The organism is Stutzerimonas stutzeri RCH2, from assembly GCF_000327065.1.
Lineage (GTDB): Bacteria > Pseudomonadota > Gammaproteobacteria > Pseudomonadales > Pseudomonadaceae > Stutzerimonas > Stutzerimonas stutzeri_AE.
Genome location: NC_019936.1, coordinates 793,871 through 848,259 on the forward strand (window position 1 = coordinate 793,871; position 54,389 = coordinate 848,259).

At 64.8% G+C, this 54,389-nt stretch carries 55 protein-coding genes and 1 pseudogene (2 of these 56 running past the window's edge); 21 read left to right on the top strand and 35 right to left on the bottom strand.

The features are described 5' to 3' along the window. The 4 genes from nfi to PSEST_RS03560 all read left to right on the top strand — a co-directional run. A protein-coding gene (nfi, locus tag PSEST_RS03545) for a deoxyribonuclease V (protein WP_015275665.1) crosses the window boundary here: on the top strand, positions 1-721 show its 3' portion. 8 nt of this gene lie to the left of the window's left edge; 721 of the gene's 729 nt are visible here — the last part of the coding sequence; its start codon lies off the left edge, out of view; its stop codon occupies positions 719-721. 104 nt (positions 722-825) lie between these two features. After that, entirely contained in the window at positions 826-1,377 is a 552-nt protein-coding gene (gene ampD, locus PSEST_RS03550; protein ID WP_015275666.1) for a 1,6-anhydro-N-acetylmuramyl-L-alanine amidase AmpD, read from the top strand. Positions 1,378-1,393: 16 nt separating this feature from the next. Beyond that, positions 1,394-2,230, top strand: a complete 837-nt coding sequence (ampE, locus tag PSEST_RS03555) for a regulatory signaling modulator protein AmpE (RefSeq protein WP_015275667.1) — start codon at positions 1,394-1,396, stop codon at positions 2,228-2,230. A gap of 262 nt (positions 2,231-2,492) precedes the next feature. Further along, positions 2,493-4,523: a methyl-accepting chemotaxis protein gene (locus PSEST_RS03560; protein WP_015275668.1), complete on the top strand. Its 2,031-nt coding sequence runs from the start codon at positions 2,493-2,495 to the stop codon at positions 4,521-4,523. Between the two features lie 12 nt (positions 4,524-4,535). Here the strand turns inward: PSEST_RS03560 and PSEST_RS03565 are convergent, their stop codons facing one another. From PSEST_RS03565 to ada, 3 genes are read right to left on the bottom strand one after another with little or no spacing between them, the layout of a single operon-like run. Continuing rightward, complete coding sequence (locus PSEST_RS03565; protein WP_015275669.1) at positions 4,536-5,321, bottom strand: TatD family hydrolase; 786 nt, start codon at positions 5,319-5,321, stop codon at positions 4,536-4,538. A 50-nt stretch (positions 5,322-5,371) separates the two neighbouring features. After that, positions 5,372-5,614, bottom strand: a complete 243-nt coding sequence (locus PSEST_RS03570; RefSeq protein WP_015275670.1) for a hypothetical protein — start codon at positions 5,612-5,614, stop codon at positions 5,372-5,374. Positions 5,615-5,666: 52 nt separating this feature from the next. Further along, positions 5,667-6,707: a bifunctional DNA-binding transcriptional regulator/O6-methylguanine-DNA methyltransferase Ada gene (gene ada / locus PSEST_RS03575; RefSeq protein WP_015275671.1), complete on the bottom strand. Its 1,041-nt coding sequence runs from the start codon at positions 6,705-6,707 to the stop codon at positions 5,667-5,669. A 157-nt stretch (positions 6,708-6,864) separates the two neighbouring features. Here ada and PSEST_RS03580 point away from each other — a divergent pair, with 157 nt between their 5' ends. Beyond that, positions 6,865-7,755, top strand: coding sequence for a PA4780 family RIO1-like protein kinase (locus PSEST_RS03580; protein WP_015275672.1), 891 nt, complete (start codon positions 6,865-6,867; stop codon positions 7,753-7,755). A gap of 154 nt (positions 7,756-7,909) precedes the next feature. Here the strand turns inward: PSEST_RS03580 and PSEST_RS03585 are convergent, their stop codons facing one another. The 3 genes from PSEST_RS03585 to PSEST_RS03595 are packed head-to-tail and all read right to left on the bottom strand — an operon-like array spanning position 7,910 to position 13,507. Continuing rightward, a complete protein-coding gene (locus PSEST_RS03585; protein WP_015275673.1) occupies positions 7,910-9,382 on the bottom strand; it encodes an efflux transporter outer membrane subunit in 1,473 nt (490 codons plus the stop codon). Beyond that, on the bottom strand, positions 9,379-12,423 hold the full coding sequence (locus tag PSEST_RS03590) for an efflux RND transporter permease subunit (RefSeq protein ID WP_015275674.1): 3,045 nt from the start codon (positions 12,421-12,423) through the stop codon (positions 9,379-9,381). Before PSEST_RS03590 ends, PSEST_RS03585 begins: the two co-directional genes overlap by 4 nt. A 4-nt stretch (positions 12,424-12,427) precedes the next feature. Beyond that, positions 12,428-13,507, bottom strand: coding sequence for an efflux RND transporter periplasmic adaptor subunit (locus PSEST_RS03595; RefSeq protein WP_015275675.1), 1,080 nt, complete (start codon positions 13,505-13,507; stop codon positions 12,428-12,430). A gap of 248 nt (positions 13,508-13,755) precedes the next feature. Here PSEST_RS03595 and bfr point away from each other — a divergent pair, with 248 nt between their 5' ends. After that, positions 13,756-14,223 (top strand): bacterioferritin, encoded by a 468-nt coding sequence (gene bfr / locus PSEST_RS03600; RefSeq protein WP_015275676.1) that lies wholly within the window; start codon positions 13,756-13,758, stop codon positions 14,221-14,223. Positions 14,224-14,272: 49 nt separating this feature from the next. On the opposite strand, the gene PSEST_RS03605 is transcribed toward bfr, so the two are convergent. The 3 genes from PSEST_RS03605 to PSEST_RS03615 all read right to left on the bottom strand — a co-directional run bounded on the left by PSEST_RS03605 (position 14,273) and on the right by PSEST_RS03615 (position 19,220). Continuing rightward, the gene (locus PSEST_RS03605; RefSeq protein WP_015275677.1) at positions 14,273-16,195 is read right to left on the bottom strand and encodes a methyl-accepting chemotaxis protein; all 1,923 of its coding nucleotides are present in this window, start codon (positions 16,193-16,195) and stop codon (positions 14,273-14,275) included. A 189-nt stretch (positions 16,196-16,384) separates the two neighbouring features. Beyond that, positions 16,385-16,828: a Cu(I)-responsive transcriptional regulator gene (gene cueR, locus PSEST_RS03610; RefSeq protein WP_015275678.1), complete on the bottom strand. Its 444-nt coding sequence runs from the start codon at positions 16,826-16,828 to the stop codon at positions 16,385-16,387. Positions 16,829-16,841: 13 nt separating this feature from the next. Continuing rightward, positions 16,842-19,220: a heavy metal translocating P-type ATPase gene (locus PSEST_RS03615; protein ID WP_015275679.1), complete on the bottom strand. Its 2,379-nt coding sequence runs from the start codon at positions 19,218-19,220 to the stop codon at positions 16,842-16,844. 148 nt (positions 19,221-19,368) lie between these two features. Between PSEST_RS03615 and PSEST_RS03620 the strand changes: the two genes are divergently transcribed. Beyond that, a complete protein-coding gene (locus PSEST_RS03620) occupies positions 19,369-19,560 on the top strand; it encodes a heavy-metal-associated domain-containing protein (RefSeq protein ID WP_015275680.1) in 192 nt (63 codons plus the stop codon). A gap of 4 nt (positions 19,561-19,564) precedes the next feature. Here the strand turns inward: PSEST_RS03620 and PSEST_RS03625 are convergent, their stop codons facing one another. Continuing rightward, positions 19,565-20,212 carry a TetR family transcriptional regulator gene (locus PSEST_RS03625; protein WP_023447151.1) on the bottom strand — a complete coding sequence of 216 codons (648 nt, stop codon included), beginning with the start codon at positions 20,210-20,212 and terminating at the stop codon, positions 19,565-19,567. 203 nt (positions 20,213-20,415) lie between these two features. On the opposite strand from PSEST_RS03625, the gene PSEST_RS03630 reads away from it, so the two are divergent. Continuing rightward, positions 20,416-21,588 (top strand): Bcr/CflA family multidrug efflux MFS transporter, encoded by a 1,173-nt coding sequence (locus PSEST_RS03630; RefSeq protein WP_015275682.1) that lies wholly within the window; start codon positions 20,416-20,418, stop codon positions 21,586-21,588. 3 nt (positions 21,589-21,591) lie between these two features. Here the strand turns inward: PSEST_RS03630 and PSEST_RS22255 are convergent, their stop codons facing one another. The 3 genes from PSEST_RS22255 to PSEST_RS03640 form a co-directional block, all read right to left on the bottom strand. Then, the gene (locus tag PSEST_RS22255; protein WP_015275683.1) at positions 21,592-21,756 is read right to left on the bottom strand and encodes a hypothetical protein; all 165 of its coding nucleotides are present in this window, start codon (positions 21,754-21,756) and stop codon (positions 21,592-21,594) included. A gap of 100 nt (positions 21,757-21,856) precedes the next feature. Next, on the bottom strand, positions 21,857-22,807 hold the full coding sequence (locus PSEST_RS03635) for an adenosine deaminase (RefSeq protein ID WP_041756448.1): 951 nt from the start codon (positions 22,805-22,807) through the stop codon (positions 21,857-21,859). Between the two features lie 459 nt (positions 22,808-23,266). Next, positions 23,267-23,854 carry an IMPACT family protein gene (locus tag PSEST_RS03640; protein WP_015275685.1) on the bottom strand — a complete coding sequence of 196 codons (588 nt, stop codon included), beginning with the start codon at positions 23,852-23,854 and terminating at the stop codon, positions 23,267-23,269. A 212-nt stretch (positions 23,855-24,066) separates the two neighbouring features. Here PSEST_RS03640 and PSEST_RS03645 point away from each other — a divergent pair, with 212 nt between their 5' ends. After that, a complete protein-coding gene (locus tag PSEST_RS03645; protein ID WP_015275686.1) occupies positions 24,067-24,396 on the top strand; it encodes a four-helix bundle copper-binding protein in 330 nt (109 codons plus the stop codon). A gap of 49 nt (positions 24,397-24,445) precedes the next feature. Here PSEST_RS03645 and PSEST_RS03650 read toward each other — a convergent pair whose 3' ends face one another. From PSEST_RS03650 to dksA, 3 genes are read right to left on the bottom strand one after another with little or no spacing between them, the layout of a single operon-like run. Continuing rightward, positions 24,446-25,090: a DUF1826 domain-containing protein gene (locus tag PSEST_RS03650; protein ID WP_015275687.1), complete on the bottom strand. Its 645-nt coding sequence runs from the start codon at positions 25,088-25,090 to the stop codon at positions 24,446-24,448. Continuing rightward, positions 25,090-26,292, bottom strand: coding sequence for a zinc metallochaperone GTPase ZigA (gene zigA, locus PSEST_RS03655; protein ID WP_015275688.1), 1,203 nt, complete (start codon positions 26,290-26,292; stop codon positions 25,090-25,092). Before zigA ends, PSEST_RS03650 begins: the two co-directional genes overlap by 1 nt. A 9-nt stretch (positions 26,293-26,301) precedes the next feature. Continuing rightward, positions 26,302-26,706, bottom strand: a complete 405-nt coding sequence (dksA, locus tag PSEST_RS03660) for an RNA polymerase-binding protein DksA (RefSeq protein ID WP_015275689.1) — start codon at positions 26,704-26,706, stop codon at positions 26,302-26,304. A 359-nt stretch (positions 26,707-27,065) separates the two neighbouring features. On the opposite strand from dksA, the gene rutR reads away from it, so the two are divergent. Both rutR and PSEST_RS03670 read left to right on the top strand, forming a co-directional pair. Continuing rightward, complete coding sequence (gene rutR, locus PSEST_RS03665) at positions 27,066-27,776, top strand: HTH-type transcriptional regulator RutR (RefSeq protein WP_015275690.1); 711 nt, start codon at positions 27,066-27,068, stop codon at positions 27,774-27,776. 108 nt (positions 27,777-27,884) lie between these two features. Then, positions 27,885-28,259: a VOC family protein gene (locus PSEST_RS03670; protein ID WP_015275691.1), complete on the top strand. Its 375-nt coding sequence runs from the start codon at positions 27,885-27,887 to the stop codon at positions 28,257-28,259. A gap of 22 nt (positions 28,260-28,281) precedes the next feature. Here the strand turns inward: PSEST_RS03670 and PSEST_RS03675 are convergent, their stop codons facing one another. Further along, a complete protein-coding gene (locus PSEST_RS03675) occupies positions 28,282-29,463 on the bottom strand; it encodes an MFS transporter (protein ID WP_015275692.1) in 1,182 nt (393 codons plus the stop codon). Positions 29,464-29,562: 99 nt separating this feature from the next. After that, complete coding sequence (locus PSEST_RS03680; RefSeq protein WP_015275693.1) at positions 29,563-30,552, bottom strand: GlxA family transcriptional regulator; 990 nt, start codon at positions 30,550-30,552, stop codon at positions 29,563-29,565. A 267-nt stretch (positions 30,553-30,819) separates the two neighbouring features. Here PSEST_RS03680 and PSEST_RS03685 point away from each other — a divergent pair, with 267 nt between their 5' ends. Both PSEST_RS03685 and PSEST_RS03690 read left to right on the top strand, forming a co-directional pair. After that, positions 30,820-31,944 (top strand): alkene reductase, encoded by a 1,125-nt coding sequence (locus tag PSEST_RS03685; protein WP_015275694.1) that lies wholly within the window; start codon positions 30,820-30,822, stop codon positions 31,942-31,944. 88 nt (positions 31,945-32,032) lie between these two features. Then, positions 32,033-32,338 carry an ArsR/SmtB family transcription factor gene (locus PSEST_RS03690; protein ID WP_014819114.1) on the top strand — a complete coding sequence of 102 codons (306 nt, stop codon included), beginning with the start codon at positions 32,033-32,035 and terminating at the stop codon, positions 32,336-32,338. A gap of 92 nt (positions 32,339-32,430) precedes the next feature. On the opposite strand, the gene PSEST_RS03695 is transcribed toward PSEST_RS03690, so the two are convergent. Next, positions 32,431-33,228 carry a helix-turn-helix transcriptional regulator gene (locus tag PSEST_RS03695; protein ID WP_015275695.1) on the bottom strand — a complete coding sequence of 266 codons (798 nt, stop codon included), beginning with the start codon at positions 33,226-33,228 and terminating at the stop codon, positions 32,431-32,433. A gap of 94 nt (positions 33,229-33,322) precedes the next feature. Between PSEST_RS03695 and PSEST_RS03700 the strand changes: the two genes are divergently transcribed. Beyond that, positions 33,323-33,781, top strand: a complete 459-nt coding sequence (locus PSEST_RS03700) for a carboxymuconolactone decarboxylase family protein (protein WP_015275696.1) — start codon at positions 33,323-33,325, stop codon at positions 33,779-33,781. Positions 33,782-33,823: 42 nt separating this feature from the next. On the opposite strand, the gene PSEST_RS03705 is transcribed toward PSEST_RS03700, so the two are convergent. The 3 genes from PSEST_RS03705 to PSEST_RS03715 all read right to left on the bottom strand — a co-directional run bounded on the left by PSEST_RS03705 (position 33,824) and on the right by PSEST_RS03715 (position 35,608). Then, on the bottom strand, positions 33,824-34,282 hold the full coding sequence (locus tag PSEST_RS03705) for a hypothetical protein (RefSeq protein ID WP_041756450.1): 459 nt from the start codon (positions 34,280-34,282) through the stop codon (positions 33,824-33,826). Between the two features lie 129 nt (positions 34,283-34,411). After that, positions 34,412-34,801, bottom strand: a complete 390-nt coding sequence (locus tag PSEST_RS03710; RefSeq protein WP_015275698.1) for a VOC family protein — start codon at positions 34,799-34,801, stop codon at positions 34,412-34,414. Positions 34,802-34,861: 60 nt separating this feature from the next. Further along, entirely contained in the window at positions 34,862-35,608 is a 747-nt protein-coding gene (locus PSEST_RS03715) for an SAM-dependent methyltransferase (RefSeq protein WP_015275699.1), read from the bottom strand. Between the two features lie 294 nt (positions 35,609-35,902). Here PSEST_RS03715 and PSEST_RS03720 point away from each other — a divergent pair, with 294 nt between their 5' ends. Next, a complete protein-coding gene (locus PSEST_RS03720) occupies positions 35,903-36,298 on the top strand; it encodes an SRPBCC family protein (protein ID WP_015275700.1) in 396 nt (131 codons plus the stop codon). A gap of 25 nt (positions 36,299-36,323) precedes the next feature. Here the strand turns inward: PSEST_RS03720 and PSEST_RS03725 are convergent, their stop codons facing one another. The 4 genes from PSEST_RS03725 to PSEST_RS03740 form a co-directional block, all read right to left on the bottom strand. After that, positions 36,324-37,448 (bottom strand): DMT family transporter, encoded by a 1,125-nt coding sequence (locus tag PSEST_RS03725; protein WP_015275701.1) that lies wholly within the window; start codon positions 37,446-37,448, stop codon positions 36,324-36,326. Continuing rightward, positions 37,448-38,746: a PQQ-dependent sugar dehydrogenase gene (locus PSEST_RS03730; RefSeq protein WP_015275702.1), complete on the bottom strand. Its 1,299-nt coding sequence runs from the start codon at positions 38,744-38,746 to the stop codon at positions 37,448-37,450. Before PSEST_RS03730 ends, PSEST_RS03725 begins: the two co-directional genes overlap by 1 nt. Further along, entirely contained in the window at positions 38,743-39,192 is a 450-nt protein-coding gene (locus PSEST_RS03735) for a DUF2231 domain-containing protein (protein ID WP_015275703.1), read from the bottom strand. The genes PSEST_RS03730 and PSEST_RS03735 overlap by 4 nt, the downstream gene beginning before the upstream one ends. A gap of 241 nt (positions 39,193-39,433) precedes the next feature. Then, positions 39,434-40,990 (bottom strand): sensor domain-containing diguanylate cyclase, encoded by a 1,557-nt coding sequence (locus tag PSEST_RS03740; RefSeq protein WP_015275704.1) that lies wholly within the window; start codon positions 40,988-40,990, stop codon positions 39,434-39,436. Between the two features lie 523 nt (positions 40,991-41,513). Between PSEST_RS03740 and PSEST_RS22045 the strand changes: the two are divergent. Beyond that, positions 41,514-41,624: pseudogene (locus tag PSEST_RS22045) on the top strand (ABC transporter permease); the annotation flags it as partial. 117 nt (positions 41,625-41,741) lie between these two features. Here the strand turns inward: PSEST_RS22045 and PSEST_RS03750 are convergent. Next, entirely contained in the window at positions 41,742-42,146 is a 405-nt protein-coding gene (locus PSEST_RS03750; RefSeq protein ID WP_015275706.1) for a hypothetical protein, read from the bottom strand. A 258-nt stretch (positions 42,147-42,404) separates the two neighbouring features. Here PSEST_RS03750 and PSEST_RS03755 point away from each other — a divergent pair, with 258 nt between their 5' ends. Then, complete coding sequence (locus PSEST_RS03755) at positions 42,405-43,766, top strand: diguanylate cyclase domain-containing protein (protein ID WP_080602194.1); 1,362 nt, start codon at positions 42,405-42,407, stop codon at positions 43,764-43,766. A 3-nt stretch (positions 43,767-43,769) separates the two neighbouring features. On the opposite strand, the gene PSEST_RS03760 is transcribed toward PSEST_RS03755, so the two are convergent. Beyond that, a complete protein-coding gene (locus tag PSEST_RS03760) occupies positions 43,770-44,597 on the bottom strand; it encodes an NYN domain-containing protein (protein WP_015275708.1) in 828 nt (275 codons plus the stop codon). 135 nt (positions 44,598-44,732) lie between these two features. On the opposite strand from PSEST_RS03760, the gene PSEST_RS03765 reads away from it, so the two are divergent. Beyond that, complete coding sequence (locus PSEST_RS03765) at positions 44,733-45,461, top strand: DUF1294 domain-containing protein (protein WP_015275709.1); 729 nt, start codon at positions 44,733-44,735, stop codon at positions 45,459-45,461. 47 nt (positions 45,462-45,508) lie between these two features. Here the strand turns inward: PSEST_RS03765 and PSEST_RS03770 are convergent, their stop codons facing one another. Together PSEST_RS03770 and PSEST_RS03775 are read right to left on the bottom strand one after the other, a co-directional pair. Next, positions 45,509-45,853 carry a zinc ribbon domain-containing protein YjdM gene (locus PSEST_RS03770; protein WP_015275710.1) on the bottom strand — a complete coding sequence of 115 codons (345 nt, stop codon included), beginning with the start codon at positions 45,851-45,853 and terminating at the stop codon, positions 45,509-45,511. A 118-nt stretch (positions 45,854-45,971) separates the two neighbouring features. Further along, positions 45,972-46,475, bottom strand: a complete 504-nt coding sequence (locus tag PSEST_RS03775) for an acyl-CoA thioesterase (RefSeq protein ID WP_015275711.1) — start codon at positions 46,473-46,475, stop codon at positions 45,972-45,974. 339 nt (positions 46,476-46,814) lie between these two features. Between PSEST_RS03775 and PSEST_RS03780 the strand changes: the two genes are divergently transcribed. Further along, positions 46,815-47,501: a c-type cytochrome gene (locus PSEST_RS03780; RefSeq protein ID WP_015275712.1), complete on the top strand. Its 687-nt coding sequence runs from the start codon at positions 46,815-46,817 to the stop codon at positions 47,499-47,501. On the opposite strand, the gene codA is transcribed toward PSEST_RS03780, so the two are convergent. Together codA and codB are read right to left on the bottom strand one after the other, a co-directional pair. Beyond that, positions 47,495-48,730 carry a cytosine deaminase gene (gene codA / locus PSEST_RS03785; protein ID WP_015275713.1) on the bottom strand — a complete coding sequence of 412 codons (1,236 nt, stop codon included), beginning with the start codon at positions 48,728-48,730 and terminating at the stop codon, positions 47,495-47,497. The genes PSEST_RS03780 and codA overlap by 7 nt on opposite strands. A 13-nt stretch (positions 48,731-48,743) precedes the next feature. After that, entirely contained in the window at positions 48,744-50,021 is a 1,278-nt protein-coding gene (gene codB, locus PSEST_RS03790) for a cytosine permease (RefSeq protein ID WP_015275714.1), read from the bottom strand. A gap of 290 nt (positions 50,022-50,311) precedes the next feature. On the opposite strand from codB, the gene PSEST_RS03795 reads away from it, so the two are divergent. Together PSEST_RS03795 and PSEST_RS03800 are read left to right on the top strand one after the other, a co-directional pair. Beyond that, the gene (locus PSEST_RS03795; RefSeq protein ID WP_015275715.1) at positions 50,312-51,850 is read left to right on the top strand and encodes a catalase; all 1,539 of its coding nucleotides are present in this window, start codon (positions 50,312-50,314) and stop codon (positions 51,848-51,850) included. Positions 51,851-51,914: 64 nt separating this feature from the next. Then, positions 51,915-52,469, top strand: coding sequence for an ankyrin repeat domain-containing protein (locus PSEST_RS03800; RefSeq protein ID WP_015275716.1), 555 nt, complete (start codon positions 51,915-51,917; stop codon positions 52,467-52,469). 4 nt (positions 52,470-52,473) lie between these two features. Here PSEST_RS03800 and cynS read toward each other — a convergent pair whose 3' ends face one another. The 3 genes from cynS to PSEST_RS03815 form a co-directional block, all read right to left on the bottom strand. Beyond that, positions 52,474-52,923: a cyanase gene (gene cynS / locus PSEST_RS03805; RefSeq protein ID WP_015275717.1), complete on the bottom strand. Its 450-nt coding sequence runs from the start codon at positions 52,921-52,923 to the stop codon at positions 52,474-52,476. Positions 52,924-53,007: 84 nt separating this feature from the next. Then, a complete protein-coding gene (locus PSEST_RS03810; protein WP_015275718.1) occupies positions 53,008-53,769 on the bottom strand; it encodes a phytanoyl-CoA dioxygenase family protein in 762 nt (253 codons plus the stop codon). 195 nt (positions 53,770-53,964) lie between these two features. Continuing rightward, a protein-coding gene (locus PSEST_RS03815) for an amino acid aminotransferase (protein ID WP_015275719.1) crosses the window boundary here: on the bottom strand, positions 53,965-54,389 show its 3' portion. It continues 772 nt past the right edge of the window; 425 of the gene's 1,197 nt are visible here — the last part of the coding sequence; its start codon lies off the right edge, out of view; its stop codon occupies positions 53,965-53,967.

A 54,389-nucleotide genomic window follows, 5' to 3' on the forward strand; every position in this document is an offset into this window, starting at 1 on the left:
AAACAACCCGTATCCCGCGGCCCCTTTCGGCGATTGGGACGGCAGCCCGACAGCCGCTCGAGCGATGCAGCTGGCGTTGGCCTCGCAGGTGCGACTGCAGGACGATTTTCCACCGTTGCGCCTGATTGCCGGGGTGGATGTCGGCTTCGAGGAGGGTGGCAGCATCACCCGGGCCGCGGCAGTGCTGCTGGATGCCGACACGCTCGAGCTGGTCGGTAGCAGCCTGGCGCGCATCCCGACGAACATGCCGTACATCCCGGGCTTGCTATCCTTTCGCGAGCTGCCGGCGGTCCTGCAGGCACTCGCCGAGCTGCCAGCCGTGCCCGACCTGATCTTCTCCGACGGCCATGGCATCGCCCACCCGCGGCGCCTTGGCATCGCTGCGCATCTGGGCGTAGTCACCGGCCTGCCTACCATCGGTGTGGCGAAGAAGTTGCTGACTGGCGAACATGACGAACTCGACCTGACGCGCGGCGCGCAGGTGGCGTTGCGCGACAAGAAGTCCGGAGAAGTGATCGGCTGCGTACTGCGCAGCAAAGACAAGGTGCGGCCGCTGATCATCTCGCCGGGCAATCGCGTCAGCATCGCCACGGCGCCGGAGCTGGTCATGCGCTACCTGACGCGCTATCGCCTGCCCGAACCGACGCGTCTGGCCGACCGGCTCGCATCGCGGCGGGAAGAAAAGGCCGCCGCGCGACGCCTGTCTGGCATGGCAGAGTAGCCGGCAGCAGTTGTAACCAGGATTGCCGAGGGCTGCGGCGGCGCTTGCAGCTGGCGTCTTGCAGGCGCTAGCCTGCGGGCCTGCCGTCAGCATGGACCTTCACGATGCATCTGGATTGCGCCACCGGCTGGTGTCAGGGCGTCCGCCACTGCCCGTCACCGAATTTCAACCAGCGTCCGGCCGGCGAAATATCTCTGCTGGTAATTCACAACATCAGCCTGCCGCCGGGCCAGTTCGGCACTGGCAAGGTCCAGCAGTTCTTTCAGAATGCACTGCAGCGTTGCGAGCATCCCTTCTTCGAGGAGATCGCCGGGCTGCAGGTCTCGGCGCATTTCCTCATCGAACGTGATGGCGCGGTCACCCAGTTCGTCTCCTGTCTGGATCGTGCCTGGCATGCCGGTGTGTCCTGTTTCGACGGACGCGAGGGCTGCAACGATTTCTCCATCGGTATCGAGCTGGAAGGTACGGACCTCGAGCCCTTCAGTGACGCGCAATACCGCGCCTTGATCGAGCTCTGCCGATTGCTGCAAAGCACCTATCCCGCCATCACGCCCGAACGGGTGTGTGGCCACAGCGATATTGCCCCGGGCCGCAAGACCGATCCCGGCCCGGCGTTCGACTGGCAGCGGTTGCGCGCGGCTTTCATTACCTGCTGACGAAAGGAAAAGAGCGATGAGTTTTCTGGTAATCCTGCTCGTGCTGCTGGTGGACAAGTTTTCCGATTGGCGTCTGCGTGTTCAACACGATGGGCCGTGGCTGGCGCGACTGCGCCAGGCGGAGGGCAATCAGCGCTTGCAGCGTGCGCCCTGGCTCGCGCTGCTCCTACTGGTGCTGCTGCCCGTGCTGCTGTTAGGGCTGTTGCTGGCGGCGCTGGAGCCGTTGGCGTATGGCTGGCTGAGCCTGCCGCTGCATCTGCTGGTCCTGCTCTACAGCCTCGGTCGTGGCCATGCCAAGTCCGAACTTGGCGCCTTCCGCGACGCCTGGCGACGTGGCGACCAGGAGGCTGCGGCACTGGCCGCCGAACGTGATGTCGGCTTGCAAGAACAGGATCCGCCCAGCCTGCTGCAAGCGGTGCAGACGCGGCTGTTGTGGAAGAGCTATGAGGGCTTTTTCGCCGTTATCTTCTGGTACCTGCTGCTGGGCCCGATGGCGGCGCTGGCCTATCGGCTGCTGGCGCTGTGCGCCGAACATGCTTCGCTGGAGGGCTTGCGCGAGCGTGCGGAGCAGTTGCGCCATGCCTTCGACTGGCTGCCGGTGCGCGTACTGCTAGGCAGCTTTGCCCTGGTCGGCAATTTCGTCGCGGTCAATCGAGCGTTGCTCGACGAACTGCTGAGCTGGGACGTACCTGCGCGGCGGCTGCTGGCCGATGCAGGCCCCCTGGCCGCCGATCTCTCACCGTCGATCGATGGCGAGGCGGGCATTGCCCGGCTCGATGGGATCGCCGCCCTGCTGGTACGTACCCGAGTGTTCTGGTACGCAGTGATCGCGGTTCTGACCATCCTCGCCTGACCCGGAGCAGGCTCAAGTGAATGGCCGTCCATCAAACTGCTGGATGGCTGTTCGCGCCCCGACAGGCTGCAGCCAGCGAGCCAGAGCGGCTGCGCCTGTGGCGGCTACCGCCTGTCGGGTGGCCATCATTTGGCTATTACCTTAAGTTACAAAAGCACCTACCGATATCCCGTATAACCCGGGCAGATGCCACTCTCTGACGAGCCCTGCTGCGCGCTGCAATTGCGTGCAAGCCCATACCAATAAAATTGGGAGACGTCGTGTGAATAGTCTGTTGTATCCCGCGATCGCATTCATGAACCGCCTGAGCTTCGGCATGAAGTTCAGCCTGGTCAGCGTCCTGTTCTTCGTTCCCATGTTGCTGAGCAACTATTACCTGGTGCGTGATTCGTACCGGGCATTCGTCGGTACCCGCACGGAATTGCAGAGCCTGGAGCTGCTCGGTTCGACCCTGCAGGTGCGGCGCAGCATGGAGGACTGGAAGGATCTCGTGCGAATCGAGTCGATCATCGGCCAGACCGGCAATGTCGAGGCTCTGCAGACCCGTCTGAACCGTGTCGAAGGTGAGCTGGCGGCGCAGCTGCAGGCCCTTGCGCCGGTTGGCGATGCGCCAGAACAGGTCGCCGAGTTCAATGCCCGCCGCGATGAGCTGGTGGCGGGGCTGAACGCCGCCCAGGCCGAGCAGTCGCTGCAGTCCAAGGCGGCCATGGCGGAAACGCTGCTGGGGCAGTCGCAGGTGATGATCAAACTGGTCGCCGGACAATCGGGCCTCAGCCAGGACCTCGAACGCGAGGTGCGCCTGCTTGCCGAGCTGCTCACCACGGTAACCCCAGCCATCAGTGCAACGCTCGGCGAAGGCCGCGCGGTGGGCTCCTACACCTTCGGCCAGGGCTACCTGAATTCGGATGCCAGCAACACGCTGGACAACCTCGTGCTGGAGCTGGAAAAGCAGCAGGCACAGTACGCCGCGCAGCTGCAGGACGCCCTGGGTGCAAGCGCCGCCGCGCGGCGTAAGCTCGAATCCTTCGCCACCGCCAGCCGCGAATCCCTGCAGGCGAGCAGCGACATCCTGCAGGACGAGGTGATCATGGCCGATGCGCTGGATCGGCCGTGGGAGCAGTTCTACGAGCGCATCAGTGCCGAGATGGCGAAGACCTACCAGCTCAACGATGCCATTCTCGGTTTCCTCGAGGTGGAGCTGGCCGAGCGGCTGGAACAGAAGCGTCTGCTGATGACCCTGCTGATCTCGGCAGTGGCCATCGTGCTCGTTCTGGTCGCCTATCTGTACGCCGGCTTCTATGCCTCGACCCGCGCCTCGCTGCGCAGCCTGGGCAAGATCATGGACAAGGTTGCCGCCGGCGATATGACCGCGCGCTATCAGGTGCAGAGCCGCGACGAGCTCGGCGAGTTGGGGCAGGTGTTCAATACCACCGTGGCGCAGGTCCGCGAGCTGATCGAGCGGGTCGGCCAGACGGTCGCCGAGGTCGACCGGCAGGCGCAGCGGGTCGAAAGCGTCTCTGGCGAAAGCAATCAGACCGTGTCCGAGCAGCGCGGCCAGATCGAGCAGGTCGCAACGGCGATGAACGAGATGTCCGCCACGGCCCAGGAGGTTGCCAGCAGTGCCGAGGCGGCTGTGGGCAGTGCGCAGAGCGTTAACGAGGAAACCGTCAGTGGACGGGCGCTGGTGGTGGCGCAGGTCGGTGGCATTCAGCGCCTGGCCAGTGAGATCGAGCAGTCGGTGCAGGTGATCAATCAGCTGGCCGGCGACAGCAAGGCGATCAGCCAGGTGCTCGACGTGATCAAGACCATCGCCGAGCAGACCAACCTGCTGGCGCTCAACGCCGCCATCGAGGCTGCGCGTGCCGGTGAGCAGGGGCGCGGGTTTGCGGTGGTGGCCGACGAGGTGCGCGGGTTGGCGCAGCGGACGCAGAAATCGACGGCGGAGATCGAGCAGATGATCGCGCGGCTGCAGAATGGCGTCGGCGCGGCGGTCAAAACCATGCACGCCAGCCATGCGCTTGCCGAAGATACGGTGGGGCAATCCGGGCAGGTGGAGCAGGCGCTGGAGAACATCCTCGGCGCGGTGGGGCTGATCGTCGATCAGAACCAGCAGATCGCGGCAGCGGCCGAACAGCAGACGGCCGTGGCGCACGATATCGATCGCAACATCGTCGCCATCAACGAGGCCGGCCAGCGTACCGCCGAGGGTGCCGGGCATACCGAGCAGGCGAGTCGCGAGCTGTCGCAGCTGGTCGGGCGTCTGCAGCAGCTGATCAGCGCGTTCCGCGTCTGAGCGCAGCGCCGCTCAGGGCCGTGGCCAGCCGAACAGCTCGCAGCTGTTGCGATAGCTGGCGGCGGCCAGCTCTTCGGCGCTGACGCCTTTCAGATCGGCCAGCATCCGGCAGATCTCCGGCAGCAGTTCCGGACTGTTGCGCTCGCCGGCATAACCGGCCGGCGGGATGTCCGGGGAGTCGGTTTCCAGCACGATGGCTTCCAGCGGCAGCTGTTTCAGTACCCGCTGCATGCGCTGCGCCTGTGGCCAGGTACCGGCGCCACCAAGACCGAGCTTGAATCCCAGGCGCAGGTACTCCCGAGCCTCCTCCCAGCTGCCACTGAATGCGTGGACGACACCTGCGCATGCCAATCTGTGCCGTTTGAGCGCGGCGATCATCGGTGCATGCGCACGTCGTACGTGCAGCAGCACTGGCAAGGCGAAGTCCGCGGCCAGCGCCAGCTGCGCATCGAGCAGTTCGTGCTGCCGCTCCACGTTCGGGTCTTCCACGTAGTAGTCCAGACCGATCTCGCCGATGGCACAGAGCTTGGAATCGCCGTGCAGGCGCTCCAGCCAGTCGCGCAACTGGTGCAGATGCTCGTCGCGATGCTCTTCGATGAACACCGGGTGCAGGCCCAGCGCGGCATAGATATTCGGCTGATCGCAGGCCAGCTGCCAGACCCGTTGCCAATTGGCTTCATGTACACCGAGCACCACGATGCGCTCGACTCCGGCGTCCTGGCTGCGAGCAATGACCTGCGCCCGGTCGTCATCGAACATCTCGAAGTCGAGGTGGGTGTGGGTGTCGATCAACTGCACGAGCGGACTCCAGTGGTCGGCGGTGGGCGGGCGGTAATGCTACATGGCCTTCAGTGTCTTTCCTCTTCGATCTGGATGTCGCTAACGCCCAGTTCGGTGAGTCGGCTGGCCTCGCTGGGGCGGATCGGATTTTCCCAGGGAGCATCGACGGCGGCGCGCGGCTCGCGCACGTGATGCAGCAGAATTTCCAGCTCGGCCTGCTCGAGACCGGGCACTTCGAACGAGCTGATCAGCAGCGATGCGGGCTCGCCGTTGAGGCGGTAGTGGATGCGGTAACGTTTCAGATCGGTCATGGCGGGCTTCCTGCGGTGGGCGGTACTGATACATCCGACCGCCGAAAACCGCTCAGGCTCCCGGCTCGTCCTGTGCTTCACGTTCGAGCAGCGCCGCCTTGCGCTGCAGGCCCCAGCGGTAGCCGGTCAACGCCTGCTGGCTGCCGACCACGCGGTGACAGGGCACCAGCAATCCGACCGGGTTGCTGGCACAGGCGCGCGCCACCGCACGGGCGTGGCTGCCGAGGCTTGCGGCCAGTTCGCCGTAACGGCGCGTCTCGCCAGCCGGTATCTGCTGCAGTGCCTGCCAGACCCGTTGCTGGAAGGCCGTACCGCGCAGATCGAGCGGTAGCTGGGCGGCACGTTGTGGCTCTTGCAGTTGAGCGATGATTGCCTGCAGCCACTCACCCAGGCCAGCCTGATCGCGCTGCAGCTGCGCGGCGGCAAAGCGTGTGCGCAGTTCGTCTTCCAGCGCTGCTTCGTCGTCGCCGAACAGCAGGGCGCAGATACCTTTGTCGCTGCTGGCGACCAGCAGCAGGCCGAGCGGGCAGGGTGCCAGGGCGTAGCGCAGGATTTCGCCTGCGCCCTTGCGGCGGCGCTGGGACGGGGTCAGCGCCTGCGCTTCGGCATAGGGCGCGCGGGTGCCCGAATAGCCGGCGGCGAGGGCGGCATCGAGTACCGAATCGGCTTGTGGCAAGCGAGCATTCAAGCGCTCGCGGCGCCGCGCCGCAGCCCAGGCATGTGGTGTCATGCCGGTACGGGCCTTGAAAGCACGCGACAGGTAGGCCGGCGACAAGCCGATACGCGTCGCCAGCTGCTGCAGCGGCAGCGGCGCATCGGTTTCATCGAGCAGGCGACAGGCGGCGACCACCAAGGCATCGAGCTGCTCGCTCGGGCTGGGACCGCAGGGCGAGCAGCGGCGGCACGGGCGAAATCCGTCGGCTTTGGCCTTCTCGGTGTCCGTGTAGAACACCACCCGCTCGCGTGCCGGCCGGCGTGCCGGGCAGCTGGGGCGACAAAAAATGCCGGTCGAGCGCACGGCGAACACGAAGCGCCCATCGAAGGCAGCATCGCGTTCGCATAACGCTTGCCAGCAGCGGTCCTGGTCGAGCATGGCGCGACTCCCTGGTTGATGCTGCGATTGTCGGACCTGTGCAGGCCGTGCGCCAATCCAAAGCATGCTTTCAAAGTAGATGGGGGCAATGGAAGCCGGCTGACGATTGCCGTAACCTGCAGCATCGCCCTCACCGAGAAGGACCTGCAAGCAGCTGATGAAAACGCCTAAACGACTCGAACCGCTGATCGAGGATGGCCTGATCGACGAGGTGCTGCGACCGCTGATGAGCGGAAAGGAAGCAGCGGTATATGTGGTGCGCTGCGGCGACGAGCTGCGCTGCGCCAAGGTCTACAAGGAAGCCAACAAGCGCAGTTTCCGCCAGGCCGTGAAATACCAGGAAGGCCGCAAGGTGCGCAGTAGTCGCGATGCGCGCGCGATGGCCAAGGGCTCCAAGCACGGGCGCAAGGAGAAGGAAGACAACTGGCAGAACGCTGAGGTCGCGGCGCTGTTTCGCCTTGCCGATGCCGGCGTGCGGGTGCCCAAGCCCTACGACTTTCTCGACGGCGTGCTGCTGATGGAAATGATCGCCGGCGAGGATGGCGATGCCGCACCGCGACTCAATGACGTCGACCTGCACCCGGACGATGCCCGCGAGTTCCATGCATTCATGATCCACGAAGTGGTCAAGATGCTCTGCGCAGGGCTGGTGCATGGTGACCTATCGGAATTCAACGTGCTGCTCGACGAACACGGCCCGGTGATCATCGACCTGCCGCAGGCGGTGGATGCGGCCGGCAACAACCATGCGTTCGAAATGCTCGAGCGCGATGTCGGCAACATGTCGGCCTACTTCGGACGGTTTGCCCCGGAACTCAAGTTCACCCGTTACGCCAAGGAGATGTGGGCGCTGTACGAGCAGGGCAAGCTGACTACCGAGACCGAGCTGACCGGTGAGTTTGCCGAGCCGGAAGATGCCGCGGATATCGATGCGGTAATGCGGGAGATCAAGGCCACGCTGGCCGAGCAGGAGCGCCGTGAGGCCTTGCGCGGGGCGGATGATGCGCCGAAGGATGAGCCGCCGGAGCCGCCGTGGATGAGAGGTTGATCGGCAGCCTCTAGCAAGAGTCGGAGATCGCTGGTTCTGCCTTGTTGTCGAGTTGCTTGAGCGTATGGTTTCGCCGTGGCGGGCGCGACCGACCATCAAGCGGCTCGGCAATCGGCTTGGCTAGAGGCCCCAGGGCTTCGGCTGTTTGAGCTGTTCAGTGTGTCGATTTCTCTGCAGGCCCAGCCGCGGCATCTGCGCTCTCAGGCTGCCACCCACCTCCCAGCGCCACATACAGCGCCACCTGCGCGGTCGCCAGCGCGGCCCTGCCTTCCAGCGCTTGTCGCCTGGCCTGCAGCGCGCCGCGTTGGGCATCCAGCACTTCACTCAGGTTCGCTTCCCCCAGCTCGTAGCTGCGCTGCGCCAGGCGGTGCGCGCGTTCGCGGTGTTCGCGGGTACGGCTGAGCGACACGTGCCTGCGCTGCTGACCAGCCATCCTCGTCAGGCCGCGCTCGACTTCCTCGAGGGCGCGGGCCAGGGCCTGTTCGAAGGCGACGTAGGCGGTCTCGCCCTCGGCATCGGCCAGGTCGATGGCGGCACCGCGGCGTGGATAGTCCAGCAGCGGCAGGCCGAAGGTGGCACCGACCCGGGCGAAGTTCGAGGCGCTGGAGATGGCATCGCCCAGGGCGAAGCCGGAGCGCCCTACTGCGGCCTGTACCGCCAGCTTGGGGAACAGGTCGCGGCGGGCGGCCAGCGATTGCAGCTCGGCGGCGTCCAGCCGCGCGGCTTCTGCGATCAGGTCCGGGCGGCGGCGCAGCAGGTCGATGGGCTGGCCGGGGGCGATGTGCTGTTCGGCCAGTGGCACCGGCGCGCTGGCGGCGAGGCGGGCGGCAGTGCTGCCAGGTGGTTCGGCGAGCAGGGTGTCCAGTGCCAGCTGCGCTTCGGCCAGATGGATATCCAGCTCGTCCAGATCGGCTTCCAGCGACGCGCGCTCGGCGGAGGTGGCCTCGACGTCCAGCCGTGTCACTTCGCCGGCGTGAAACAGCAGCCCGGCTATGCGCTCCAGTTCGCGCGCCACTTCGATGCCTTCGACCAGCAAGGCGCGCTGGCCCTGCAATGCGCGCAGCTGCAGATAGCCCTGGGCGGTATTCGAGGCCACGGCCAGCCGCGCCGCTACCGTCTGCGCCTCGGCCGAACGCAGCTGCCGGGCCGCGCTGTCACGCCGCGCGCGGGTGGCGCCGAACAGGTCCAGCTCCCAGGTTGCTTGCAGCGCCAGCTCCCAGGTATCGAAGCTGATCACGTCGTCGTCGGGGATCAAGTCGGCCAGCGGGCTGTCGGGTTCGGCTTCCTGATCGTTCTCGTTCCACTGGCGGCTGGCCGAACCGGGCAGATCGAAGCTCGGCAGCAGGCCGGCGCGCGACTGGCGCAGCTGGGCTCGCGCTGCGGTGACGCGCGCCATGGCCAGGCGTACATCGTGGTTCTGCTGCATGGCGCGGCTGACCAGCGCGCTGAGCTGCGGGTCATCGAACTGGCGCCACCAGACGGCCAGCGTTTCGGCATCGGCCGGGTGCGCACCGGCGGCACTGAACCAGCCTTCCGGCAGTTGCGGATCGGTATGCTGCGGTGCGCTGGAGCAGGCACTCAGGGCCAGGGCGAGCAGCAGCGGGGCGGCCAGGGCCTTGGCAGTCATGCGGTTTCCTCCGGGCGCACTTTCATGAACAGCAGGTACAGGCACGGCACCGCTAGCAGCGTCAGCAACGTGGCGAAGCCCAGGCCGCCCATGATGGTCACCGCCATGTTGGCGAAGAACGGGTCGAACAGCAGCGGCACCATGCCCAGTACGGTGGTGCCGGCGGCCATCATCACCGGTCGCAGGCGCGACGCCGAGGCTTCGATGATGGCGGTCAGGCGCGGTACTTCGTCGTCGATCTGCCGGTCGATCTCGTCCACCAGCACCACGGCGTTCTTGATCAGCATGCCGGTGAGGCTGAGCAGGCCGAGCAGCGCCATGAAGCCGAATGCCTGTCCGGTGAGCAGCAGGCCGAAACTCACCCCGCAGATCGCCATGGGTACCACCAGCCAGATCATCAGCGGCTGGCGCACCCTGGCGAACAGCAGCACGGTGACCAGCACCATCGCCAGGTAGGGCACCGCGAGCGTGCTGGCCAGCGCCTGCTGGGCGTCGGAAGACTGTTCGTAATCGCCGCCCCACTTGAGGCTGTAGTTGACTGGCAGCTCGATGCCCTCGATCAGCGGGCGAATGCGCTGGTGTGCCTCGTTGGTGTTCTCGCCATCCCGCGGTTCGGCGCGAATGGAGATGGTGCGCTCGCGGTCGTAGCGCACGATGATGCTGTCCTCGCTGGTTGGCTCGATGCCATCAGCGACCTGCGCCAGCGGCACGTAGCCGTTGCCCGCCGGACTCCAGATCAATCGTTGCAGCAGGTCGTCGCTGCTGACGCGGTCTTCAGGCGCAGCGCGCAGCAGCACCGGGATCAGCTCGTCGCGCTCGCGCAGCAGACTGACCCGCTGGCCCTCGCTGCCGGCGGCCAGCGCGCGCGCCACCGCCTGGCGGGTCAGACCGGCGTCGGCAAGGCGATCCAGGGCCAGTTGCGGGCGCAGCACCAGCACCGGCTGGCGCCAGTCGTCGCGCACGTTGAATACCTTGCCCTCATCCTGCAGTCGCTTGCGGCCTTCGGCGGAGATGGCTCGCAGCACCTCGATATCCGGACCGCTGATGCGCGCCTCCAGCTTGGCCTCGGCGTTGGGGCCGAACATGAACTGCGCGGCCGTGACATCGGCCGAGGGGTAGCGCTGCGGCAACTCCTGGTTGATCTGCCGGACCAGGCGGTCGATCAGCTCGGCATCCTCGGTGCGCACGAGAAAGTGCATCAGCGATGAATTCGGCTGCTCCGGCATGTAGGTCAGCATGAAGCGCGAGGCACCGGCGCCGATGAAGCTGGACACGCCGCTGACGCCCTCCATCTCTGCCAGATATTCCTCGACGTCGCTCGCGGTGCGTGCGGTATCGCGGATATGCGTGCCCTGCGGCAGGAACAGGTTGACGTAGAACAGCGGCGTGCTTGATGGCGGAAAGAAGCTCTGCGGCAGCCGGGTGAAGATCACTGCGCTGACCACTGTCAGCACCAGCAGCACGCCGATGGTCAGCCAGGGCCGATGCAGCACGCCGCCGGCCAGGCGCCGATAGCGGTTGTACCAGGGGCCGTTGTAGGCGGCGTCGGGGTCCTCGTCGGTGTCGGCATTGCGCAGCAGGTAATGGCCGAACAGCGGTACCAGCAGCAGCGCCAGCAACCAGCTGAGCAGTAGTGACACGGCGATGACGAAGAACAGCGAGAAGAGGAGTTCGCCGGTGGTGTCCTGGGACAGGCCGATACCGGCGAAAGCGAGGATGCCGATGATGGTCGCGCCGAGCAGCGGCCATTGCGTCTGCCGCAGCGTTTGTTGCGATGCCTCGAGAATGCTCTTGCCCTGGCGCTGGCGCACCAGCATGCCATCGCAGACCACTACCGCGTTGTCCACCAGCATGCCCATGGCGATGATCAGCGCGCCGAGGGAAATCCGCTCCAGCTCGATGCCCACCAGCCACATCACCAGCAGCGTGCCGAGCACGGTGAGGAACAGCACCGCGCCGATGATGAAGCCGGCACGCAGGCCCATGGCAATGCACAGCACGCCGACCACGATGGCTACCGAGAGGAACACGTTGAGCGCGAAACTGTTCACCGACTCGTCGACGATCTGGTGCTGTTCATACAGCGGATGCAGGTCGGCGCCCAGCGGCATGCGGTGTTCGTTGGCCTGCAGCACCGCTTCGACGCTATGCCCGACCTCGACGATATTCGCCCCGGAAACCCCGCTGATACCGAGCGTCAGCGCCTGCTGGCCGTTGTGACGGATGATCTGCTGCGGCCGCTCGGCATATTCCCGCGAGAGCCTGGCGATCGCGCCCAGTTCGACCCGCTGCGGTCCTTGGCCGACCGGCAGCGCTCGCAGTTCTTCCAGCGAATCGAAAGCGCCACTCGGGCGCAGGCGCACGAAGAATTCACCGGCATTCACCCCGCCGGCATCGACGGCGGCATCGGTATCGGCCAGCGCCGCGGCGATCTCGTCGGGAGCAACACCGAGTGCGGCCAGCTGCGCCTGGTCGACCTCCACCAGGATGCGCTCCTCCTGCACGCCGGCGATCTCCACCTTGCCGACGCCGTCGGCGGTGAGCAGCGCGCGGCGCAGGTCCTTGGCCGTTTCGTGCAGCTCCTTGAGGGTCAGGCCGTCGCCAGTGAGCGCGTAGAAGATGCCGTAGACGTCGCCGAAATCATCGTTGACCTGCGGCGGCTCGATGCCCGGCGGCAGGTCGCCCTGGGCATCGTTGATCTTGTTGCGCAGCTCGTCCCAGATCTGCGGCAGCGCATCACCGGCGTAGCGGTCCTGCATCTCCACGCGGATCTCGGCGATGCCCGGCATCGAGCGCGAGCGGATCTCCTTGATCTGCGACATCTGCTGGATGGCGCTTTCCAGCGGCTCGGTCACCTGCTGTTCGACCTCCAGCGCCGTGGCGCCGGGGTACTGCACGTTGACGATGGCCTGCTTGATGGTGAATTCCGGGTCTTCCAGGCGGCCGATCTCGAAAAAGGCGAGGATGCCGCCGAACAGACAGATCAGTACCAGAATCCAGATGTTGACCGGGCGCGTGATGGAGTAACGGGCGAAATCCATCGGCTCAGTTCCGCTCCCGCGCTTCGATCGGTTGATCGTCGTGCAGCTTGCTGCCGCCGGCGACGATGATCGGCAGCTGCGCCTGCAGGGCGTCGCCACGGATCAGTGCCTGATCGCCTTCGACCTGCTGCAGCTCTACCGCCAGCCGCCGCGCGCGGCCGTCGGCGGCCTGCCAGATGAAGTGTTTGCCGTCGCTGCCGGTCTGCAGTGCCGACAGCGGCAGGCGGAAGCCGTCATTGTCGGTCTCTGGCTGTGCGGGGCGCTCCAGCCTGACACGCATGGCCATGCCGGGCAGCAGGTTGAAATCCTCCGGCGGTTCGCCTTGCAGCACCAGCCGATAGGTGCGCGCGCCTTCGCGCGGCTGGGTGCTGTGTTCCTTGTAGCGCAGCGGCAGACGCAGGTCGGCGATCACCAGTTCAGCCTCGGCTTGCAGCTCGGGCCCGAGGGGAATGCTCAGCGCTGCGCTTTCCGGCAGGTCGACGCTGACCTCGATATGGCGGTTGTCCTGCATCTCGAATACCGGCGTGCCGACCGCGACCACCATGTCCGGCTCGGCCAGCCGTCGCGCAACCACGCCATCGAACGGTGCCGTCAGGGTGCTGTGATCGATATTGCGCTGGGCGCTGTCGCGGGCCACGCGGGCGGCCACGGTGTTGGCCTGCAGCGCTTCGATGGCGGCCGGGGCGAGGATGCCTTCGGCGAGCAGGGTGCGCTTGCGTGCCAGGTCTGCTTCCAGCTGACGCAGGCGCGCCTCGGCTTCGCGCAGCTGCAGGCGGTAGTCGGTGCGGTCCAGCTGGGCCAGCGTTTGTCCACGGCGCACGCGCGTACCTTCGTCGATCAGGATGCGCTCGATGCGCCCGGACACTTCGAAGGACAACTGCGTGGAGGTCACGCTCTGCACCACACCAGAGAAACGCAGGGCTTCGGCCTTGGACTCGGCTGGACGCAAGGGCTCGACCAGCGCCACCCGTGGCGGCTCGGGCGCCGGCTCGGCTTCCGAGGAACAGCCGCCGAGCAGCGGCAGCGCACAGGCGATGATCGTCAACCAGGCCTTGGACACTGGAAATGCTGGCGTCGACGTCATCGGGGCTCCTGGCTGATCGGCATTGAAGGCGTTGGTGGGTATGCGCTGGGACTGACAATAGAGCCCCGCGCCGTCGCAGGAGTTCGCCGGCACAGTGTTGCCAATGACGTGACCATGCGGTCGCTTTCTGCCCAGGCTCTGCCACACTTGAAGGGGCGCGCCTAGTGGCTGCGCAGCGCTTGACCGGCACAGACTCAGCGGGGATGCTTGCCCGCAGTAGAAGACGCATCAGTCATGGGGAATACGCAATGCAAGGCCAGGCACCGGTAATCGACTATCTGAAGGAGCTGCTGCGCGGGGAACTGGCGGCGCGCGACCAGTATTTCCTGCACTCGCGGATGTACGCCGACTGGGGCTTCAGCAAGCTCTACGAGCGCATCAATCACGAGATGGAGGAGGAGACGCAGCACGCCGATGCACTATTGCAGCGCATCCTCTTTCTCGAAGGCACTCCGGACATGACGCCGGAGCCGATCCATCCGGGGCATACCGTGCCGGACATGCTGCGCAGCGATCTCGCGCTGGAGTACAAGGTGCGCGCTGCGCTGGCCCAGGGCATCGCGCTGGCCGAGCAGCATGGCGACTACCCGACCCGCGACATGCTGGCGCTGCAGCTGCACGATACCGAGGAAGACCACGCCTATTGGCTTGAACAGCAGCTCGGCCTGATCGACCGCATCGGCCTGCAGAACTACCTGCAATCCCAGGCCAGCTGAGCCTTCGCCCGGCGAGACATAGCCTGTCTCGCCGGGCGTTTGCGTTCCGTCAGAGCCGGAAGCGGCTCACCATCATCTGCAGCTGACCACCCAGACGGGCAAGCTCGGTGCTCGATGCGGCCGTCTCCTCGCTGGCAGCGGCGGTCTGTTCCGACACGTCGCGCACGTTCACCACGCTACGGCTGATTTCCTCGGCCACTGCGCTTTGTTCCTCGGCAGCCGCGGCGATCTGCTGGTTCATCGCCTGGATGTTCGACACGGTGCGGGTAATGCTGCCGAGCGAAGCGCCAGCACGGCGCGCCAGCTCGACGCCGCTGTCGGTGAGGTCGCGACTGGTATGCATGATCGAAGCGACCTGCTGCGTACCGTTCTGCAGTGCGGCAACCAACCCTTCGATTTCCTCGGTGGACTTCTGCGTGCGCTGCGCCAGGCCGCGCACCTCGTCGGCGACCACGGCGAATCCGCGCCCGGCCTCGCCTGCACGGGCGGCCTCGATGGCGGCGTTGAGCGCCAGCAGGTTGGTCTGCTCGGCCACCGCCCGAATCACATTCATCACGCTGCCGATCTTGTCGCTTTCTTCCTGCAGTGCGGTCATCGCCTCGGTGGAACGCACCACGGCGCTGGCCATGCGTTCGATCTGGGTGACCACTTCGGTCACCACGCGATCGCCTTCGCGGGCTTCGCTGTCCGCCTCGGTGGCGGCCAGGGCTGCCTGCTCGGCATTGCGCGCCACTTCCTGAACGGTCGCCGACATCTCATGCATGGCCGTGGCCACCTGGTCGGTTTCCTCCTTCTGGCTGTTCACGCCGGCACTGGTCTGCTGGGTCACGGCCGACAGTTCCTCGGCAGCCGCGCTGATCTGGCTGACACCATCGCGGATGCCACCGATCAGCTCGCGCAGGGTCGAGCCCATCTGCTGGATGCCACGCTGCAACACGCCGAGCTCGTCGCGACGCTGGATCTGCGCGGTTTCGCTGAGGTCGCCGGAAGCGATGCGCTCGACGTCGGCCATGGTGGTACGCAGCGGCAGGATGATCTGACGGGTGATCAGCCAGGCGGCCAGCACGCCGAGCACCAGCGCCAGCAGCGTGCTGACGATCAGGCGGCTGCGCGCGTCGCTGCTTTCCACATCAAGGCGGTCGAGCTGGAACTGGTACAGCGAATCGCTGATTCGGACGATCTCCTTCTGCTGATCGGTCATCTCCTGACGTGCCTTGGCGATTGCCTGCGTGGCTGTCTCCAACGCCTGGATGGCGCTGCGGTACTCGTCGAGTACCGTGCGGATCTGCTGCAGCGCTGCGCCGCTGTTGGCGTCGAGAGCTCCGGCGTGTCGGCCCAGAGTGGCCTGCGCGGTATCAAGCTGGGTGTAGATGGCTTTAACGGCATCGTTGGCCGGTGCTGCCATATAGACGCGCAGCAGGTATTGCGCGCGCTGCACGTCTTCCTTGATCTGGCTGATCGCCAGGAGCTGCGCGAAGCGATCTTCTTCATAGTCCGGCAGCTGCAGCACATGATTGGTGACGCCGGCGGTCAGTTCGCCCAGGCGAGTGGCGGCGCCATCGATGGTGGTGCGCGCGCCGTTGGCCTGGGCGTAGGCCTTGCGCATGTCGTTCAGCGAATTCTGGTACTGCGCATTGTAGCCGGCCTGCTCCTTGAGCTGGGCGACGTTGATCGGGTTCTTGAACGTGTTGAGCAGCTGGGTCTGCTGCGCCAGGTAGATGCCGAGGTTCTTGTCCAGACGCTCGGTGGACTCGGCGTCGCCATTGGCCAGCATGAATTGCAGGCGGGCGATGCGCAGGTCGGTGAGGGTCTTGTTCAGCAGCGAGATTTCGGTCATCCAGCCGCTGCGCTGGATGACGCTGCCAAGGCTGCCCCAGCCGTTCCAGGCGAGGATGAGGGTGAGGGCCAGGACGACGCCGAAGCCCAGTGCGAGCTTCCTGCTGACGCCGATGTTTGCAAACCAGTTATTCATGGCAGTCCATCTAATCAATAGTTCGATCCGAACGGGCGCATTGGCAGCCCGCGGGTGTCTTCGGCCCCTCTGTCGGCCGCGAGCATACGAACTTGAATGTAAAGCGAGGAGTGGTCGCAGCGTGCTGGTCACGGATGTCCGGCACGCTGGAGCAGGGGATGTTATGGGGCTTGGAGAGGGCGGCCCGCGTCAGCCTTTGCGAGGCGATTGGATTGCGGCGGGGCGAGATGACGGGGCGCTGCAGCAGCCGCTTTCGATGCCCTGCAGGATCGGGCAGTCCGGGCGATCATCGCCCTGGCAGTGGTCGACCAGCTCCTGCAGGGTGTCGCGCAGGCCGACCAGCTCGGCGATCTTGCGGTTCAGCTCGTCGATGTGCGAGCCGGCCAGGGCTTTCACGTCGGCGCTGGCGCGCTGACGGTCCTGCCACAGCGCCAGCAGCTTGCCGACCTCCTCCAGCGAGAAACCCAGGTCACGGGCGCGGCGGATGAAGGCCAGCTGATGCAGGTCGCGCTCGTTGTAGTGGCGATAGCCATTGGCGCCACGCCCGGCCGGCGTGAGCAGGCCGATGGATTCGTAGTAGCGGATCATCTTCGCCGTGAGGCCACTGTGCTTGGCTGCCTGACCAATGTTCATGGCGTGCTCCCGATCATTCTTCCGGCTTCCAGGAACGCAGCAGCAGGGCGTTGCTCACTACGCTGACGCTCGACAGGGCCATCGCCGCGCCAGCCACCACCGGGCTGAGAAAGCCGAAGGCGGCGAGCGGAATGCCCACCAGGTTGTAGATGAAGGCCCAGAACAGGTTCTGCTGGATCTTGCGGTAGGTGCGCCGGCTGATTTCCAGCGCCGCCGGTACCAGCCGCGGATCGCCGCGCATCAGGGTGATGCCGGCGGCGTGCATGGCCACATCGGTACCGCCACCCATGGCGATGCCGACATCCGCTGCGGCCAGGGCCGGGGCATCGTTGATGCCGTCGCCGACCATCGCCACCACGGCGCCGCCCTTCTTCAGCTCCGCCACGGTGGCGGCCTTGTCCGCTGGCAGCACCTCGGCATGCACATCATCGATGTGCAGCGCTTCGGCCACCACCCGCGCGCTGCCACGGTTGTCGCCGGTGATCAGGTGGCTGCGGATATGCCGCGCCGCGAGCCCGGCAATCGCTGCTGCGGCGCCGTCCTTGAGGCTGTCACCGAAAGCGAACAGGCCGAGGATACGCGGCTCGGGCGCATGCTCCACCAGCCAGGAGAGGGTGCGACCCTCGGCTTCCCAGCGCTGGGCGGTTTCCAGCAGCTCGCCCGGCTGCAGGCCGTACTCTTCGAGCATGCGCCGGTTGCCCAGCGCCAGCTGCTGACCATCCAGCGTTCCGGCGATGCCGCGGCCGCTCAGGGCCTGGCTCTTCTGTACATCCGGCACGGCGATGCCGTCGGCTTCGCAGCGCTCCAGCACGGCGCGCGCCAGCGGGTGTTCGCTGCCCCGCTGCAGGGCGCCGGCCAGGCGCAGTATCCGCGCTTCGTCGCCGTCCACGGCATGCAGGTGGATGATCTGCGGCTTGCCCGAGGTGAGCGTGCCGGTCTTATCGAAGGCCACGGCCGTGACCGCATGGGCGACTTCCAGCGCCTCGGCGTCCTTGATCAGGATGCCGTGGCGCGCGGCCACGCCGGTGCCGGCCATGATCGCCGCCGGCGTGGCCAGACCCAGGGCGCAGGGGCAGGCGATGACCAGCACGGCCACGGCATTGATCAGCGCGACCTCGACCGGCGCGCCAGTCAGCAGCCAGCCGATCAGGGTGAATACGGCGATCACCAGTACCGCCGGGACGAACACCTGGCTGACCTTGTCCACCAGCTTCTGGATCGGCGCCTTGGCTGCCTGGGCGTCTTCCACCAGGCGGATGATCCGCGCCAGCACGGTCTCGCCACCGAGCGCAGTGGTGCGCACCAGCAGCCTGCCCTCGCCATTGATCGCGCCGCCGGTGATGCGGTCGCCTGGCGCCTTGTTCACTGGCAGGCTTTCGCCACTGATCAGCGCTTCGTCGGCCTGGCTCTCGCCCTCGACCACTTCACCGTCCACCGGGAAACGCTCGCCTGGCTTGACCAGCACCAGGTCGTCCAGGCGCAGCGCGGCGATGGCGACATCTTCCTCGCGGCCGTCGACTACCCGTGTCGCGCGGTCTGGGCGCAAGGCTTCGAGCGCACGAATGGCGGCGCTGGTCTGGCGCTTGGCGCGGCTTTCCAGGTATTTGCCCAGCAGCACCAGGGCGATCACCACTGCCGAGGCCTCGAAATACAGGTGCGGCATCTGCCCGGCCGGCGTCGCCCACCATTGATAGAGGCTCAGGCCATAACCGGCGCTGGTGCCGATGGCGACCAGCAGATCCATGTTGCCGGCGCCAGCGCGCACCGCCTTCCAGCCGGCCACGTAGAAGCGTGCGCCGAGGATGAACTGTACTGGGGTGGCGAGCAGGAACTGGATCCACGCTGGCAGCATCCAGTGCTGCCCGAACAGTTCGCCGAACATCGGCAGCACCAGCGGTGCGGCCAGCAACAGGGCGGCGATCACCGCCCAGCGTTCACGCTGCAGGCGCCGCTCGGCATCTTCTTCGGGGTGCTGCTGGTCGCCGGCGCTTGCCTTGTAGCCTGCGGCCTCGACCGCCTGGATCAGCACGGCGGGGTCCGGCGTACCGATCACCTCGACATGCGCACGCTCGCTGGCCAGATTCACCGCGGCGCTGCGCACGCCTGGCACCTTGAGCAAGGCGCGTTCGACCCGGCCGACGCAGCTGGCGCAGGTCATGCCCTCGATGTTCAGCTCGATGCTCTGCAGCGGTACGCCGTAGCCGGCCTTTTCCACGGCCTCGATCAGCGTCGCCACACCCAGGTCATCGCCTTCGATACGCACCTGTTCGTTGGCCAGGTTGACGTTGGCCGCGGCGACGCCCGGCACCTTGAGCAGGGCCCGCTCGACGCGGCCGGCGCAGCTGGCGCAGGTCATACCGCTGACCGGCAGCGTATGGGTGGCGCTGGACATGGCAGTGACTCCTCGGATTGCGATGGCTGCAGGATCGACCTTAACCCTATGGCAAGGTCAACACCATGATCTGCGACAGCAGGTGCCTTGACCTTGCCCGGGTGGCAAGGTCGAGAATCGGCGCCTTCAGCAGACGAGGAGAGCGACGATGCAAGTATTGAACGTGAGCGGAATGACCTGCAGCCACTGCGAGCGTGCGGTAACCCAGGCCATCCAGGCGCTGGACCCGCAGGCGCAGGTGCAGGTGGACCTGGCGGCCGGAACGGTGCAGGTCCAGAGCAGCGCCAGCGAGCAGGCGATTCGCCAGGCGATCAGCGAAGAGGGTTACCAGGTGAGCTGATCGCTCACGCGGCAGGCTGGTCGGGATCGTCCGGCCAGTCGCGGACCAGGCCGCGGAACAGCGGGTCGATCAGCGCCCTGGTATCGACCTCTGGCGCGAACAGTTCGGTGTCGCGCGTCCAGTCGGTGAACAGTCCGACCACCAGGGCGTGCAGCGACAGCGCGGCGAGCCGCGGCGTGACGCCGGGGCGCAGGCAGGTCGAGGCGTTGCGCAGCAGGTTTTCGCACAGATCGATGAACTGGTTGATGAAGGCGTGGTGACGTTCCTCGGCTTCACGCAGTTCATCGGTGAATTCGCACTTGTGCAGCAGGATGGTGAAGATCCGGCGCTTCTGCTCGTTGCTGGCCAGGGTGCTGATAGCCTCGACCGTCAGGTTGCGCAGGGCGATCAGTGCCTGTAGCGGCTGCTGCTGATCGCAGCTGCACAGGCGCTCGGTCATCTGCTCCGGTGGCAGGCGAATCTGGTTGAGCATTTCGTGGAACAGGTGCGCCTTGTTCTGAAAATGCCAGTACACCGCGCCGCGCGTCACACCGGCGTCACGGGCGATCTGGTCGAGGCTGGTGTGGGCCACGCCCTTGTCCAGAAACAGCCGCTCGGCGGAGGCGAGGATGGCGATACGGGTTTTCTCGGCTTCTTCTTTGGTTCGGCGCATGGGCAGATTCAGGCAGATGACGGCTGCTTCGGGCGTCCAGCAGCGATGGAGGCGGCCAGTGTAACGGCGCATCTCGTCGCGATGCATGTTTACAATCGGCGGTGTATGTAACAGCATCTTGCGCGCCGGTGCAAATTCCCGGGCAAGGTCGAGGTCCCAACAACTCACCCGGCCACGTCTCTCTTCCAGCTTGTGAGCCTCTGATGTCCCTGCGGATTCTTCTCATACTGGGCGCGCTCAGCGCGTTCGGTCCTCTGGCGATCGACATGTATCTGCCGGCCTTCCCCTTGCTGGCGCAGTCGTTCGGCACCAGCGTCGATCACGTGCAGCTATCGCTGGCCGCCTATTTCATCGGTCTGGCCATCGGTCAATTGGTCTACGGGCCGCTGGCTGATCGTTACGGGCGGCGCGGGCCGCTATTGATCGGCGTGACGCTGTTCACCCTGGCGTCGCTGGCCAGCGCCTTTGCGCCGTCCATGGATTGGCTGATCGGTGTGCGCTTCGTCCAGGCACTCGGCGGCTGCGCCGGCATGGTGGTGGCGCGGGCCGTGGTGCGTGACCTGTGCGACCCGATGACCAGCGCCAAGGTGTTCTCGCAGCTGATGCTGGTGATGGGCCTGGCGCCGATTCTCGCGCCGGTGGCGGGCGGCGCGTTGCTGGCGTCGTTCGGCTGGCCGTCGATCTTCATCCTGCTGACGCTGTTCAGCGCGATGTGTCTGGTAGCCGTCACGCTGTGGCTGCCGGAGACCTACCCGGCCGGACTGCCGCGCCAGCCGATGTCCGGTGCGCTCGGGCAGTATCTGCGGCTGTTCCGCGATCGCTTCTTCATCGGCCACGTGCTGACCGGCGCGTTGTGCATGGCCGGTATGTTCGCCTACATCACCGGCTCGCCGTTCGTCTTCATCGAGCTGTACGGCGTCAAGCCCGAGCACTTCGGCTGGCTGTTCGGCATCAATGCGGCGGGTTTCATCCTGATGGCGCAGGTCAACGTGCGGCTGGTGCGCTGGCGCGGGCCGGAGTTCTGGGTGCGGCGCTGGGTGTGGTTCTTCTTTGGCAGTGCGTTGGCGCTGCTGGCGGTGGCGGCGGCACAGCCCGAATCGCTCTGGCCGTTGCTGATCCCGCTGTTCTGCTGCGTGTCCTGCCTCGGTTGCCTGCTGCCAAACGCCACGGCCTGCGCCATGGCCGACCAGCGCGCCAATGCCGGCAGCGCCTCGGCCCTGCTCGGCAGCATGCAGTTCACCATTGCAGCCATCGCGGCATCCGCGGTGGGGGCTTTGCACAACGGCACGGCGGTGCCGCTGGCCGCAATCATCAGCCTGTGCGGCCTGCTGGCAACGGTTGTCGCCTACACGACGGCGCGTGCCAGCACTGAGTGAGCTTCAGGCGCTCATTGGCAGAGGATGTGGCGCCTGCAGGCGGCGGCGCAGGGTCTCGACGAAGTTGCGTGCCTCGGCTTCGCTGCGAAAGGTGATGCGCTGGCGATCCAGGCTAACTTGCCAGGCGCTGTCGGGGTAGGGCGTCAAAGGGCGGACGAGAATGTTCATGGCGATCTCCTCGTATAGGGGGCGCCGCACAGTCTAGGCACAGCCATGGCCCGCGCGGCGAGCCATGGTGTCGCAGGTCAGCCTGACGCCGACGAATGGCTCAGTAGGCCAGGCGCGCGTCCAGGCTGTTCTGCGCCAGGCGGCGGGCCTGTTCCTCGGTCATGCCCAGGCTCTCGTGCAGCGCGACGAAGTTCTCCGTCACATAGCCGCCGAAATAGGCGGGGTCATCGGAATTCACCGTGACCTTCACACCCTTCTCCAGCAGGTCGAGGATGTTGTGCTGGCGCATGTCGGCGAACACCTTGAGCTTGGTGTTGGACAGCGGGCAGACGGTCAGTGGAATCTGCTCCTCGATCAGGCGGGCGATCAGCTTCGGATCTTCCGCAGCGCGCACGCCGTGGTCGATGCGGCTGACCTTGAGCAGGTCGAGCGCCTGCCAGATGTATTCCGGCGGGCCTTCTTCACCGGCGTGGGCAACGGTCAGCAAGCCTTCGGCCCGCGCCTTGTCGAACACGCGCTGGAACTTGCTTGGCGGATGGCCGACTTCGGAGCTGTCCAGACCGACGGCGAAGAAGGCGTTGCGATAGGGCAGCGCCTGCTCCAGCGTCTTGAAAGCGTCTTCTTCCGGCAGGTGGCGCAGGAAGCTGAGGATCAGCCCGCTGCTGATGCCCAGCAGTTCGCGGCCATCGGCCAGCGCGGCGCTGATGCCGTTGAGCGCGGCCTCGAACGGTATTCCGCGGTCGGTGTGGGTCTGCGGGTCGAAGAAGGGCTCGGTGTGCACCACGTTCTGCTCTTCGCACTTCTGCAGGTAGGCCCAGGTCAGGTCGTAGAAGTCCTGCTCCGTGCGTAGCACGTCTGCGCCGGCGTAGTAGAGGTCGAGGAATTCCTGCAGGTTGCCGAAGTTGTAGGCGCTACGCAGTGCCTCCACGTCGTTCCAGGGCAGGGCAATCTTGTTGCGTTCGGCCAGGCGGAACATCAGTTCAGGCTCCAGCGAGCCCTCGAGGTGCAGGTGGAGTTCGGCCTTGGGCAGGTTGTTGAGCCAGTCGTGCATCGCGAAATTCTCGTCTTGCGGGTGTGCGGGCATTCTATCGGTGGGTTGGAGCAACTGATATGCCAGCGGACCAGTTTGTCCCGCATAGCACTGTTGCATGACGACCTAATGACCCATCCATTGCCATCAGGGCACTTTGGCGATTAATTGACCAGCGGTCCGCAAGCCAGTTCTGGCGGGCTTTGGCGAGGTTGTTCCCAATGTTATCCACAAAGTTCTCCACGCATTCCGGGCATAACTGAAGGCTGGCAGAACGCAATTGATGGCAAAACGTCATCTCGCGACTGGTCGGTCGAAAAACACGGTAATTCAAGCGTTTAACGCGCCCCGCGGGGGCGCTTTAGCTGTGTTGATCAAAAAATGTGCAGTTTTGCCGAGCGCCCGCGGTGAGTGCTTCCCAGGCGGCCATACAATTGTTATCCACAATTGCGTCCACAGTATTTGTGGGCAACGCAGGCTCTAGTTCAACGCTTGCAGCTGGCTGCGCCCGCGGGTGATATCAGCGAGCAATCTCTGCAGTGGCTGCAGCTGAGCGGCGGGAAGGGCCAGTTCCAGCGTCGCGCCTTCGGCATCGAAATGCTCGGCTTCCAGCAGCGCCTCGAAGTCCGGCAGGCGTGCCTTGAACAGGGCCAGCTCGGCGAAGCGGCAATGGCAGCGGCAGTGCGAGCGCGACACCAGCTCGCTGCGCTCGCCTGCCTGCAGGCACTTCGCCGTGGTGCCGCCATAGGCGCGGGCTAGGCCGCCGGTGCCGAGCTTGATGCCACCGAACCAGCGGATAACCACCACCGCGACCCGGTCGAAATCCTGCCCTTCGATGGCGGTGAGCATCGGCCGACCCGCCGTGCCGCCCGGTTCGCCGTCGTCGCTGAAACGGTACTGATTGCCGATCTTCCAGGCCCAGCAGTTATGCGTAGCGGCGGGATCGCTTACCGCCTGGATAAAGGCCAGGGCCTCTTCGGCGCTCTGCACGGGTGCCGCCTTGGCCAGAAAGCGGCTTTTGCTGATGACTTCCAGCAGTTCGCAGGGCGCGGACAGGGTGAAGGGCATGGCGGTTACGGCGTCGGTGATGGTTTACGGGGTGGCCATTGTAGCGGCGCCGCTGCGGCTGCGCTGCGTCGTGCTGCATGGCCCGTCCGGCGAACGGATTGAACTTCGATGGATCGTCCAACCCCTACCTAGTAGGGCGCGGTTTGCGCGCATGACCTGGAGAAGGTCCCGCCGTACCGCATTTCGCTGGCACATCAGATGGAGGAAATTCCATGCTCAATTCCACTTACCAGTCATGCATCCAGGCTTGCTCCAACTGCGCGCTGGTTTGCGAAACCTGTGCGGCATCCTGCTTGCGCGAGGACGATGTGAAAATGATGGCGCGCTGCATCGAGCTCGATCGTGACTGCGCCGACATGTGTGCGATCGCGGCAGTGCTGATGACCCGCGACAGCCCCTATGCGAAAGCCTTCTGCAAACTCTGCGCACAGGTCTGTCGCGATTGCGCCGAGGAATGTGGCAAGCACACACACGACCATTGCCAGGCCTGCGCCGAGGCCTGTCGCAAGTGTGCTGAAGAGTGCGAAAAGATGGCTGCCTGATCGGTCGCCGATTCGCAGGGCCGCAGCTGCCGCTGCCGGCCCTTTTGCTTCACGCCAGCCAGTCCAGCGTCAGGATCAGACGGCGTTCGGTGTTGGTCGCCTGCGGCGAGCGGTGAATGATCCCGGCGCCTTCGTTACCCAACCACTTCTCCCCCTTGAACAACGCCACGTCGCCAGCGCCAAGCCGCTGGATGGCGGCCGGTTCAGTCGGTTCGGCTGCCGGATCGCCCAGGCGCCGACGTGGCATGCCACTCTCATGCAGCCATTCGCTCCCTGCGCCGGCATAGGTGCTGATCAGCCTTAGTGGCACGTGATCTACGTGGAAGCGCGGGCACATCGGCTTGTCCAGCAGGCGCAGGCGCAGGCCGATGCGCCGGGCATCGACCAAGCAGCTGAACGCCCGCACCAGCCAGGCCACGTCGGCGGCAAAACCGGCATGGCCGGCGATGTCCCGATAGGCCGCCGCCAGGGTTGGCAGTTGCAGCTCGCTTTCGCCGGTCGGTTCGAGGGTCAGCGATTCGGCCAGCGGCTCGCCCAGGGCCAGGAGTGTCTCGGCGAACTCGGCAATGTGCAGCGGCAGCTGGCGCTGCCATACCGTGAGGTTGACCCCGTCGCGCAGCGCCTCGCCAAGTATCTCCGGAGTGTCGCCCAGCAGCTGGCGCGGCTGCGGGCGGACGATCTGCTGCGCCAGCATCAGGCGACCTGCTCGTGCCAGGGCCCGAATGGGTCCGGCAGACGCAGCCAGCCGTTGACGCCCACGGCCCACTCGCTGTCGTTCAGCAGGCAGGCGTCGAGCTCGCGGCGCAGCCGGTCGAAGTCAATGTTCTGCCCAATGAAGACCAGCTCCTGACGGCAATCACCGAACTCGCCACGGGATTTGGCCAGGATTGCTGTGCGGCTTTCGCTGTCGCTCGGCCAGGCCGATTCAGGGGTGAAGTGCCACCAGCGACCGGCATAGTCGTAGCGCATCAGCCCACCGGCCTGGGACCAGCTGCCTGCTTCCTCTGGCCGGGTGGCCAGCCAGAAAAAGCCTTTCGAGCGCAGCAACCGGCCGTTGCTCCACTCGCGGTTGAGGAAGTTGTAGAAGCGCTGCGGATGGAACGGCCGGCGGGCCAGGTAGGCGGTCGAGGCGATGCCATACTCTTCGGTTTCCGGCACATGCTCGCCGCGCATTTCCTTGAGCCAGCCCGGTGCCTGGGCAGCGCGCTCGAAGTCGAAACGACCGGTGTCGAGGATGCGCTCGAGCGGCACCTGGCCCATGCTCATCGGCAAAATCTCGGCGTGGGTGTTGAGCCTGCCGAGAATGGCGACCAGCTCCTCGCGTTCGGCGGCGGAAATCAGGTCGATCTTGCTGATCAGGATCACGTCGGCGAACTCGACCTGCTCGATCAGCAGCTCGGTGACCGAGCGCTCGTCGTCCTCGCCGAGGCTTTCGCCATGGCTGGCCAGGCTCTCGGCTTCGTGGAAGTCACGCAGGAAGTTCACCCCGTCGACCACCGTGACCATGGTGTCCAGTCGTGCCAGATCGGCCAGGCTCTGGCCCTGCTCGTCGCGGAAGGTGAAGGTTTCGGCCACCGGTAGCGGTTCGGAGATGCCGGTGGACTCGATCAGCAGGTAGTCGAAGCGGCCCTCGCGGGCAAGCTTGCCGACTTCCTCGAGCAGGTCCTCGCGCAGGGTGCAGCAGATGCAGCCGTTGCTCATCTCGACCAGCTTTTCCTCGGCGCGATTGAGGCTGACGCCGCGCTGCACCTCGTTGCCGTCGATGTTGATCTCACTCATGTCGTTGACGATCACCGCGACGCGGCGGCCTTCGCGATTCTTCAGGATGTGGTTGAGCAGGGTGCTCTTGCCGGCACCGAGAAAGCCGGACAGGACGGTAACGGGGAGGCGGTTCATGGCAGTCTCTCAGGCGGATCGTTGGTGTTTTTCGCGCTGTTCCTGGCGTTGTTTCGCCTCGATCGACAGCGTCGTGGTGGGGCGCAGTAACAACCGCGGCAGGCCGATCGGCTCGCCGGTTTCGGCGCACCAGCCGTATTCGCCACGAGCGATGGCATCCAGCGCGTCGTCGATCTTGTCGAGCAGCTTCTTCTCCCGCTCCAGCACACGCAGTTGCCACTGGCGCTGCTCTTCGGCACTGCCGATATCCGCCGGATCGCTGCTTGGCTCGACCTCGCGCAGGGCGTCGAACTCCTCGGCGATGCGGCTCTGCAAATCCTGGCGCTGCCGCAGCAGCAGGTCGCGGAAGAACGCCTGTTGTTCGGCGTTCATGTACGCCTCGGTGGGTTGGGCGATAAGTTCGGCTTCGGTCATCGGCTGGCACGTGTCGGAAATAATGTAGTAGTTATAACATAACAATTGAGCTTATGATGCAAGCGCTGTTTGCATGTTGAAACGGCGGACCGGTAAGCGAGTTTTCCCGAGGCAAGAAAAAACCGCGGCGCGGATCGCGCGGCAGGCTCGGGTGGCAGCCAAACGGTCAGACGTGCCGGGCAGCCCGAAGAAGATGGCAAATTTATCGGTCGGTTGTGGACCGTTTGGTCTGAATCGGAGCGCCTGTTTGTGCATGGCGCACGAAGATCGTGCAGCAGCGGCCTGCGGCCTTCGTTGCTCGTGCGCCACATGCTCACCGCGCTACAGTAGCGGCTCGTTCGAACCCATCCGGTAATCCCGTGACAGATCAACCTCCCGTTCCGCCCCGCAAGCGCCTCACTGCCAGCAAGACACCTCGGCTCAAGGGCGCAGCTCGCGTACCGAGCGCCAGCGCCCAGGACCGCCGCCTGCGTATGATCGAAAGCAAGCGCGCCAGCATCCTCCAGGCCGCGCTCGAGCTGTTCTCCCGCTTCGGCCTGCATGGCACCAGCCTCGATCAGGTGGCGACCCAGGCGGATGTCTCCAAGACCAACCTGCTGTACTACTTCGGCAGCAAGGAAGAGCTGTACACCAGCGTCCTGCGCCAGCTGCTGGAGGTCTGGTTGCAGCCGCTGCAGGCGTTCTCCGTCGAGCAAGACCCGGTCGAGGCGATCCGCGACTACCTGCGGGTCAAGCTCGAACTCTCCCGCGACCATCCCGCCGAATCGCGGCTGTTCTGCATGGAGATCATGCAGGGCGCGCCTCTGCTGCTGGGCGAGCTGCAGCAGCCGCTGCACGATCTGGTCGAGAGCAAGGTCGCCGTGATCCAGGCCTGGATCGACGCCGGCACGCTCGCCGCCATTGCGCCGCATCACCTGATCTTCTCGCTCTGGGCGACCACCCAGCACTACGCCGACTTCCGCGTGCAGGTCGAGGCTGTCGCGGGAAAGACGCTGGATGATCCCGCGTTCTTCGAGGAGACACTCAAGAGTCTGCAGGCGCTGATACTGGATGGGGTGAGGCCGCGCTGAGTAGCCAGCTGAAGCGGCACTCGCGGCTTGCGCGCACGGCCGCTGGCGTCTGTACTGGCTTGCTAGCGGCGCCGGCCCGGTTGGTCGGCGCGCCAGTGGAGCGTCCCTATGAACCCGAGATTCCTGCCTGGCCGAAATATGGCGATGAAGGTGCCCACCCATGAGTACACCAGCACCGTTGCCTTCTACCGCGAAACCCTGAGGCTGAAGGAGCTGACACCGAACGACGCGGATGACGAACAGACACCGCGCTTCGAATTCGGCGACAAGGTGCTCTGGCTCGATCGCGTTGCGGGCATCAGCCAGGCGGAAATCTGGTTGGAAATCGTGACCGACGATCTGGACGCTGCTTCGGCCTTTCTGCAACAGCAGCATTGCGCCCGTCGCGACGAAATCGAACCTCTGCCTGACGGGTTCCGCGCGTTCTGGATCTCCAGCCCGGCCAATATCATTCATCTGATCTCCGAGCAGAAACCGTCCTGAACACGCCTCCGTCTGCGCAGCGTTACGCCGCCTGCCTTTGCCGATAGCCCTGCGCGACCTGCAGCAGCACCACCAGTGTCACGATGGGCAGCAGCCCGATGTTCACTGCCGCCCATCCGGCCTGAGCGATCAGTGCGCCGGAGGCGAACGACATCGCGGCCGCGACGCTGCCGTTACTCAGCTCCATCAGGCCCTGCGCCCGGGCGCGTTCGCTTGCGGCATGGCCCTGGCCTAGCTGGGTGGTGCCGGCGACCAGCATCAGGTTCCAGCCGATGCCTAGCAGGCAGCTGCTGAGCAGGAAGTGCCAGTGGCTGATGCCGAGCAGGGCGACCACTGCGCTGACGATCAGCAGTCCTCCGCCAAGGCAGGCGACCAGCCGGCAGCCGAAGCGATCCACCAGCAGTCCGGCGACGAACGCCGGGAGGAACATGCCGAGCATGTGCCACTGGATGACCTGGCCGCTGGCCTGCAGGTCCAGACCTTCGCCATGCATCGCCAGGGGCGTGGCGTTCATCACCAGGATCATCAGACCGTGGCCGGCAGCGGTGGTCAGCACCGCGGCGCGAATGGTCGGCCGCGCCAGCAGTGTCTGCCAACTGACTGCTGGCAGGGCGGTCTGATCGCCGGGCGTTCCGCTGCTTGCCGGCAATCCAGCAAGCACCAGCACGCCCAGCGCCGCGAGGCTGGCGATCAACAGATAGGTGCCGGCGAAGGGAACGCTGGCGAGATCACGCGCCATGTGGCCGAGTGTGGGCGCGATCAGCGCGGCCAGCACGCCACCGCCGATCACGCAGGCGGTGGCACGCCCTTTGAAGGCTTCGCTCACCGCTTCCAGCGCGGCGAAGCGGTAGTACATCGCCGAGGCCTGGTAGGCGCCGATGGGCAGAGCGCCGAGACAGAGCAGGGTGAAGCTGTCGAGCCAGAGCGACAGCGCGCTGATCAGTCCGCCCAACACGCCGGCCAACGCACCGATGAGAAAGCCGGCGCGCCGGCCGCAGCGCTGCATCAGCCCCGCCAGTGGTTGCAGGGCGAGCAGGCCGCCAAGCATCAGCAGGGCCAGCGGCAGGGTGGCGAGACCGGCCGCCGGCGCCAGGCGCAGCCCGACGATGGAGGTGAAGATGATCCCGGTCATCGAGCAGGACCAGAACAGCGCCTGGGCGATGAACAGGCGCAGGACCTGAGGGTTGCTGAACAATAGGTGCATGGCGAGGCCCCTTGAGGGTGATGAGCGGGCACAGCGCTGCCTGGCGATAAGCCGGGCGAGCTGTGAACGGTGAGTGGTGAGTGAGGTTCGGACGAAGCGTCAGCCGAAGCGCTGATAGAAGTCCCGCGGGCTGACCGACAGGTGTTTCTGGAAGCTGCGTCTGAGGTTTTCCGGATGGCCGAAGCCGGTCAGCCGCGCCACCGTCGCGATTGAGGCCTGGGCGTCGAGCAGCAGATTGCGCGCGGCTTCCAGGCGCACCCGTTCGATGTACTGGCCCGGCCCCATGCCGGTTTCCTGGCTGAACAGACGGCACAGGGTGCGCGGCGTCATATGCGCCTGGGCGGCCAGCGCCTCGATGGACAGATCGTCGCCCAGGTGCCCGGGAATCCATTCCAGCAGCGCGGCAAGACGCGCCACGCCGCCACTCGGCGCCGTCAGCATCGGGCTGAACTGGGTCTGCCCACCCGGCCGGCGCAGAAACATCACCAGCCGCTGCGCAACCGAAAGCGCCAACGCGCGGCCGAGATCGGCCTCGACCAACGCCAGCGCCAGGTCGATGCCCGCCGTGACGCCCGCCGAGCTGAACAGATGCGCCGCCTGCGGATCGGTCGGGTCATAGGTGTGCAACCGGTCACCCTGCACCTCGATGGCTGGGTACGTGCCCAGCGCAGCGAGGTCCGCCCAGTGCGTGGTCGCCTTGCGTCCATCGAACAGCCCGGCCTCGGCCAGGATCAGCGCGCCGGAACAGACCGAGCCCAGGCGCCGCACCCTGGGTTCGGCGGCCCGCAGCCAGTCGAGCAGCGGTTGGTCGTGCTTCTGCGAATTCACGCCGACACCGCCCGGAACCAGCAAGGTATCCAGCGTGGCCGGATCGCACACGGCCCAGCTCGCATCCGCCACCAGCTTCAGCCCCGCCGAGGTGGCGACCGGGCCGACGCTGGCAGCGAGCAGCATCAGCTCGTAATGTCTCGGCAGGCCCTGACGCTGCCGCTCGACATTGGCCGAGGCGAACACCTGCATCGGGCCGGTGACATCGAGGCTCATCACATCCGGGTAGATCAGGCAGGCGACGGTGCGGGTGGCGTCCATGGTGCAGCTCTCAGGGTGGATGCCTGCAGTCTGCTGCCGAGGCGCCGCTGTCGCAATGACAAGGTTCCCACGGATCTTGCCAATGCACATATTCCTGGCTCAGTTAAAATCTAGATATTGACATTTATCGATATGAGGTCGACGATCGGTTTCTTGTCGCAGTTGCGGTATACCCGACTGCACAGCCCTCACGGGGCGGTACTCACATTCGGTGAGGCAGCCTCCATCATTTAATATCTAGAATTCACGATATCTAAATCTTACGTTATGAATCATAAAGCTCTTTTTACACCTGCCTCGCTTGGTTCCTTCACGCTACGTAACCGCATCGTGCTGCCACCGCTGACACGCTCGCGCAGCTCGCAACCGGGCAATATTCCAAACGCCGTAATGGCGACCTACTACCAGCAACGTGCCAGTGCAGGCTTCATGGTGACGGAAGGCATTCAGATCGAGCCGCGAGGCCAGGGATATGCCTGGACGCCCGGGATCCACAGCCCTGAGCAGGTCGAAGGCTGGAAGGCCGTTACCCAGGCGGTGCACGCTGAGGGCGGCGTGATTTTCGCCCAGCTCTGGCATGTCGGCCGTGTCTCGCACACCTCGCTGCAACCCGGTGGTGCGCAACCTGTTGCGCCGTCCGCCATTGCGGCGACCAACGTCAAAGTCTTTATCGAAACGGGACCGGGCGAGGGCGCGCTGGTCGAGCCCTCGATGCCGCGGGCGCTGTCCAATGCCGAAGTCAAAGAGCTGGTACAGCTCTATGCCGAGGCCGCACGCAACGCGATGGAAGCAGGCTTCGATGGCATCGAGATTCACTGCGCCAACGGCTACCTGGTCAATCAGTTCATTTCCGCCCACACCAATCGCAGGACTGACGAATACGGCGGTTCGCTGCAGAACCGACTGCGTTTTATGCACGAAGCGGTCCAGGCGATAGCCGACGCCATCGGTGCCGAGCGCGTGGGGGTTCGCTTTGCGCCGCTGTTCGCCAGTACGGATGAGGAGCGCGTCTACCTTGGCCTGGTGGAGCAAGACCCGCATGAGACCTACATCGAAGCGGTGAAGATTCTGCAAACCATCGGCGTCGCGTACGTATCACTGGCCGAGGCCGATTGGGACACCGCGCCCGAACTGCCCAGCAGTTTCAGAGAGGCGGTTCGTGCGGCGTTCAACGGCGCGATCATCTACGCAGGCAAGTACACCCCGGAGCGCGCCACCGCGGCGATCGAAGCCGGTTGGGCGGACCTGATCGCCTTCGGCCGTCCGTTCATTGCCAACCCGGACCTGCCGGCGCGCATTGCCCGTGGCTGGCCTATGAACCCGCTGGATGCCAGCAGCATGTACGGCGGCACCGAAAAGGGTTACATCGACTACCCGGTGCACGCGCACTGAGTCGGCGTGCGTGCACGGCCGTGGCGTGCACGCAGCCAGCACCGACAAAGTATCGTAAGATCGCGAAAACCCATTACCTGCCGCGGATATGAGCATAGACATCAGTGAAGCGCTGAAGGCCCTGGATAACCCCACACGCCTGGCCATTCTTACCCTGCTGAAGGACCCGAAGACCAACTTCCCCGAGCAGGAAGCCGATCCCGAACAGCTGGGTGTCTGCGTCAGCATCATCCAGGAGCGTGTGGGGTTGTCGCAGTCCACCGTTTCGAATTACCTGGCGGCGCTCCAGCGCGCGCAGTTGGTGACGTCGCAGCGTATCGGTCCCTGGACCTACTACAAGCGAAACGAAGAGAAGATCGCTCAGCTGCTCGAGGCGCTCAGCAAAGCCATCTGAGCTGGCTGTGAACTGCGTGTCGCTGGCGTCAGCAGCATGTGAGCCGATCGTTTTTCCGCCGGACGTGACGGGTCGCTCGCAATGGGGCGCAGTTATCGACTGACCTTGCTCGCCCGATATCGCCCCGGCGTCATGCCGACCACCGTCTTGAAGTCATGAATGAAGTGCGCCTGATCGCTGTATCCGCAGGCCAGGGCGGTGTCCAGTAACGGCTGGCCGGCGCGCAGCTGGTTGCGCACCAGCGCCACGCGCTGGATGCGGCTGAACTGCTTGGGTGTCATTCCTACATGATGGCGGAACAGGCGCTCCAGCTGGCGCTGGCCGAGCGGTACGGTCTGGAGGAGGTCGGCCAGGCGTGCACGGCCCTCGGTCGCGGTGATCTCCGACAGTAGCTGTTGCACTGGGGAGCGTCGCTCCTGAGTCGCCTGCAGACGTTTCATCAATTCCTGCTCTACCAGCAGCTGCTGCGCCTCGCGGCTCAGCTCGGCGAGTTGGTCGACCATCCCGGCAAACCCCAGTCGCTGCCAGTCGGAGCTATGAAAGCCCGCCAGCTCATCCAGGCTGATGCCAAAGAACGCCGCGCCCATCCCAGGGCGAAAGCGCACGCCCATCAGCCTCACCTGCCCAGCCAGTTGCAATCGCGAACTGGCAAGCTGCGGCCCGGCGATCAATGCACGCGGCTTGTGCAGATGACCATCGAAGGCCAGCGGGTCGGCGAAATTGAAGATGACCCCACAGGCGCCGTCCGGATGCAGCATCTGCTCGTCGTACACCGTGGCGGCGTCACCCTCCAGCCACCAGAAACGCTGCACGTAGGCAGCCAGTGCTGGCGTAGGCGGGCGAGTCAGGAAGCCACTGATGTGTGGCAGTCGTTCGTGCAGGGCGGACATGGAAGGCGGCGTTCGAAGATGTCGAAAATCTACAATAGCTCAGCTCGGCGGCTGCGTAGCCTTGGCTGCACATTCAAACCGAGGAGTGACCACCATGCGCATGAACTACCAGGCCGCCGCCCCCGATGTGATGACCGCCATGATCGGGCTGGAAACCTACCTGGCGCGGCAGAGTCGCCGCGAGGACGGCGTCGACAAACCGCTGATGGAGCTGGTCAAGATCCGCGTCTCGCAGATCAACGGGTGCGCCTACTGCCTTGACATGCACACCAAGGACGCCCGCGCCCTCGGCGAAACCGAGCAGCGCATCTATGCCCTGAGCGCCTGGCGCGAAACCCCGTTCTTTACCGACCGCGAACGCGCCGCGCTGGCCTGGGCCGAGGCCAACACCCTGTTGCCGCAAGGCGTTTCGCAACAGCTGTTCGAGGAGGTGCGTGAGTATTTTTCCGAAGCCCAGCTCGCCAACCTGACCCTGGCCATCGCCACCATCAATGCCTGGAACCGCTTTGGCGTGTCCTTCGCGCCGGTGCCGGGCAGTTACCAGCCGGGCTGATGCATGCCGTGCCGCCTGACCTGTTGGTCGGGCGGTTCCGGTTCAGGGCTGCAGTTCCTGATTGCCCATGGCGCAGAAGCTCTGCGCCTGCCGCGCCGCCGGCAGCGCGCGCAGCTGGGTCATGCACTGCGCCTGGCTGGGCGTGCGCACCACGCTGAGCTCGGCGTCGTCGTTCACGCCGATCAGGTACGGCTTGTTGTAGCGCGGGCCGTCGTGCCAGCTGCTGAAGCGCTGCTCGCTTAAGCCGCATTGGTAGCGAATATGGCCGGAGAAGCCCTTGAAACGATCACGGCGGAAGATGTGCCGGTACAGGAGCCAGTCCCGCTTGCTCTGGCCGTCGCGCACCGCATCGAGGCAGCCCTGTAGCTCGGTGATCTGCGGCTCGTGAAGGAAGATGCTCTGCGCCAGGCTGGAGCCATCCAGCTGCACCGTGGCCACCAGATAGACCTGCCGCTCGGCCGCCTGTGTCGATAGCGCCAGTGCCAAGCCCAGCGCCAACATCCCTGTTCTGATCAATCTGCATGCTCCTGACGGGCCGTCCTTCGAGGGCCGCACCCTAGCCGAGGACGGCGTAGGGAAACAAGGATGGATTCGCTCGCGGACCCGGTAAGGGCAACCGGCTGGCGATCATCAGGACGCCCTTTGGTACAGCTCCAGCGGCAGGCCATCCGGGTCGGCGAAGAAGGTGAAGCGGCGGCCGGTGTACTCATCAACCCGAATGGGCTCGACCGCCACGCCCTTGGCTTCCAGCTCAGCCTTGCAGGCTCCGACGTCATCCACCGCGAAAGCCAGATGCCGCAACCCCTGCGCCTCGGGCCGCGAGGGGCGCGGCGGTGCGTCGGGAAAGGAGAACAGTTCGATCTGCCCGCCGTCCGGCAAGGCCAGGTCGAGCTTGTAGGACTGCCGTGTTTCCCGGTAATGCTCGGCGATCACCCTGAGGCCCAGCGTCTCGGTATAGAAGCGCTTCGACACGGCATAGTCGGAGCAGATGATCGCGGCATGGTGGAGAGATAGCAGCATGGACATTCCAGTGAGCAGAATACGGGTGGACAGCTGGCGCCCGGCTCCGTTTGCTACGCATCAGTGCGGCATCAGTGCGAAGACGCCCCAGCCTAGGTATTCCCGGGTATAGGTGGCGTAGCGCTCCGGCTCCGAGCTGAGTTGGGCGCGGACTTCCTGCGCCAGCTCATCGTCGGGATTGGCCTCCAGCCAGCGGCGCATGGTGAGCCATTTCGCCGCCTCGTATCGGTCCCAGCCATCCTGGTCCGCCAGGACCATTTCGACCACGTCGTAGCCCAGCTGGCGAAAAGACGCGAGAAGTTCGGGAAGGACGAGAAAGTCGCTGATCGCCTCGGCCAGGCAGCCCCTGGCGACGTCCTCGGTCGGCGGTAACTGGCGCCAGTAGGGCTCGCCGATCAGGATGATCCCGCCACTGCGCAGGCTGCGCGCCAACAGTTCGAGCGTGCCGGCGACGCCACCGGCGATCCAGCTTGCGCCGACACAGGCGGCCACGCTGACCTTCTCGTGCGAGACATGGCCGGCCGCATCGCCATGGATGAACTCGACTTGGTCGGCAACACCCAGCTCCACAGCGCGGAGCGTCGCCTGTTCGCTGAACAGCTGGCTCATGTCGATGCCCGTGCCGACGATGCCGTGATCGCGCGCCCAGGTGCAGAGCATTTCCCCCGAGCCGCTGCCGAGATCGAGCACTCGATCGCCCGGCTGCAGCCGCAGCGCTGCGCCGAGCGTAGCGAGCTTCTCGGGCGTGATCGGATTGTGGATGCGGTGAGCGCTCTCGGTGATGTTGAAGATCCGTGGGATATCCATGAGTGCAGCTTCCTCGGCGGCAGGGACGATGGCTTACCCGTCCAGTGTATCCGTAGCGTTGTGCGGCGCACCCAGCGGTGCACCTGCGCGCACGCTCGCCCGCTGGGGAAGGCGCGCGATGTAGGCGACGCCGCTCGGAATCCGGGCGTACGGGCGTGATCGACCAGCATCTCAACTTGAAGCAGTTCAGCGGATTCTTCGCCTGGACGTCGCCACTCCGTCATTGCGGGGCTCGCGGGCGGGGTGTATGTCGAGTAAAAACGCACGACACGAAAACGACCGAAGGCCTGATCCATGCACCACGTTCGCCATATCAGCATCTTCATCAGCCGTGATCCAGACGAGGTGTATGAGTTTGCCGCCGACCCGCGCAATCTACCGCGGTGGGCCGCTGGGCTGGCACGTTCCGACGTCAGGCAACAGGGCGACGCGTGGGTGGCGGAGGCGCCGTTCGGTCAGGTCCGGATCCGCTTCGCTGCGCCGAACGAGTTCGGTGTCATGGATCACGAAGTCGAACTGGCGTCGGGGCGGGTCGTGCGCAACCCCATGCGCGTTATGCGGAGCAGTGGCGGAAGCGAGTTCGTTTTCACGCTGTTCCGCCAGCCGGATATGAGCGATGAGCAGTTTGCCGCAGATGCGCTTGCGGTCGAGGCGGACCTGCAGCGGCTCAAGGATCTGCTCGAGCAATAGTCACTAGCGGTTCGCCATGGCCGCATCAGGTCTGGTTTCCATCTTTCGAATGGACACCCAGCGCCGTGACCGTCAGCAGAATCAGAGCCATCCCGAGCATCTGTAGTGCAGCCAGACTCTCGTTCAACACCACGACACCGAACAGCGAAGCGGTTACCGGCTCGACCATGGCCACGATAGACGCTACAGCCGGTGCGGTTTGGTTGAGGCCGATAATGTAGAAGATGAAGGACAACCCGGCCCCCAGCACACCCAGCATCACAAACAGGGGCCAATTCGGTGCGTGGAGCACGGCCACTGCCTGTTCCGCATCGCCCATCCAGCCAAGTATGCCAACGAGTACCGCGAACGCTATCACCAGAATCGCCTGGGGGCTGCCGTGAGGGGCCGCGTACTTGAAGGCAAAGATAAACACCGCGTAGGACACGCCGGAAAGCAGGCCGGCTCCGGCAGCGATGGCGGTAATGTCACCCGCTCCGATGTCATAGATGCCGGTTAGCAAAATGACGCCCAGCATCACCATGGCGATCGCCACCCACTTGAATGGAGTGGGCCTTTCGAGCCTGCACGCGAAGGAGACGAGATAGACAAACACCGGTGCGGAGTACATCAGGGTGGCCGCAACCGCAACGCTGCCCTCGGCGATGCTCAGGAAATAGAAAGAGAAGTTGCCTGCCACGCCCACGCCGGCCACTGCCGACCAGAACCACAGCCGACGGCTCGCCAATCCGCTGCTGTCCGGTCGTAACGCAAGCCAGACACCAACGAACAGCAGCCCTATCGCGCCCCGGTAGAACGAGACCACGATCGGGCTCCAGCCCTCAGCGGCGAGAATGCCGCCGATTCCGCCCGACAACCCCCAGCATAGCGCCGCAAGAGCGACGAATAGTGCGCCATGGCTCCCCGTCGTCCCTACTGAACGTTCCCCATTCGGTGGTGCACCATCTAGTAAGTCCCATGCCTTCGGTTCAATGCTGCTGATTTGGAGCTGGGGCGGGTGCGCGTTGCCGTAGCCGCGAGGCAGGCCGCTACACCCGAGCTCGCTCGGCGTGCAAGAGTGGTTGCGTAGCCGAGTCAGTGCGCAGGGTTGGCGCGATGGTGGAAACGAGCGGATAAGCCGCCGGTAGCCCTTGGATACCGGCTCGCTCATCACTGCTTGCGTGTCACCCGCCACACCACATTGGCCAGGTCATCGGCGACGATCAGCGCGCCGCGCGGGTCGACGGTCACGCCGACCGGCCTGCCGCGGGTTTTGCCATCGTCGGTGCGAAAGCCTGTGGCGAAGTCGATCGGCTCACCCGCCGGGCGGCCGTCACGGAAGGGCACGAAGATCACCTTGTAGCCGACCGGGTCCTTGCGGTTCCAGCTGCCGTGTTCACCGATGAACACGCCTTCGGCGAACTGCTCGCCCATGACATCCGAAGAGAAATCGAGGCCCAGTGCGGCCACGTGCGAGCCGAGGGCGTAGTCAGGTGTGATGCTGGCGGCGACCTTGTCCTTGTCCTGGGGGCGCACGCGGTCATCGACGTTCTGCCCCCAGTAGGCGTAGGGCCAACCGTAGAAGCCGCCTTCCTTAACTGACGTCAGGTAATCCGGCACCAGGTCTTCGCCAAGTTCGTCGCGTTCGTTGACTACCGTCCACAACTGGCCGCTTTCCGGCTGTATCGCCATCGCGGTGGGGTTGCGCAGGCCGGTGGCGTAAGGCTTGTAGGCGCCGGTTTCGGCGTTGACCTGCCAGACCATGGCGCGGTCCACCTCGGCTTCCATCCCGCGTTCGGTGATGTTGCTGTTGGAGCCGATGCCGACATACAGGTACTGGCCGTCCGGGCTGATAGTCAGGGCCTTGGTCCAGTGGTGGTTGATCTCCGATGGCAGGTCCGCCACCTTGCTCGGTGGGCCGCTGGCCTCGGTCTGGCCATCCTGATAATCGAAGCGAACGAGTTCGTCCTGATTGGCGACGTACAGATTGCCGTCGTGGAAGGCGAGCCCATAGGGCGCGTTGAGGTCTTCGGCGAACACGGTCTGCAATTCGTAGGTGCCGTCACCGTCCGCATCGCGCAGCAGGGTCAGGCGGTTGCCGCTTTCCACCGAGGTGTTGCCCTTGGCCTTGAGATAGCCGGCGATGACGTCCTTCGGCTTGAGCTTGGCTGCATTGCCGCCACGCCCCTCGGCGACGAGGATGTCGCCGTTGGGCAGCACCAGGGTCTGGCGCGGAATCTTCAGATCGGTGGCGATCGCCGTCACGCTGAAACCGTCCGGCACGGTGGGTACCTGATCGCCCCAGGGTGTTGGCTCGGCGATCTTCATGCTGGGCAGCAGGCCCCGTTCCGGTTCGGGCAGCTTGGGGTTGGTGCCGTAATGCTGAGAGGCGTCCTGCTCGCCGCCGCATGCGCTCAGCAGAACGGCCATGGCCAGGGCGGTCAGTGCGCTTGAGCTTGAATGCTTCATGCCTCACCTCCGTCGCGCAGGTTGCTCAGGCCGATCCAGGTCGCGGCGCACGCCAATACGGTGACGATTACCGACAGCACCAGGCCCAGCGGCATCGTCGCCCAGGCATCCTTGGCGTGCTCCAGCGCATTGATAAAGCCCAGCAGCCAGGTCGCCAGAAGAAGCAAGAAGTACATCAGTGGCCGCCACTTCTTGTGATGGGCGCGGATCAGGTTCACTACCGCGAACAGCAACGCCAGGCCGCAGAACACCAGCCCGCCGGCGATCAGCCAGGCGGCGAAGTTGCTCCACTGAACCTCGTAGGTCTTGAAGTAGGCGATATCGCTCAGCATGGCGCCAAGGAACAGCGGCACGGTCCCGGCGAGCAACGTCCCGTGCAGCGGGTTGGGGACGTGGCGGGAGATGCTATGGGTGGTGGTTTGCGTGCGGTGGGTGATAACGGTCACGTAGATATCCTCATCGCTTGGAGGCCTGACCTCATGCTCGGCGCGGATGCGCTGGCGGCCGGGATCGCTCTGGCTGTGCTTTAAAGGGGATCGTGACGGCGCGGGGTTAGTTCACTGCCGATGGACAGCCGGGTGTCCGTAGCGGCGGGCATGAGTTGACCCTGGCGCGCTCTGACGCAGATGAGACGGGCTCTGGAGCTTTCGGTGGTCGCTGAACTGCTGTCGCTGCAAGCACTCGCAATCAGGCATTGCTGCTGCAAAGTGCGACGTTCTCACGACCGTGTTGTTTGACCTTGTACATGGCGCGGTCCGCTGCGGTCAGCAGTTCGTCGAGGTTCTCGCCATCGACGGGGCACAGCGCGATGCCGATGCTGCATGACACTCGCTGCTCGCCGGCGTCAGTCGCGATGGGCAGGCTGACCGCCTGGAGCAGCTTGTGCCCGGCAGCTTCGGCATCCGCCGCACTGGCGATATCTCTGACCAGCACGACGAACTCGTCACCGCCGTAACGTGCCGCGGTGTCATACATGCGGATCACCTGGCGCATCTGCTCGGCAACGCCGATCAATACCTGATCGCCCACTTCGTGACCGAAGCGATCATTGATGTCCTTGAAGCGATCGAGATCGACGACCATCACGGCAAACGGCGTTCCGTGCCGCTGCAGGTACGCGTAGGCCTCGGCGAAACGGTCAGTCAGCAGCTGGCGGTTGGGCAGGCGGGTGAGCACGTCGTGCGTGGCCAGGTAGGTGGAGCGCTGATACTCGCGCTCAGCCGTCGCGATGGCGCGGTAGTGACGCACCAGCACTGCCGGTAGCAGCCCCAGTGCGGCGACGAGAATCAGCAGGATGGCCAGCGTCTCGCGGGTCAGTACGTCGGCCAGATGCAACTGTCGCTCGATCAGCAACGTGGTTGGCTGCGAACTGCTGCCGATCCCTACCCGCGCCGTCAGGCGTGGCAGCAACAGACGGTCCAGCATGCCGGCTGGCATGGGTGTTGTCGTGAACAGCGAGCTCGATGCACCGACGCCGCTGTCGAGAAACGCCTCGATGCGCAGCTGCCCATCCCTATCAGTGGCAAGCACAGCGTTCCGCAATGCGTCGGTTCTCATCAGCAGCAGGGCAACCATGCTGCTACCGAAGAAGTTAGGGCCGGCGCTTGGATGAGGGGTTTCGGGACGACTTACCGCCTGGAGCAGGATGTAGGCGTCGCCGCCTTCGTACAGGGCGAATACCGGCGAGGCGACCGGTGCCGTGGTTTGCCGGCTACGGGCCAGCGCCTGGGACAGGTGGCCCACCGTCTCCAGTCGGACACCATAGATGGTGCTGGCTTGCACCAGCTTCGGATACATGAACAGCACCGGCCAGGTTTCGCTCAATGGCAGCGATGCCGTTGTCGGCTGCAGCGCCGGGCTGGGAAAGTCCTTGAGTCTGAAGTCGGCGCGCCAGCTGAGGCGTAGCAGTTCCTCGAAGGCGTATTGCTCGGCCAGGGGAACGCCACGTGCCACCTCCAGCATGTAAACCTGCGGGTATGCGGTGACAACGGCCTCGGCATAGCGCGCGGCGGCTGCCTCGTCACTTTGATCGACCGCCTGCAGAAAGGCCGAGAAGCCTGCCAGGACTGCTTCGTTGGTATCGAGCTTGTTGCGTACCGCGGCGGAGATGTTCTGTACCTGCTGGGCGAAGCGGGCATCCCAGCGCTGAATTTCGGACACGAACAGCAGCTGAGCGGAAACACCGGCCAGCAGCAGGGACAACAGGATGAAGGCTGCAAAAGAGCGCCGGCGTTTGGTCAGCATCGATACTTTCTCCCGATGACTATGCACGGGTTCTTAGCCAACCCCTGACGCCTGGTTGCATAGGCCGCCGGTGCGGGTGGCGCCGTGTTCTATCGGCACAACCGCTGGCGTCACGCCAAGCTAGCAAAACGCTATCCTGGGGTCTAGCAGTCGAGCGAAGTGCTATCAGGCACAGTTTTCGTGCCTCACGCACAAAGCAGGTGCTCCGAAGCAGACCATTTGATCCATTTCTTTTCCGTAAAAAGCCAAGTGGCTGATTCATAAGCGAATCATTCTGGTGGCACGCGTTCTGCACTCTCCTCGACAGCCGCCCGTGTGCAAAGGACGGCGGCGTCGCGCACACAGAAAAGCGCCCGCGCCATCGGCGAAGCGCTCAGGTTCAGTCTTGTGTTCGAGGAGTGCGTCATCCATGACTCGGCAATACGTTCCCATCATCGACCTGGCGCCATGTTTCGCCGGCACGCCGGAAGGCAAAAACAGCAGGTCGCCACCGTATACGCCGCGTTCAGAGAGGCGAAAGCTGATGGACATGATCGCCAACTGGCTGGGCAACACACCGGACTTCGCCGTGCCCTTCGCCCTGGCGGCGCTGGGTCTGATCCTCACGGACCGCGCTGGCGTGCTGGCCCTCGGCGCCGCAGTACTTCGTGCTGATGACGCCCAGCGCCGTGACGCTGGCGGTGACGGCAATCAGCCCGGCGCGCTAGGTATTCCCTTTATCCGCGAGGAGCGCCGCTGACGGCCCTGCGGCTTACTGCGCCTGGTTCTGGTTCTGGTTCTGGCTCTGGCTCTGGTCGCTGGAGCGGCAGGTGATCTCGGCATAGGGCTCGTCGGGCGAGTAGTCGCCGGGTACCCGCTCGGTGCGCTGGGTATTGGGTGCGACGCTGAACACCGGCGAGGCCGAGGTATCCGAGCGCGCATCGGCCGGCACGTGGAATTCGCAGGAAATCTGGCCGCCGGTGCGGTTCATCACCTTCACCGCACGCACCCCGAGCAGCTCGCCTTCGACGCCTTCGGACTTGGCCGGCACGCCCATGGGGCTGACCTCGACGTCCAGGCCGTTGAGGTGGGTGATGATTTCCGGCTGGGGTGTCTGCGCGATGGCAAGCGGAGCGCAAAGCGCCAGGCCGCAGGCAAGGACAAGTTGTCTGGTCATGGGAACCTCCGTCATTCGGTCACCTTTAGAAGGAGTCGAGGCCGGTCGGTTCGATGGCCGGACGAATCAATGATTGCAAATGATGAGGCGCTGTCGCAGCGGTCGCTCGGCGCCTAATGGCACTTTGCCGTATTTCGCCTTGCCGTGCCGTTTCCGGCGTGTTGAACTGCTGGTACAGCCGATGTTGTGCGGTGCTGTTCGGGAGTGGCTCACGTGGCTAGGTCTCTGTTCATCGGGTTGCTTGTGCTCTACGGCGGCATGGCTGTCGCTGCAGCCGATGCGACTCTGGAACTGAGTGCGGCGGAGCGTGCCTGGTTGGCCGAGCGGGATTCGGTCAGCGTGTGCGTCGATCCCGACTGGCTGCCGTTCGAGATGCTCAATGCGCGCGGTGAGCACGAAGGTATTGCAGCGGACCTGTTGCGCCTGGTCGCCGAGCGGGCGGGCCTGCCGCTGCAGATAGTGCCTACCCGGGACTGGGATGCATCGGTGGCCGCGTCCAAAGCTGGACGTTGCCAGTTGCTCAGCTTTCTCAATCAGACGCCCGAGCGGGATGCCTGGCTGATCTTCACCCGGCCGCTGTTCACCGATGCCAACGTACTCATCGCCCGCGACGAACACCCCCATGTGGTGAATCTGTCGGCGCTCACCGGCGCAAGCGTGGCGTTGCCTTCCGGCACGTCGGTGGAGGAGCACATCCGACACGATTTCCCTCAGCTGCGCATCATTCGCAGCGAAACCGATGCTCAGGCGCTGATGATGGTCAGCGAAGGCAAGGCCGATCTGACCATCCGCTCGCTGACCGTGGCGGCCTACACCATTCGTCACGACGGCTGGTTGAATCTCAAGATCGCCGGCCAGGTCAGCGGCTTCGACAACCAGTTTCGTATCGGCGTGCTGAACAGCGAACCGCTGCTACGCGACATTCTCGACAAGGCCATCGCGACGGTCACGCCAGTGGAGCTCAATCAGATCGCCAACCGTCACGTGCCGATTCGCGTCGAGACGGCGACGGACTATCGGCTGGTCGTGCAGATGGTGGTGGTGTTCTCGGTGGTATTGCTGACCAGCCTGTTCTGGATCGGGCGCCTGCGCCGGCTCAACGAGCAGCTGCAGATCAAGTCGCAGACCGACTCGCTGACCGGCCTGGCCAATCGTTCGGCACTCGACGGGCGCTTCGCGGTGGCGTTGGAGCAGGCCCGGCGGTATCACCGGCCCCTGTCGATCGTCATGCTGGATATCGACCATTTCAAACGCATCAACGATGAATTCGGTCACCAGATGGGCGACCGCGTGCTGCGCGAAATCGCCGGGCTGCTGCAGAGCTGTCTGCGCGGCACCGATGCGGTAGGGCGTTGGGGCGGCGAGGAGTTTCTCGTGCTGTGTCCGGAAACCAACGGACTGCAGGCCGAGGTGTTTGCCGAGCGTATCTGTGAGCAGGTGCGGGCGTTTCCCTTCAGCACCGGTCAGCGCCAGAGCCTCAGCGCCGGGGTGGCCGAGCTGATCCCGGCGGACACCACCGACAGCCTGCTGCGGCGTGCCGATGCCGCGCTGTATCGGGCCAAGCGTGGCGGGCGCGACCGGGTCTGTCTGGATGTGCCCGCCGAGCAGGGTGAGGCGTGATGCTCAGTGCTTGCCGGGCTTGCGCAGCCTGACGTAGAGATCCTTGCCACCCGTGGCGCTGCTGCCACGGGACTCCAGGTCGAAGCGCTTGGGCTGGTTGGCGATCAGCTCGCTGAGCTTCTTGCAGCCGTACAACCGTGGATCGAAGGCGGGACGCAGCTTGCTGATGTTCTGTCCGAGCGTGCCGAGCTGGATCCAGTCATCTTCTTCGGACAGGTCGTCGAGCACCTTGGCAATGAAGTCCACCGGCACCTGCTGGCAGTTGATCGCATCACCCTTGTCGCTGGTGCGCACGGGCTTGCTACTGGCTTCCTCGACCTGAGCTGCAGCGACAAGCTTCTCCGGCGAGGGGGCTTCGACGGCCTTCGGTGCATCGGCGCGCAGGATCTCGGTGTAGATGAACTTGTCGCAGGCCGAGACGAACGGCGAGGGCGTCTTCTGCTCGCCGAAGCCGTACACCGTCAGGCCTTCCTCGCGGATGCGCGCCGCCAGGCGGGTGAAGTCGCTGTCACTGGAAACCAGGCAGAAACCGTCGAAGCGTCGGGTGTAGAGCAAATCCATGGCATCGATGATCAGCGAGCTGTCGGTGGCGTTCTTGCCCGAGGTATAGGCGAACTGCTGGATTGGCTGGATCGAATAGTCGAGCAGGACCTTCTTCCAGCTGCCCAGGTTGGGTTTGGTCCAGTCGCCGTAGATGCGCTTGACGCTGGCGACGCCATACTTGGCGATCTCCTCGAACAGCCCCTCGACGATGGCGGCGGGCGCGTTGTCGGCATCGATCAGAACCGCGAGGTGCTTCTGCTTGTTCGAACTGCTGGGCTTGCTGGCCATGCTTCTTCCCTGGACGTGAGATCGTCCGACCATAACGCCGACAGCCGTGCCCTGGCCATAGCGGCTTTCGGTCAGGCATGCCGAACGCGGCGGGCTCGGTTAGCATTCGCGCCTTTGAACACAGGGATTGACGGCATGGAACAGCGCGGCACGCTGAAAAGCTGGAACGACCAGAAGGGCTTTGGCTTCATTCGCCCCGAGCAGGGCGGTGAGGATGTGTTTGCGCATATCTCGGCGGTGCATGGCGAACGGCGGCCGCTGGTGGGCGATCGGGTGCTGTATGTGGCCGGGCGCGATCCACAGGGACGACTACGCGCCGAGCATCTGCGGCTGGATGCGCCAATGACGCTGGACCAGCCTTCGATTCGCCAGCGCCCGGGCAGCCCGCGGCAGAGCACCGAGCAGCAGGCTCGCCCACGCGCGTCCGGGCGAGCCGCTGGAAAGCCTGCGCGTCAGCTGGTCGCCGGTAACATTCAGCAGCTTCCGCTCAAGCTGGTGCTGTTCGCGCTGCTGTGCCTGCTGCCGCTGGCGGGTAGCCTTTACCGGTTGGGCACGGCGCTGCCGCTGGCGGTCTATGCCGTCGCCAGCCTGCTGACCTTCTTTCTCTACTGGCGCGACAAGCACAGCGCGCTGAAGGATCGCTGGCGCACGCCGGAAACCACGCTGCATTTCTTCGAGCTGGCGGGCGGCTGGCCGGGCGCGCTGGTGGCGCAGCAGGTCTTTCGCCACAAGACCCGCAAACTGAGCTATCAGCTGGCGTTCTGGCTGATCGTGGTGCTGCACCAGGCGTTCTGGATCGATCTGCTGTTCATCGGCAGTGGTTTTACCCGCGAGCGCCTGGACTGGCTGCTGCGGCTGCTCTGAAACGCGAAAGCCCGGCAAATGCCGGGCTTTCGAACGAGCATCTCGGCTCAGACCTTCTTGACGAACTCGGACTTGAGCTTCATCGCGCCGATGCCGTCGATCTTGCAATCGATATCGTGGTCGCCATCGCACAGGCGGATGTTCTTCACCTTGGTGCCGACCTTGACCACCAGCGACGAGCCCTTGACCTTGAGGTCCTTGATCACGCTGACCGTGTCGCCGTCCTGCAGGGTGTTGCCCACGGCATCCTTGATCACCTTGTCGTTCTCGCCAGCGGCCGCGGCGCTTTCGCTGGCGGACCACTCATGGGCGCACTCGGGGCAGACCAGCATCTGGCCGTCCTCGTAGGTGTATTCGGAGTTGCATTTGGGGCAGGGCGGCAAGGTGCTCACGGCAGGTCCTTCAATGGGAAATTGCGGAAAGCCGTGCATTGTATAAGGTTTTGTTACAAATTTGGGGCCGGCGTGGAATCCAGGCTGGCCAGATTCCACGTGGTTCACGGAGTAGCGCTTACTTCACGGCGGTGAGGCGCTCGTTGCCAGCGCGCAGCTCGCTGTAGCGATGTTCCAGTTCGCGGCGGATTTCGCGGCGCTGGTAGGCCTGGGCGAAACGACGCTGCTGCTCGGCAGTTTTCGGGTTCAGCGGCGGCACTGGCACCGGTTTGCCGTCTTCGCCGAGGGCGACCATGGTGAAGAAGCAGCTGTTGGTATGGCGCACGGTCTTCTCGCGAATGTCTTCGGTGACGACCTTGATGCCGATCTCCATCGATGTGGTGCCGGTGTAGTTGACCGAGGCGAGGAAGGTCACCAGTTCGCCGACATGCACCGGCTGGCGGAACACAACCTGGTCCACCGAGAGGGTAACGACATATTGCCCGGCGTAGCGACTGGCGCAGGCATAGGCGACTTCGTCGAGATACTTGAGCAGCGTGCCGCCATGTACGTTGCCGGAAAAATTGGCTTTATCCGGCGTCATCAGCACGGTCATGGTCAGCTCTGCATGTCCATCTAGCATGGGGGTTACGGCTCCTCGGTGATCAAGGGTTGCTACTTTAGTCGAATGCCTCCCGTCTGTCTGGTGAAACCAGCAAAGCGCTTCATCAAAATTTTCTATCGTCAATGCGGCAAAGGCGCGCACTTGTGTCATTTGGCTGAATAAGCCGGTGCTACGACACAAATATCATCGTATCGAGAATGCCTCTGACGGGCTTTTGTGATGCTCATCACGGAAGTCCGGCGTTGCGCTCATCAGGCAGCACTTTTGTTGACTTGTGCCGGGGTCCTGCCCCGCCACGCTTCCTATAGTCGGCGCCCGCGACGCTCCATTGGCCAACTCCAGACACGGATGATCCTCATGCGCACGCTTGTTCTTGCTCTGCTCGCCTGCTTCGTCCCGCTTGCCCATGCCAGCGAAGAGGCGATGGAGCGATTCAACTATCTGATGGCCGATGAACAGCGGCGTGAGCAGGCCAGCCTGGCCGGTCAGGAACGCGCCGTGTTCTGCTCGTACTGCCACGGCGAAACCGGCAACAGCAAGCGCAAGCACATCCCCAATCTCGCCGGGCAGAATCCGCTGTACCTGTTCCACTCCTTCGAGAAGTTCGCCAGTGGCGAACGCGTCGATTTCGTCATGTCCAAGCTGGCGCAGAATCTCAGCATGGAGGAGCGGGTGAACATCGCGGTGTACTTCAGCCAGCAGAAGGTCAATCCGCCAGAGGGCGCACCGAACCTGGCGTTGCACAAAAGCGGCGAGAAGATCTTCAAGACCACCTGTACCGGCTGCCACGGTGCACATGCCGAAGGCATGGAAACCATGCCGCGGCTGGCCGGCCAGCCCGACGAGTACATCCGCAAGGCGCTGACGCGCTTCCGCGAGAACGACCCCAGCCGTGCCGGTTCGGTGATGATTGGCGTCGCCAGCCACCTGTCCGCAGCGGATGTCGAGGCGCTGGCGGCCTACCTGTCGCACCTCAAGCTGACCCCGGCCGAGGAAATGGCCAACATCAACCGCCTGCGCAAGACCACTGCCGCCGCTCAGTAACGCTGGATCTGCGCCGGTGTGCGGCGCATCAGCACCTCACCATTGCGCACCGAAAGCAGGGCATGGCCCTGGGTGCGCAGCATCTCGTAGTCGTCCGGCGCCGACAACACCAGCAGATTGGCCGGGCGCCCCACTTCCAGCCCGTAGCGCTCGCCGAGGTTCAGGGTGCGTGCGCTGTTGTCGGTGATCAGGTCCAGGCCGCGCTGCAGGTCCTCGTAGCCGAGCATGTGGCAGATGTGCAGTCCGGCTTCGAGGATGCGCAGGATGTTGCCGTTGCCCAGCGGATACCAGGGGTCGACGATGGAATCCTGGCCGAAGCAGACGTTCATTCCGGCGCGGTCGATCTCGGCCACACGGGTCAGACCGCGGCGCTTCGGGTAGGTATCGAAGCGGCCCTGCAGGTGGATGCTCTCGGTCGGGCAGGAAACGAAGTTGATCTTCGATAGCTTGAGCAGGCGGAACAGCTTGGAGCAGTAGGCGTTGTCGTAAGAGCCCATCGCCGTGGTGTGGCTGGCGGTGACCCGCTCGCCTATCTCGCGCACCCGCGCTTCCTCGGCGAGCACTTCGAGAAAGCGTGACTGAGGGTCGTCGGTTTCGTCGCAGTGCACGTCCACCAGGCAGCCCGTGCGCTCGGCCAGGTCCATGAGGAACTTGATCGAGCTGACGCCCTGGTCGCGGGTGTTCTCGAAATGCGGAATGCCGCCGACCACATCGGCGCCCATGGCGATCGCCTCGGTCATCAGCTCGCGACCGCCCTTGAACGACTCGATGCCCTCCTGCGGGAAGGCGACGATCTGCAGGTCGATCAGGTGGCGGGTTTCCTCGCGCACCTCGAGCATCGATTTAAGCGCCGACAGCGTCGGGTCGGTGACGTCGACGTGGGTGCGCACATGCTGGATGCCGTGGTCGACCAGCATGTCGATGGTCTTCTTCGCCCGCGCCTTGGTGTCCTCGTGGGTGACCAGCGCCTTGCGCTCACCCCAGCGCTCGATGCCCTCGAACAGCGTGCCGCTCATGTTCCAGGCCGGCTGGCCGGCGGTGAGGGTGGCGTCGAGGTGGATGTGCGGCTCGATGAAGGGCGGTACTACCAGGTTGCTGGCGGCGTCGATATCGCCCTCGTTGGCTTCGGCCGGCGCCTGCTGCGCGCTGATGGAAGCGATGCGTGCGCCGTCCAGTTCGATGCGGTAGAGGCCGCTGCGGCCGCGCAGGCGGGCGTTGAGGATGTTCATGGTGGCTCCTTGATCAGCGTGCGTCGGTTTGCGTCAGCACCGTGCGCGACAGGGCCAGGCGCTGGCCCTCGTACAGCACAATATAGGCTGCGGCGGCCACCAGTATGCCGACGATGGGCGCCACCCAGGGCGAGAAATAGGCGCAGGCGGCGCCCAGCACGTAGGCCGCCAGGCCCAGGCTGTTGTATTTGGGCAGACGCGCCTCGGCCAGCTTTGGATAGTGCCCGCGATGGCGGTAGAAATAGTCCGCCATGATTACGCCGCCGATGGGCGGGATGATCGAGCCGAGCAGGATCAGGAAGGGGATCAGCAGTTCGTACATGCCGCCGAGCGCCAGCAGCGTGCCGACGAAGGCACCGCCGAGGGTCACCAGGCGGCGACGCTCGGTGCGCAGCAGGTTGCAGCCGGCGGCGGCAAAGTTGTAAATGGTGTTGTCCTGGGTGGTCCAGAGGTTGAGGAAAAGCATCACCACCGCGGCCATCGACAGGCCCTGCAGCACCAGCACTTCGACGATATCCGGCTGCTGGTAGACGATTGCTCCGTAGGCGCCGGCGACGATCATCAAGCCGTTGCCGATGAAGAAGCCGATCAAACTGGCCCATACGGCCACCTTGCTGCTGCGGGCGAAGCGCGTCCAGTTGGTGGCCTGGGTTGCCCCACTGACGAAGGTGCCGAAGATCATGGTGATGGCCATACCGAGGGTCAGGCTGTCGCCCGGCTGCACCGCTAGCAGGCCGTCCAGCCCGCCAATGTCGCGGGTGGCGGTCCACAGCGAGGCGATCAATAGGATCAGCATCGCCGGCACCGCGATACGCGAGAGCAGGTCGAGGCCCTTGTAGCCGACGAAGGCGGTCAGGCAGAAGCCGAAGCCGAACAGCACCATCAACGGCATCGTCCAGCTTTCCGGCAACGCCAGCAGGCGCACCAGGACGATGGCGATGGTCGCCGTGCCCCAGGCGTACCAGCCTATCTGGGTGAAGCCGAGCAGGAAGTCGGAAAGCCGGCTACCGGCCTCGCCGAAGCAGAAGCGCCCCATCAGCACCGAGTTCAGCCCACTGCGGCAGGCGATCAGCCCGAGCGCGGCGGCATAGAGGCCGAGCAGCAGGTTGCCGATCACCGCGGCCCAGAGCATGGTCTTGAAGTCGAAGGCCAGGCCGATCTTGCCGCCGGCGAACATGGTGGCGGTGAAGAAGGTGAAGCCGAACAGCAGGATGGAAGTGGACCACAGCCCCTTGCGCGCGCCGGCAGGCACTTCGCTCAGGGGGTAGTCGGTATCGACGGGCTGTTTCATCGGTGGATGCTCCGCAAGGTCAATGCAGCCCACGGTGCAGATGCCATGCCATTTGCTGACCGATCGGCCAGTTCGGCGCGCTGGCGATAACGCTGCAGCCAGCGTGATTCGTCCCGGTGCGTCAAGCTATCCGTGTGCACTGGGATTGCGCTCTAGCGCGAAGTTCCGCCAAGCGGAGCGACATTTTCTCTATCGCCACGTTCGGCTTATTCAATTGGGGCATCTTCGGCCCCCCTCTTAGGCTTTCCGACGCGCCATAAGCGCATCAGAAAATCGAAGAGGAATCACCCATGTCCCGTATGACCTTCGGCTCCACACCAGCGCGTTTTGCGCTCGGTGTTATTTCCGCGAGCCTCCTTGCGCTGTCTGCCAATGCTGCCCCGCTGACCCGCGACAATGGCGCGCCGGTCGGCAACAACCAGAATTCCCAGACCGCCGGGCCCAACGGTCCGACCCTGCTGCAGGACGTGCAATTACTGCAGAAGCTGCAGCGTTTCGGTCGCGAGCGTGTCCCCGAGCGCGTTGTGCATGCCCGTGGCACCGGCGCCCACGGCGAGTTCACCGCCACCGAAGACATCTCCGACCTGACCCTGGCCAAGGTCTTCGAGAAGGGCAGCAGCACGCCGGTGTTCGTCCGTTTCTCCACCGTGGTGCACGGCCTGCACTCGCCGGAAACGCTGCGCGACCCGCGCGGCTTCGCCACCAAGTTCTACACCGCCGACGGCAACTGGGACCTGGTCGGCAACAACTTCCCGACCTTCTTCATCCGCGACGCGGTCAAGTTCCCGGACATGGTCCACTCCTTCAAGCCGGACCCGCGCACCAACCTGGATGACGACAGCCGCCGCTTCGACTTCCTCTCGCACCACCCCGAGTCGACCCGCACCCTGACCCTGCTGTACTCCAACCAGGGCACCCCGGCCAGCTACCGGATGATGGATGGCAACGGTGTGCACGCCTACAAGTTCGTCAACGAGCAGGGCGAAACCCACTACGTGAAATTCCGCTGGAAGAGCCAGCAGGGCCTGAAGAACCTCGACCCGAAAGAGAACGAGGCGATGCAGGGCAAGGACTACAGTCACCTGAGCCGCGATCTGGTCACCGCCATCGACAACGGCGACTACCCCAAATGGGACCTCATGATCCAGGTGCTCAAGCCGGAGGATCTGGCCAAGTTCGAATTCGATCCGCTGGATGCCACCAAGATCTGGCCTGACGTGCCCGAGCGCAAGATCGGCCAGATGGTGCTGAACAGGAATCCGGACAACATCTTCCAGGAAACCGAGCAGGTCGCCATGGCGCCGGCCAATCTCGTGCCGGGTATCGAGCCGTCCGAGGACCGTCTGCTGCAGGGCCGTCTGTTCTCCTATGCCGACACCCAGATGTACCGCGTTGGTGCCAATGGCATGAGCCTGCCGATCAATCGGCCGAAGGTGGCGGCCAACAACGGCAATCAGGACGGTCAGCTGAACCCCGGCCACACCAACACCAGCGTCAACTACCAGCCGAGCCGCCGTGAGAACCGCGAGGAAACCCCGCGCGCCGTACTCAGCAAACTGGAGCTGAGCGGGACCACCCAGCAGGCACCGATCCAGCGTCAGCAGAACTTCAAGCAGGCCGGCGATCTGTATCGCTCGTTCAGCAAGAAGGAGCAGACCGACCTGATCAAAACCTTGGGTGGCGAGCTGGCCAATGCGGACGACGAGGCCAGGCACATCCTGCTGTCGTTCTTCTACAAGGCTGACGTCAATTACGGCGAGGGCCTGACAAAGGTCGCCAAGGCCGACCTCAAGCGGGTCAAGGCGCTGGCTGCCGAGCTGCAGGACTAAGCAAACGGTTGCTTTTGACCCGGGTCGGGCGATGACCCGGGTCTTTTTTATCGTGGAGGCAGATATGAAAGGTCTTTTGCTGATGGCAGCGCTGCTGTTGGGCAGCGGGGCCGCCCTGGCCGCTGATGGCCCGCTGACGAATGCCGCCGACACGCCAGAGGCGGTCAAACAGCAGTTGCGCGACTATTTCTTCAATGCGGCGCGCTTCGGCGATAACGAGATTCTCGACGAATTCATCCGGGCCGGTTACGACCTGAACAGCGCCGATGGCAATGGCTACACCGCCCTCATCCTGGCGGCCTACAACGGCCATGGCGACACGGTGGAGCGTCTGCTCGCCGCCGGGGCCGATGCCTGCGCCGAAGACAAGCGCGGCAATACGGCGCTGCTCGGCGCGATCTTCAAAGGCGAGCTGGGTATCGCCAAGCGGCTGCTGGCCACCGAGTGCGATCCCAACCAGCGCAACAACGCCGGGCAGACGCCGGCAATGTACGCCGCGCTGTTCCAGCGCGAGGCACTGCTCCAGACGCTGCGCGAACATGGTGCGGACCTGAGCGCGGCGGACCCGCTGGGTAACAGCGTGGAAAGCCTGGCGCGCGGCGAGATCCGCACCCGCTGATCCCTCAGTAGCTCTTGTAGGGCAGGAACTTGCCCGACAGCACCACACTGACGCGATCGCCCTTGGGGTCGCTCTGGCGCTGGATATCCATGGAGAAGTCGATGGCGCTCATGATGCCGTCACCGAATTCCTCGTGGATCAGCTCCTTGATGGTGGTGCCGTAGACGTTGACCAGCTCGTACCAGCGGTAGATCAGCGGATCGCTCGGCACTGCGGTGGGCAGCGAGCCTTTGTAGGGCGCGATCTGCAGCCAGGCGACGGCCTCGTCGGAGAGCTCGAAGAGCTGCCCCAGGGTCTCGGCCTGGGCCTTGTCGAAGGCCATCTGGCCGAGGCAACCGGCGGTGGTCCACTCCTTGGACATGCCGATGCTTTCGGCGACATGCGCCCACTTCAGGCCCTTGCGTACCTTGGCGGAGACGATCATCTGGGTGACCTGTTCACGACTGCTGATCATGGCGAATCCTCATCTGGCGAATGCGAGTGAATGGCCGCACGGGCGCGGCGGGCCTCGGTCGATGCAGGTTCGGTGCCAGGCGTTTCAATCGTATTCGGCTGCCTCGTGCTCGCCGAGCAGGCGACGCTGGCGCGGCGTGGCGGCGGCCAGCACCTCGGGATTGAAACTGAAGTGCAGGTAGGGCGAGAACTTCTGCGCGACCATGCGCCGGCCGTAGTGGATCTGTAGCAGGTAGCGGCTGCGCTCGGCCGTGCGGTTGCGGCTGCCGGCGTGCCAGAGGTCGCTGCGAAACAGCAGCAGGTCGCCGGCCTTGCACAGTACTGGCTCAGGGGCGCGTCCGTGCCATTGCGTTTCGCTCGGGCGCGGCTTGCGCCCGGCGCGGTGGCTGCCGGGGATCACCAGCGTCGGGCAGAGGTCGGCGTCGATGTCGTCCAGATACAGGTGTGCGGTGCAGATCTGCATCGGCAGTTCGAAGGCGGGGTCGGCGAGCAGGCTTTCCGGCAGCTCCATGGCCAGATGGTCGGAATGCAGCTCGCCGCCGATAAAGCCCGGGCGGCTGCGCCAGGCGGTCTGGCCGATGATATGGCAGTCCGCGCCGAGCGCTGCCTCGGCCAGTTCGATCACCCCGGGCAGATCGAGAAAGCGCAGCCAGAACGGCGAACGGTTGAACACGCACTTGAAGTGGTCGTCGACCAGTCCCTGGTAATCCCAGTGGATGGGTTCGAGGCGGTCGATGGCGTCGCGCAATTCCGTGATCGTCGGCGGATCGACCACCGCAGGCAGCAGCACAAAGCCCTGCTGGTGCAGGGCGGCGAGCTGTTGCTGGAGGTCGCTGGACTCAGGCATGGCGGCGCTGGCGGATGACTTTCGCTCAGCATAGGCAGCGTGGGCGCACGTTGAAAGCCGGCTGAAAGCTTGCGGCGCTACTGTGCCGGCGCTGCTGCGGCAGCCAGTTGCGTGGTCACGAGCCGCGCCTCTGCTCTCTCGCTCTGGCGTACCCGGCGGCGTCGCCAGAAGCGGCGCCACCGGCGCGCACCTCGCCTAGTTCGAAACCACCCGTGCGATGGCCTTGGCCAGCGCATCCAGGCGCTCGGCATCCAGTCCGGCGACGTTGGCCCGACCGCTTTCCACCAGATACACCGAATCTTCGGCACGCAGCCGGCGTACCTGCTCGGCGGTCAGGCCGGTGTAGGAGAACATCCCGCGCTGCTGGGCGATATGCGCAAAGCGCTCGGCCAGCCCATATGGCATCAGCGCCTCGACCAGCCCCTGACGAAGGCTGGCGATGCGTCGGCGCATGCGCTCGACCTCGCCCTGCCAGATCTGCCGCAACGGCTCGTCGGCAAGGATCGTCGCCACCACCGCGGCGCCGTGGGCCGGTGGCGTCGACCAGAGGTTGCGTGCCAGCGACGCGAGCTGGCTGCGCACGTCGAGCAGGCGCTCGGCATCGCTGGTGACCGCGATCA

Excerpts from the sequence above, each read along its gene's own strand:
- PSEST_RS03650 (WP_015275687.1), bottom strand. The coding sequence starts at position 25,090 with ATGCTGGCGCAGCAGATCGTCCGCCCGCAGCCGCGCCAGCTGCTGGGC.
- PSEST_RS03755 (WP_080602194.1), top strand. The coding sequence starts at position 42,405 with ATGGCTGTCGCTGCAGCCGATGCGACTCTGGAACTGAGTGCGGCGGAG.
- PSEST_RS03720 (WP_015275700.1), top strand. The coding sequence starts at position 35,903 with ATGCACCACGTTCGCCATATCAGCATCTTCATCAGCCGTGATCCAGAC.
- PSEST_RS03690 (WP_014819114.1), top strand. The coding sequence starts at position 32,033 with ATGAGCATAGACATCAGTGAAGCGCTGAAGGCCCTGGATAACCCCACA.
- bfr (WP_015275676.1), top strand. The coding sequence starts at position 13,756 with ATGCAAGGCCAGGCACCGGTAATCGACTATCTGAAGGAGCTGCTGCGC.
- cueR (WP_015275678.1), bottom strand. The coding sequence starts at position 16,828 with ATGAACATTGGTCAGGCAGCCAAGCACAGTGGCCTCACGGCGAAGATG.
- PSEST_RS03700 (WP_015275696.1), top strand. The coding sequence starts at position 33,323 with ATGCGCATGAACTACCAGGCCGCCGCCCCCGATGTGATGACCGCCATG.
- PSEST_RS03800 (WP_015275716.1), top strand. The coding sequence starts at position 51,915 with ATGAAAGGTCTTTTGCTGATGGCAGCGCTGCTGTTGGGCAGCGGGGCC.
- PSEST_RS03810 (WP_015275718.1), bottom strand. The coding sequence starts at position 53,769 with ATGCCTGAGTCCAGCGACCTCCAGCAACAGCTCGCCGCCCTGCACCAG.
- PSEST_RS03760 (WP_015275708.1), bottom strand. The coding sequence starts at position 44,597 with ATGGCCAGCAAGCCCAGCAGTTCGAACAAGCAGAAGCACCTCGCGGTT.
- codB (WP_015275714.1), bottom strand. The coding sequence starts at position 50,021 with ATGAAACAGCCCGTCGATACCGACTACCCCCTGAGCGAAGTGCCTGCC.
- PSEST_RS03595 (WP_015275675.1), bottom strand. The coding sequence starts at position 13,507 with ATGACGTCGACGCCAGCATTTCCAGTGTCCAAGGCCTGGTTGACGATC.
- PSEST_RS03580 (WP_015275672.1), top strand. The coding sequence starts at position 6,865 with ATGAAAACGCCTAAACGACTCGAACCGCTGATCGAGGATGGCCTGATC.
- PSEST_RS03615 (WP_015275679.1), bottom strand. The coding sequence starts at position 19,220 with ATGTCCAGCGCCACCCATACGCTGCCGGTCAGCGGTATGACCTGCGCC.
- PSEST_RS03625 (WP_023447151.1), bottom strand. The coding sequence starts at position 20,212 with ATGCGCCGAACCAAAGAAGAAGCCGAGAAAACCCGTATCGCCATCCTC.
- PSEST_RS03620 (WP_015275680.1), top strand. The coding sequence starts at position 19,369 with ATGCAAGTATTGAACGTGAGCGGAATGACCTGCAGCCACTGCGAGCGT.
- PSEST_RS03775 (WP_015275711.1), bottom strand. The coding sequence starts at position 46,475 with ATGCTAGATGGACATGCAGAGCTGACCATGACCGTGCTGATGACGCCG.
- PSEST_RS03645 (WP_015275686.1), top strand. The coding sequence starts at position 24,067 with ATGCTCAATTCCACTTACCAGTCATGCATCCAGGCTTGCTCCAACTGC.
- PSEST_RS03670 (WP_015275691.1), top strand. The coding sequence starts at position 27,885 with ATGAACCCGAGATTCCTGCCTGGCCGAAATATGGCGATGAAGGTGCCC.
- PSEST_RS03685 (WP_015275694.1), top strand. The coding sequence starts at position 30,820 with ATGAATCATAAAGCTCTTTTTACACCTGCCTCGCTTGGTTCCTTCACG.
- cynS (WP_015275717.1), bottom strand. The coding sequence starts at position 52,923 with ATGATCAGCAGTCGTGAACAGGTCACCCAGATGATCGTCTCCGCCAAG.
- PSEST_RS03705 (WP_041756450.1), bottom strand. The coding sequence starts at position 34,282 with ATGTTGGCGCTGGGCTTGGCACTGGCGCTATCGACACAGGCGGCCGAG.
- PSEST_RS03780 (WP_015275712.1), top strand. The coding sequence starts at position 46,815 with ATGCGCACGCTTGTTCTTGCTCTGCTCGCCTGCTTCGTCCCGCTTGCC.
- zigA (WP_015275688.1), bottom strand. The coding sequence starts at position 26,292 with ATGAACCGCCTCCCCGTTACCGTCCTGTCCGGCTTTCTCGGTGCCGGC.
- ada (WP_015275671.1), bottom strand. The coding sequence starts at position 6,707 with ATGCTCGACCAGGACCGCTGCTGGCAAGCGTTATGCGAACGCGATGCT.
- PSEST_RS03640 (WP_015275685.1), bottom strand. The coding sequence starts at position 23,854 with ATGCCCTTCACCCTGTCCGCGCCCTGCGAACTGCTGGAAGTCATCAGC.
- PSEST_RS03740 (WP_015275704.1), bottom strand. The coding sequence starts at position 40,990 with ATGCTGACCAAACGCCGGCGCTCTTTTGCAGCCTTCATCCTGTTGTCC.
- PSEST_RS03695 (WP_015275695.1), bottom strand. The coding sequence starts at position 33,228 with ATGTCCGCCCTGCACGAACGACTGCCACACATCAGTGGCTTCCTGACT.
- ampD (WP_015275666.1), top strand. The coding sequence starts at position 826 with ATGCATCTGGATTGCGCCACCGGCTGGTGTCAGGGCGTCCGCCACTGC.
- PSEST_RS03750 (WP_015275706.1), bottom strand. The coding sequence starts at position 42,146 with ATGACCAGACAACTTGTCCTTGCCTGCGGCCTGGCGCTTTGCGCTCCG.
- PSEST_RS03585 (WP_015275673.1), bottom strand. The coding sequence starts at position 9,382 with ATGACTGCCAAGGCCCTGGCCGCCCCGCTGCTGCTCGCCCTGGCCCTG.
- PSEST_RS03680 (WP_015275693.1), bottom strand. The coding sequence starts at position 30,552 with ATGGACGCCACCCGCACCGTCGCCTGCCTGATCTACCCGGATGTGATG.
- PSEST_RS03710 (WP_015275698.1), bottom strand. The coding sequence starts at position 34,801 with ATGCTGCTATCTCTCCACCATGCCGCGATCATCTGCTCCGACTATGCC.
- PSEST_RS03765 (WP_015275709.1), top strand. The coding sequence starts at position 44,733 with ATGGAACAGCGCGGCACGCTGAAAAGCTGGAACGACCAGAAGGGCTTT.
- PSEST_RS03795 (WP_015275715.1), top strand. The coding sequence starts at position 50,312 with ATGTCCCGTATGACCTTCGGCTCCACACCAGCGCGTTTTGCGCTCGGT.
- codA (WP_015275713.1), bottom strand. The coding sequence starts at position 48,730 with ATGAACATCCTCAACGCCCGCCTGCGCGGCCGCAGCGGCCTCTACCGC.
- PSEST_RS03570 (WP_015275670.1), bottom strand. The coding sequence starts at position 5,614 with ATGACCGATCTGAAACGTTACCGCATCCACTACCGCCTCAACGGCGAG.
- PSEST_RS03630 (WP_015275682.1), top strand. The coding sequence starts at position 20,416 with ATGTCCCTGCGGATTCTTCTCATACTGGGCGCGCTCAGCGCGTTCGGT.
- PSEST_RS03730 (WP_015275702.1), bottom strand. The coding sequence starts at position 38,746 with ATGAAGCATTCAAGCTCAAGCGCACTGACCGCCCTGGCCATGGCCGTT.
- PSEST_RS22255 (WP_015275683.1), bottom strand. The coding sequence starts at position 21,756 with ATGAACATTCTCGTCCGCCCTTTGACGCCCTACCCCGACAGCGCCTGG.
- PSEST_RS03715 (WP_015275699.1), bottom strand. The coding sequence starts at position 35,608 with ATGGATATCCCACGGATCTTCAACATCACCGAGAGCGCTCACCGCATC.
- PSEST_RS03675 (WP_015275692.1), bottom strand. The coding sequence starts at position 29,463 with ATGCACCTATTGTTCAGCAACCCTCAGGTCCTGCGCCTGTTCATCGCC.
- PSEST_RS03725 (WP_015275701.1), bottom strand. The coding sequence starts at position 37,448 with ATGAGCGAGCCGGTATCCAAGGGCTACCGGCGGCTTATCCGCTCGTTT.
- ampE (WP_015275667.1), top strand. The coding sequence starts at position 1,394 with ATGAGTTTTCTGGTAATCCTGCTCGTGCTGCTGGTGGACAAGTTTTCC.
- PSEST_RS03590 (WP_015275674.1), bottom strand. The coding sequence starts at position 12,423 with ATGGATTTCGCCCGTTACTCCATCACGCGCCCGGTCAACATCTGGATT.
- PSEST_RS03605 (WP_015275677.1), bottom strand. The coding sequence starts at position 16,195 with ATGAATAACTGGTTTGCAAACATCGGCGTCAGCAGGAAGCTCGCACTG.
- dksA (WP_015275689.1), bottom strand. The coding sequence starts at position 26,706 with ATGACCGAAGCCGAACTTATCGCCCAACCCACCGAGGCGTACATGAAC.
- PSEST_RS03635 (WP_041756448.1), bottom strand. The coding sequence starts at position 22,807 with ATGCACGACTGGCTCAACAACCTGCCCAAGGCCGAACTCCACCTGCAC.